Genomic DNA, 56,706 nt, shown 5'->3' on the forward strand with positions numbered 1-56,706 from the left:
GAGGGACCCCCATCGCCCACCCGTGCCGCCTGGGGGTCCCCCCTGCTCGAAGAGCTTGGGGGAGGCACGACTGCCCGCAGCTATGCAGGCCGGGGTTTCACAATCGCGGTTCCACTCTTGCGATCGCTCTCAACGCCCCCGGCATGAAACGGGACATGAGGTGTGCGCCGCGGGCCTCCGGGGTCACCGGTACCAGCGCCTCGTTGCGGGTCACCGCTCGCAGGATCGCCTCCGCGACCTTCTCCGGCGGGTAGTTGCGCATCCCGTACAGGCGGGCCGTCCGCTTCTGGCGGCGGCGTTCCTCCTGCGCGTCCACTCCGGTGAAGCGTGCGGTGGAGGTGATGTTGGTGTTGACGAAGCCGGGGCAGATCGCCGTCACGCCGATGTCCTGGCCGGCGAGTTCGGCGCGCAGGCACTCGGACAGCATCAGGACGGCCGCCTTGGAGGTGCTGTAGGCGGGCAGCGCCTTGGAGGGCTGGTACGCGGCGGCCGACGCGATGTTGACGATGTGGCCGCCCTGGCCCCGCTCGGCCATCTGTCCGCCGAAGAGACGGCAGCCGTGGATGACACCCCACAGGTTGACGTCCAGGACCTTGCGCCAGTCGTCCGGCGTCGTGGTGAAGAAGGAGCCCGACAGCCCGATCCCGGCGTTGTTGACCAGCACGTCCACCACGCCGTACTCGTCGGCGACCTTCTCGGCGAGCTTCTCCATGGCCTGCTCGTCGGAGACGTCGACGGTCTCCGCCCAGGCCTTGGGCGCGCCGAGCAGCCGGGACAGCTCCGCGGTGCGGGCGGCGGACTCCGCGTCCCGGTCCACGGCCACCACGCGCGCGCCCGCCTCCGCGAACGCGAACGCCGTCGCCCGCCCGATCCCGCTGCCGGCGCCGGTGACCAGCACGAGCCGGCCGCCGAACCGTTCGAAGTGGCGCCCGGAGGGCTTCGCCTCGGGGCGGCCGCCCTCGACGCCGGTGACGAATTCGTCGATCCATGCGGCCAGTTGATCGGGGCGGGTGCGCGGTACCCAGTGCTTGGCCGGCAGCGTCCGCCTGGTCGACTGCGGAGCCCACCGCTCCAGTTCGTCGTACAGCTTCTCGGAGAGGAACGCGTCCCCCAGGGGCGTGATGAGCTGCACGGGCGCGTGCGCGTACGCGTCCGGGCGTGGCCTGAGCAGGCGGGAGCGTACGTTGTCCCGGTACAGCCAGGCGCCGTTCGCGGCGTCCGTGGGCAGCGAGGACGTCGGGTAGTCGCCGCCGGGGACCTTCTCGACCCGCTCCAGGATCTTCGGCCAGCGTTTGCCGAGGGGGCCGCGCCAGGCCAGTTCGGGCAGGGCGGGCGTGTGCAGGAGGTACACGTACCAGGACTTGGCGCCCTGGCCCAGGAGCTGGCCCAGCCGGCGAGGTGTCGGGCGCTTCACGCGCGCGTTGATCCAGTGACCGAAGTGGTCGAGGGACGGGCCGGACATCGAGGTGAACGATGCGATGCGCCCCTCGGTGCGCTTGACCGTGACGAACTCCCACGACTGCACCGAACCCCAGTCGTGGCCCACCAGGTGCACCGGCCGGTCCGGGCTGACCGCGTCCACGACCGCCAGGAAGTCGTCGGTGAGCTTCGCCAGCGTGAAGCCGCCGCGCAGCGGCTTCGGTGCCGTCGACCGGCCGTGACCCCGGATGTCGTACAGCACGACATGAAGTCCGTAGTGGTCGGCGAGGCGGACGGCGACCTCCGACCAGACCTCCTTGCTGTCCGGGTAGCCGTGCACCAGGACCACCGTCGGCTGTGCCGGGTCCCCGAGCTCCGCCACGCACAGCTCGACCCCGCCCGTCCGCACCCGGCGCTCCCGTGCGCCCTTCAGCGTCGTCACTCGTCCTCCGCCCAGCGCCGCACGTGCGGCAGATCGTCGTCCAGCCAGAAGGCGCTCTGTTCGGGGTCCCGGGAGTCGGTGACGACCAGGATCTCCTCGAACTTCGCGCCCGTACCCCGGAAGCCGAGGTGGGGTTCGACCGCCCACAGTCCCGGCTGCGGCGGGTGGTCGGAGAAGCGGTACGGCGACCACAGGGGCGACCAGCCCTCGCGGTGCCCGTGCAGCGCGTCGGCCGCCAGGCCCTTCAGGGACTGGGTGCCGAATCCGAACAGATGCGGCGACCAGCGGCGCTGCCGCACCCGGTCCACCTTGTGCGCGATCACCCCGAAGGGGTACGCGCGATGCCGGTTCGCGTAGCCCTGGCGGACCATGAGGTGGTCCACGTGCTCGTAGATCTCGCGCAGCGGGCGCCGCTCGCGCACCTCGCGCAGGATCAGCTCACGGTGCGCCTTCAGGTCGGCCATCAGCCGGTCCTGCACCGGGTTGAGGCCGAGCGAGCCCGAGTAGCCGATGTCCGCCGTGTATCCCTCGTACACCGGGGCCATGTCCAGGATGAACGGCATCCCGGGCGCCAGGCGCCGGTCGGTCGGGAAGAACTGGAGCGGCACGCGGAAGTTCACGAACGCCGTCCGGTCCCCGAACCAGGCGAAGGGCAGGTGGAACCAGTCCCGCACACCCCGCTCGCGCAGCCACTCGCGCTGCATGCGCGCAGCCTCGCGCTCGGTCACTCCGGGCTCCAGCTGTGCCGCCACCGTCTCGGCGCACTCGTACGCGAGGCGCTGGACCCGTCTGAATCCCCGCAGCTCCACGGGGAGTTCGCTGTTCACTGCCGTCGTCATGCCGCCCCGTCCCGTCGACTGCGGTACGCGTCCGTAACTTGACACTGGTGAATGTGACAGTTGTTAGAGGCGGCGTCAATAGGCGGGATCATGAGCTGTGGATAACTCTCAGGAAGGGCATCCCCTAGGGCCCCGTACGACTGGAGTCTGACGCCAAGACGGCTCTCGGGTCTGACGACTTGCGTGGTGCGCGTCACTACCGTCGACGACGTGACTGTGATCGCGACCGAAAGCCTGAGCAAGCGGTTCCCCCGGGTGACCGCGCTTGACCGGCTCTCCGTGGACGTGGGACCCGGTGTGACGGGGCTCGTGGGTGCCAATGGAGCCGGCAAGTCCACACTGATCAAGATCCTGCTGGGTCTGTCCCCCGCCTCCGAGGGCCGCGCCGAGGTGCTCGGCCTCGACGTCGCCACCAAGGGCGCCGCCATCCGCGAGCGGGTCGGCTACATGCCGGAGCACGACTGCCTGCCGCCCGACGTCTCGGCCACCGAGTTCGTCGTCCACATGGCCCGCATGTCCGGACTGCCCCCGGCCGCCGCCCGCGAGCGCACCGCGGACACCCTGCGCCACGTCGGTCTGTACGAGGAGCGCTACCGCCCCATCGGCGGCTACTCGACCGGCATGAAACAGCGGGTGAAGCTCGCCCAGGCGCTGGTCCACGACCCGCAGCTGGTCTTCCTGGACGAGCCGACCAACGGCCTCGACCCGGTCGGCCGCGACGAGATGCTCGGCCTGATCCGGCGCATCCACACCGACTTCGGCATCTCGGTCCTGGTCACCTCGCATCTGCTCGGCGAACTGGAGCGCACCTGCGACCACGTCGTCATCATCGACGGCGGCAAGCTCCTGCGCTCCAGCTCCACCCGGGACTTCACCCAGACCACGGCCACGCTGGCGATCGAGGTCACCGACACGGACGAGCACCCCGACGGCACCCGCGCGGTGCGCGACGCGCTGCACGCGCGCGGGGTGAACACCCTCGACGAGGGCAGCGGCCTGCCCGGCGCCGGACACATCCTGCTGCTCACCGCTACGGGCGAGGAGACCTACGACCTGGTGCGCGACGTCGTCGCCGATCTGGGCCTCGGCCTGGTGCGCATGGAGCAGCGCAGGCACCACATCTCGGAGGTCTTCACGAGCGACACGGACAGCGACGCACAGCGGAAGGAGGCGGTCGGCCATGGCGGTTGAGCCCACCGTGACGACACCGGCGGGTGACCAGACCCGCATCCACAACATCGGCTACCGCAGCTACGACGGCCCCCGACTGGGCCGCGCCTACGCCCGCCGGTCCCTGTACTCGCAGTCCCTGCGCGGCTCCTACGGCCTCGGCCGCTCGGTGAAGTCCAAGGTGCTGCCGATGCTGCTGTTCGTGGTGATGTGCGTGCCGGCGGCCATCATGGTCGCGGTCGCCGTCGCCACCAAGGCGCACGAACTGCCGGTTTCCTACACCCGCTACGCGATCGTGATGCAGGCCGTCATCAGCCTGTACATCGCCTCGCAGGCGCCCCAGTCCGTCTCCCGCGACCTGCGCTTCAAGACCGTACCGCTGTACTTCTCGCGGCCCATCGAGACCGCCGACTACGTCCTCGCCAAGTTCGCGGCACTGGCCTCGGCGATGTTCGTCCTGACCGGTGCCCCGCTGCTCGTGATGTACGTGGGCTCGCTGCTGGCCAAGATGGGCTTCGCCCACCAGACCAAGGAATTCGGCCAGGGACTGGTCTCCGTGACGCTTCTCTCGCTGCTCTTCGCCGGTATCGGCCTGGTCATCGCGGCCGTGACTCCGCGCCGCGGCTTCGGCATCGCGGCCGTGATCGCCGTCCTGACCATCTCCTACGGCGCGGTCTCCACCCTCCAGGCCATCGCCGACGCCCAGGGCAACACCGGCGCGGTTCCGTGGATCGGCCTCTTCTCGCCGGTCACGCTCATCGACGGAGTGCAGTCGGCCTTCCTGGGCGCCTCCTCCGCCTTCCCCGGAGGGGCCGGCCCGTCCAACGGGGAGGGCGCGGTGTACGTCCTCGTCGTCCTGGGCCTCATCGCCGCCAGCTACGGCCTCCTGATGCGCCGCTACCGGAAGGTGGGACTGTGACCACGCTCTCCATCGACCACGTCTCCCGCTGGTTCGGCAACGTGGTCGCCGTCAACGACATCACCATGACCATCGGCCCCGGCGTCACCGGCCTGCTCGGCCCCAACGGCGCCGGAAAGTCCACCCTGATCAACATGATGGGCGGCTTCCTGGCCCCCTCCACCGGCTCGGTCACGCTCGACGGGCAGCCGGTGTGGCGCAACGAGCAGATCTACAAGCACATCGGCATCGTCCCCGAGCGCGAGGCGATGTACGACTTCCTCACCGGCCGCGAATTCGTCGTCGCCAACGCCGAGTTGCACGGCCTGGGCGCCAAGGCCGCCCAACGGGCCCTGGCCACGGTCGAGATGGAGTACGCACAGGACCGGAAGATCGCCACGTACTCCAAGGGCATGCGGCAGCGCGTGAAGATGGCCTCCGCGCTGGTCCACGACCCCTCGCTGCTGCTGCTCGACGAGCCCTTCAACGGCATGGACCCGCGCCAGCGCATGCAGCTCATGGACCTGCTCCGGCGGATGGGCGACGAGGGCCGCACGGTGCTGTTCTCGTCCCACATCCTCGAAGAGGTCGAGCAGCTCGCCCGGCACATCGAGGTCGTCGTCGCGGGACGGCACGCGGCCAGCGGCGACTTCCGCAGGATCCGCCGCTTGATGACCGACCGCCCGCACCGCTATCTGGTCCGCTCCAGCGACGACCGCGCCCTCGCGGCCGCGCTGATCGCCGACCCGTCGACGTCCGGCATCGAGGTCGACCTGACCGAAGGTGCGCTGCGCATCCAGGCCGTCGACTTCGGCCGCTTCACGACCCTGCTGCCGAAGGTCGCCCGGGACCACGGCATCCGGCTGCTCACGGTCTCGCCGTCCGACGAGTCCCTCGAGTCCGTCTTCTCGTATCTGGTCGCGGCGTAGGAGGCCGAAGATGTACGACCCCACAGTCGCCCGGCTCACCTACCGGGCCCTGCTCGGCCGTCGCCGGGCCCTCATCCTCGGCGCGCTGCCGATGCTGCTGATCGCGATCTCCGTGGTGGTGCGCGGCCTGGCCGGCGCCGACGACCAGACCGCGGCCGACCTGCTGGGCGGCCTGGCGCTCGCCACGATGGTGCCGATCATCGGCGTCATCGCGGGCACCGGTGCGATCGGTCCGGAGATCGACGACGGCTCCGTGGTGTATCTGCTGTCCAAGCCGATCAAGCGGCCCACGATCATCTTCACCAAGCTGATCGTGGCGATCGCCGTGACCATGGTGTTCTCCGCGGTGCCGACCCTGATCGCGGGCTTCGTCCTCAACGGCAACGGCCAGCAGATCGCCGTCGCCTACACGGTCGCGGCCCTGGTCGCCTCCATCGCCTACGCGGCCCTGTTCCTGCTCCTGGGCACGGTGTCGCGGCACGCGGTGATCTTCGGGCTCGTCTACGCCCTCGTCTGGGAGGCACTGTTCGGCTCCCTCGTCTCGGGTGCCCGCACGCTCAGCGTCCAGCAGTGGGCGCTGGCGGTCGCCCACAAGGTCACCGGTGGTGACCTGGTCACCTCGGACGTCAGCCTGACGACCGGCACGGTGCTGCTGGTCTCGGTCACCGTGCTGGCCACCTGGTACGCGGGTCAGAGACTGCGGTCGCTGACGCTGGCGGGCGAGGAGTAGGCGCCGGCCAGGAGCAGGCACATCGGCCTTGACGGGGGCTTCACCCCCGTCCGGGCACACTGGATCCGGGGATGCACTGCTGGGAGGCACGGGAATGGCTGACGAGGCGCTGCCGTACGACGAGTGGGACGGGGTCGTCCTGGACGAGGACTTCATACGGTCCGCGGAGACGTCCGAGCCGTCCGCCCGTGCCCGCATGCTCGCCGCCCGCTGGCGTGCCGAGTCGCCGGAACCGCAGCCGTGGCGCTCCGACGAGCCGCCCGCGGGGTGGTTCTTCAGCAAGTCACGTCGGCGCAGGTGGCGCCGCCGGTAGGGCGGTGGTGCGCACCGGCTGATGCGGGTTCTGCGCACCGGTTAATTCAGTGGCGCCCAACTCGGGGGCGGGGCAGAGTGTTTGTGCCCCACCCGCCGGGACGGACCCGGCGTCACGATCTGGGAGAGGAGCCGGGCGATGCCCATGCACGGCAGTACGCCCAGCTCCCGACAGGGCAGTTCGCAGCGGACTCCGGAGTAGCCCTTACCTCTCCGTGGAGCCGTGGACTGCCCGGGGCGGCCGCTTCGAGCACGCGATGTCGCTCTCGCGTGGGCCGCCCACCCGGAGGATTGGCCGAGTGGTAAGGCACTGGCTTGCTAAGCCATGGTCGGGTCGAGAGGCCCGCGCACGTTCGATCCGTGCATCCTCCGCGAGACGTTGTCACTGGGACTTGGCCGGATTTCAGGGCTGGGGTGCGTCAAGAGGCCCCCGGTGCTGCAGGCTGTGCCCACCCTCCCCCACTCTCGGCTTCGCTCGAGCGGGGGGACCCCCATCGCCCTGCGGAACGACTGCCCACAGCAGTTGGGGACGACTGTCCACGGCAGTGGTCGGAATCGTCGTGGCTGTCGTCAGCCCAGCAGTCGTTCCAGTACCACCGCGATGCCGTCCTCCTCGTTGGAGGACGTCACCTCGTTCGCCACTGCCCTCAGTTCCTCGTGGGCGTTGGCCATGGCCACGCCGCGGGACGACCAGGTGAACATCGGGATGTCGTTGGGCATGTCGCCGAAGGCGATCGTGTCGGTGGGCTCCAGGCCCAGGCGTCGGGCCGCCAGGGAGAGGCCCGTTGCCTTGGACAGGCCGAGCGGCAGCAGCTCCACGATGCCCTCGCCCGCCAGGGCGACCGTGACGAAGCCGCCCGCGGCCCGGCGGGACGCCTCGGCCAGCTCGTCGTCCGAGAGGGTGGGGTGCTGTATGTAGATCTTGTTCAGCGGCGCGGCCCAGACGTCGGACACGTCCGTGAACGGCGTCGCCGGGAGCCTTCCGGTGACCGCGTACCCGGGGCCGACCAGCACCTTGCCGTCGAGGCCGTCCTGGCTCGCCGCGAGGAACAGCGGGCCCACCTCGGCCTCGATCTTGGCCAGGGCCACCCTCGCCAGGCGGCGGTCCAGGGTGACGGAGGTCAGCAGCCGGTGCTCGCCGGCGTCGTACACCTGCGCGCCCTGTCCGCAGACGGCGAGGCCCTGGTATCCGAGGTCGTCGAGGACGTGCCGGGTCCAGGGGGCCGCGCGGCCGGTGACCACGATGTGCGCCGCGCCCGCCGCGGTGGCCGCGGCGAGCGCGTCACGGGTGCGCTGTGAGATTGATTCGTCGGAGCGCAGGAGCGTTCCGTCGAGATCGGTGGCGACCAGTCCGTACGGGAAGGCGCCGCTCACTTGGCCACCGGCTCCAGGACCTCCCGGCCGCCCAGGTACGGGCGCAGCACCTCGGGGACGCGGACGGAGCCGTCGGCCTGCTGGTGGTTCTCCAGGATCGCCACGATCGTGCGCGGTACGGCGCACAGCGTGCCGTTCAGCGTCGCCAGCGGGCGGACCTGCTTGCCCTCGCGGACGCGGATCGACAGGCGGCGGGACTGGAACTCGGTGCAGTCCGAGGTCGAGGTCAGCTCGCGGTACTTGCCCTGCGTCGGGATCCACGCCTCGCAGTCGAACTTGCGGGAGGCCGAGGCGCCCAGGTCACCGGTGGCGACGTCGATGACGCGGAACGGCAGCTCCAGCGAGGTCAGCCACTGCTTCTCCCACTCCAGCAGGCGCTTGTGCTCCTCCTGCGACTCCTCGGGAGTGACGTAGGAGAACATCTCGACCTTGTCGAACTGGTGGACGCGGAAGATGCCCTTGGTGTCCTTGCCGTGCGAGCCGGCCTCGCGGCGGAAGCAGGGCGAGAAGCCTGCGTAGCGCAGCGGGAGGCGGTCCGCGTCGATGATCTCGTCCATGTGGTAGGCCGCCAGCGGCACCTCCGACGTGCCGACCAGGTAGAGGTCGTCCTTGTCGAGGTGGTAGACGTCCTGAGCCGCCTGGCCGAGGAAGCCGGTGCCCGCCATGGACTGGGGGCGGACGAGGGCCGGGGTCAGCATCGGTGTGAAGCCCGCGGCCGTCGCCTGGGCGATCGCCGCGTTCACCAGGGCCAGCTCCAGCAGGGCGCCGACACCGGTGAGGAAGTAGAAGCGCGAGCCGGAGACCTTGGCGCCGCGCTCGACGTCGATCGCGCCGAGCAGCTGGCCGAGCTCCAGGTGGTCCTTGGGCTCGAAGCCCTCGGCGCCGAAGTCGCGGATGGTGCCGTGCGTCTCCCGCGTGACGAAGTCCTCCTCGCCGCCGACGGGCACGTCGGGGTGGACGAGGTTGCCGAGCCTGAGCACGAGCTCCTGGGTCTCGGCGTCGGCCGCGTCGCGCTCGGCGTCGGCGGCCTTGACGTCGGCCTTGAGCTGCTCGGCGCGCTTGAGCAGCTCGGCCTTCTCGTCCGCGGGGGCCTTGGGGATGAGCTTGCCGAGCTGCTTCTGCTCGGCGCGCAGTTCGTCGAAGCGGACGCCGGACGACCTGCGCCGCTCGTCGGCAGACAGGAGGGCGTCGACGAGCGCGACGTCCTCTCCACGGGCGCGCTGGGACGCGCGCACACGGTCGGGGTCCTCACGGAGCAAGCGAAGGTCAATCACGGGCTCAAGGCTACCGGTGCGGGGTTGCCGCTCACGAATCACTATTCCAACGGGTTCCGATTCGCGGCTTACGTTCCGTTATGGGCGAATTGCCGAGCGTGTCAAGGAAAAGTGTCTCACTCCCTGGGACGGGGCAAGCGGCAGGCGTCGTGTTGACTCGATTCCCTTGTGGAGAACGGGATTTGGAAGCCCGGTTGTCCACAGGGGTCCACACTCCGGGAAGAGTTATCCACAGGCTGTGCGGAAGGTCTGTGGATTTCGGAATTGATCACTCCGGAAGCGTTCGACGGGCCGAAGAATTCCCCACCCAAACCGCCCTGACACCTACTTTCGGGTGGAAAGTGGTCGCCCCAAAAGATGAACCAAAGGAAACGAGTGGACGAAGGGTGACCTGTGTGCCGGTGGCCCCATCTGGGAGTTGCAGGGCGATTTGTCGACTGAGTGGCACTTCGTTGTCGACTTGTCCCCAGGTCGAGAAGAGCGCCTGTGGATAACTCCTGTGGACAACGAAGGTATGCAGGTAGGACTGGCTAGAAACGGCCGTCCTGGCACCGCGCCACCCAGTCCGCCGCCGTGACGAACTCCTCGTCCGACGTCCCCGGCAGCGTGGGCCGGACATCGTCGGGCTTGATGTCGGCGCGCGGGTACGAGCCGAGGAACCGCACCTGCAGACAGATCCGCTTCAGCCCCATCAGGGCCTCGGCCATCCTGCGGTCGGAGATATGGCCCTCGGCGTCGATGCAGAAGCAGTAGTTGCCGATGCCGGCGCCGGTGGGCCGGGACTGCAGCAGCATCAGGTTGATGCCCCGGGTGCCGAACTCGCCGAGCAGGTCGCGCAGCCCACCGGGGTGGTCGTCGCGCTGCCACAGCACGACGGAGGTCTTGTCCGCGCCGCTCGGCGCCGCGGGCCGGGCCGGCCGGCCCACCAGGACGAACCTGGTCTGCGCGTTCTCCGCGTCGTGGATCCCGGTCTCCAGGGGCACCAGACCGTACCGGGCGGCCGCGAACTCACCGGCGAAGGCGGCGTCGTACCGGCCCTCCTGGACCAGCCGGGCGCCGTCGGCGTTCGAGGCGGCCGACTCCCAGACGGCGTCCGGGAGGTTGGTCCTGAGCCAGTTGCGGACCTGCGGCTGGGCGGCCGGATGGGCGGTGACCGTCTTGATCTCGGACAGCTTGGTGCCGGGCCTGACCAGCAGCGCGAAGGTGATCGACAGCAGCACCTCGCGGTAGATCATCAGAGGCGCGCCCGCGACCAGCTCGTCGAGGGTGGTCGTGATGCCGCCCTCGACCGAGTTCTCGATCGGCACGAACGCGGCCTCGGCCTCACCGGCGCGCACGGCGTCGAGAGCGGACTGCACCGAAACGTACGGGATCAGCTCCCGGGTCGCCGCCTCCGGAAGTGTGCGCAGGGCCACTTCCGTGAACGTGCCCTCGGGGCCGAGATACGCATAGCTCGCTGGCATGTCCTCACCCTAATGGCCTCGGGGAAACGGGGCTCACGTGTCTCACGGCAGCCCCTCCCCTGAGTGAACCGGGGCGCGCTCAGCCCTCCAGCAGCCGCTGGCCCACGTACTCTCCGCGGGCCGCCCCGCCCGGCACGGCGAACAGGCCGCTCGCCTCGTGGCGGATGTACTTCGACAGCGCGTCGCCCCGGTCGAGCTTGCGCTGCACCGGCACGAAGCCACGCAGCGGATCCGCCTGCCAGCACACGAAGAGCAGCCCCGCGTCGGGCACCCCGTCCGCGTCGAAGCCGTCGTGGTACGAGAACGGGCGCCGCAGCATGGCCGCGCCCCCGTTCTGGTCGGGCCGCGTGATCCGGGCGTGCGCATTGCCCGGAACGACGTAGTTGCCGTGGGCGTCGGCCTTCTCCAGGTCCATCGTGGTCGTCTCGGTGCCCCCGGACAGCGGCGCCCCGTCGGACTTGCGGCGCCCGATGACGCCCTCCTGGGCCTTGACCGAGAGCTTCTCCCAGTCGTCGAGGAGCATGCGGATACGGCGTACGACCGCGTAGGAGCCGTTCGCCATCCAGGCCGGGTCGCCGGAGCCGGACGCCGGGACGAAGATCCGCTTGTCGAAGTCGGCGTCCGCCGGCTTCGGATTGCGGGTGCCGTCGATCTGGCCCATCAGATTGCGGGCCGTCATCGGGTGGGCAGTGGCGCCCGGGGTGCGGTTGAAGCCGTTCATCTGCCAGCGGACGCGGGCCGCGCCGCCCGCCTCCTTCTGGATCGCGCGCAGGGCGTGGAAGGCGACCAGGGCGTCGTCGGCGCCGATCTGCACCCACAGGTCGCCATTGCTGCGCGCCCTGTCGAGGTGGTCGGAGGAGAAGTCGGGCAGCGGGTCGAGGGAGACCGGGCGCTGTTTGTCCAGTCCGGTCCTGGCGAAGAAGCTGTTGCCGAAGCCGAAGGTGATCGTCAGCGACGACGGGCCGGCGTCCCGGGCCACGTCCGTGTCGTCGTGCGCGGCCGCCTCGCCCGCCATCAGCCGCTCGGCCGTCGTCGACCACCGGCGCAGCAGGGCGGCCGCCTCCTTGCGGCCCGCACCCGCCGTGAGGTCGAAGGCGACGAGATGGCCCCGGGCCTGGAGGCCCTCGGTGATGCCGGGCTGATGTTTCCCGTGAAACATCGCCCGGCCGGAGCCCACCGAGGTCAGCGGGGTGGCCTGGGCGGGTGCGGCCGCGTATCCCACGGCCCCGCCCGCCGCACCGAGCACAAGCCCGGTCGCACCGGCGGTGCCGAGCAGCTTCCGCCGCGATATCCCCTCGTGGGGGTCGCCGTTCCCCGGAACGGCCCCTTCGGGGGCGATCGTTTCGGAGGAGGTGGACTGGTCGGTCATGGTGCGGTTCAGCCGATCTGCGCGTTCTTGGAGACGGACGTCTGGTCGATGTCGGAGGTCCGCACGGTCACGGCGATCTTCCATTCGCCGGCCATGGGGATCTGCACCCCGTCCGCCGCCCAGTGCCCGGTGGCGATGTGGTCGGGGGTCACGGGAAGGGGCCCGATCTTCTTGGCCTCCAGGGTGAAGGCGACCTTCACCTCGGGGATGTCGAAGGCCCGGCCGTTGGGCCGCTGTACGTAGACGTGCATCTCGTTGCCGCCCACGCGCGCGGGGTCGAGGTCGAGTCGTACGACGCCCTTGCCGTCCTTGCCGCCGGTGTCGAACGGCATGTCCAGGGTCAGCGCCCCGGAGGTCGAGGACGACGAGGAGGACGAGGAGGACGACGACGTGGCGGCCTTGGCCTCCTGCTCGGTGCGTCCAGGCTCGGTCTGGGTCAGCACGGTGGTGACGGCGAGCAGGACGACCGCTACGCCCGCCTCCACGAACACCGAGCGGCGCAGGCCGAAGCGGTTGGGGTCGGCCTTGCGCAGTCGCTTCTGCCGGGTGGCGTCCACGGCGGCCCGCTGCCGGGAGAGCTGGGCGGCACGCTCGGAGTCACCGGCCGCGGCCGGTGCCGTGACGTGCTCCTTGGCGGGCAGCTCGGCCTCGGCCTGCTCCGTGGTGGCCGTGGTCGCCGCGGTGTCCGTGAGCCGCGCCGTCCAGCGCCGCGAGATCCACGCGATGCCGACGAGCAGCAGGACCAGCCCGATCTTGACGAGCAACAGCTGTCCGTACCGGGTGTCGGTGAACGCGGACCAGGAGCCGAGCTGGCGCCAGGACTGGTAGATGCCGGTGGCGACCAGCGCGGCCACGGACCCGAAGGCGAGGCGGGAGAAGCGGTGTACGGCGGCGGCCTCGACGGGTGTGTCGGCGGGCGCCCGGTGGAGCGCGACGAGCAGGGCGACGAGTCCGCCCAGCCAGGCGGCGACCGCCAGCAGATGGAGCACGTCGACGGGCATGGCGATGCCCGGCTGGAGCCCGGTCGAGGCGTGCTCGGCCATCGCCCAGCTCGCCGCCAGCCCGGCGGCGACCACGGTCCCGCCGATGGCGAGCCCGAACCTGAGGTCGCGCTTCTCCTCGTCCTCCCGCTTGTCGTAGGTTCCGAAGAGCACCGCGATGAACAGCGCGGCCGCGGCGAGCAGCAGCAGCCTGGAGACCAGCGCGGCGCCGGTCTTGGTCTGCAGCACCTGGCCGAGCAGGCTCAGGTCGAAGACGTCGCCGAACTTCCCCGAGGTGGTGTAGGAGCCACGCAGGAGCAGCAGCCACAGGGTGGCCGCGGTGAGCGCGAGCCAGCCGCCGACGACGAGCCGCTGCAGCGCCCGCACCCCGGAGCCGCGCTGCCAGCAGGCGAGCACGAAGGCGCCGCCGCCGACCAGCACGATGTAGCCGGCGTACGACACGTACCGCCCGAACCCGTACAGCCAGCCCACGACTCCGCCGCCCGCCGTCTGGCCGGAGACGGAGACGGTGGTCATGGACGGGGCGCCGACGGAGAAGGTGTAGGCACCGGCGACGGGGTGGCTGTCCGCGGAGACGACCTGGTAGGTGACGGTGTACGTGCCGTTGCCCAGACCGCTCTTGAGCTGCACGGCGTAGGTCGTCCCGCTCACGTCGGACGGCTTGCCGACGTCCACCCGTTTGCCCTTGGGGTCGAGGACGCGCAGCGAGTCGTCGTTCATCGCCACCTTCTCCGAGAAGGTGAGCGACACCTGGTCGGGGGCCTTGTCGACCACCACCCCCTGCGCGGGGTCGCTGCCGGTCAGCGCGGCGTGCGCGGAGGCCGGACCGGCCCCGGCGAGGAGCGCGCCGGTGACGGCCAGGAACAGCAGCACCAGGGTCCGTAGGCGGGGGGCGGTGGTCCGGGTCAAGGTGGTCCCTCCCTCAGTGTCCGGTCGACGGGTTGTACGTGGCGGACTTCACCGGCATCTCGACGGTGAGGGGTCCGGACTTGGCAAACTTCAGCTTCAGCGTGATCGTGTCGCCCTGCTTCGGCCTGCGGTTCAGCTTCTCGAACATCAGATGGTTGCCACCGCTCCTGAACACGAGTCGGCCGTGTGCCGGGACGGCGAAGGAGGTGACCTCCTGCATGCTGCCGCCCACGGTGTCGTGCATGGTGACCCGGCCCGCGACGTCGCTGGTGACGGAGGTCAGCTCGTCCTTCGCGGCGCCCTTGTTCGTTATCGTCAGAAAGCCGGCGGCCATGTCGGCGGAGACCGGCTGGGGCATGTAGGAGGCGCCGACCGACAGCTCGGCAGCCGTGTCGTCGGATCCGCCGCAGCCCGCGAGGGTGAGCGCGCCCGCCAGCACGGCGACGGGTACGGCGAGACGCCTCACGGGTTCGCTCCCTCGATGATCTTGGGCAGATCCTTGGTGTAGTCGTCGACGGTGGCGTCCTCGCCGTAGAGGAGGTAACCCCCGTCGGTCTTCGGCGAGAAGGCGACGACCTGGGTGCCGTGGACGGAGACGATCTTGCCGTTCTTGTCCTTCTTCGTCGGCTCGATGGAGATGCCGAGGGAGCGGGCGCCGGCCTGGATGGTGGCGAAGTCGCCGGTCAGGCCGATGAACTCGGGGTCGATGCCCTTGAGCCACTTGCCGAGCTCGGACGGCGTGTCGCGGGCCGGGTCGGTGGTGACGAACACGACCCGCAGCTTCGCCTGCTCCGCCTTGGACAGCGACTTCTTGGCGACCGCGACGTTGTTCATGGTCAGCGGGCAGATGTCGGGGCAGTGCGTGTAGCCGAAGTAGACCAGCGTCGGCCGGCCCTCGGTCTCCTTGCGGAGGTCGTACTTCTTGCCGTGTGTGTCGGTGAGGACCAGGTCCGGCTTCTCGAACGGCTTGTCGAGGAGGGTGGCGGCCTTGGCCGAGCCGGACTCCTCGGAGACCACGGCGATGGGCGACTTGCCGTCGTCACCACTGCCGCAGGCGGAGAGGGTCAGGGTGGCGGCGGCGAGCAGCGCGGCCGCGGCGAACGTCTTCTTGCGCATAGAAAAATGTCCCAGATGTGAGAGCTCCGGAGCGCACCGGGGGTCGTACGCAAGAGTCGCACGACCCCCTGTGCGCGGTGCGGGCGGCGGGGGTCAGGCGGCGGACCGCCGGCGCCCGGCGAGCACGCCGTACGCGACTCCCGCCGCGCCGACGACGATGCCCGCCACGCCGAGTACGCGTGCGGTGGTGTCGCTGCCGCCGGAGGAGCCGGCGTCCGACGCGGCCGCGGTCTCGGTCTTCTTGTCGGAGGCGTCCTCGGCGGTCGTGGAGCCGTGCCCGTGCTCATCGGCGGATGCGGCGGACAGGGTGAGGACGGGGGCCGGGTTCTCGGGCTCCTCCTGGCCGTCCTGCTGCACCTCGATCCAGCGCACGACCTCCTTGTTGGAGTACGTCTGGACCGCCTTGAAGACGAGTTCGTCGGTGTCCTCGGGCAGAGTGCCCAGGGAGAGCGGGAACTTCTGGAAGTAGCCGGGTTCGATGCCCTTGCCGTCGGCGGTCCAGGTGACCTTGGTGACGGCCTCGTCGATCTTCTTGCCGTGCATCTCCAGCGGCTTGTCCAGCTTGGACTTGGTGACCTCCGTCGTCCAGCCGGCGACCGGCTGCGGCATCACGGAGGCCAGCGGGTGGTCCGCCGGGAAGTTGACCTCGACCTTGGTGGTCGAGGCGTTGTCGCGCTCGTTGGGGACCTTGAAGTCGACGACCGCGTAGCCGCCCTTGGCCGCGGTGCCCTCGGGCTGCACGGACACATGTGCGAAGGCGGGCGCGGAGAGGGCGAGGACGGCCGAGCCCGCGACGGCAGCGGCGGCGGCGAGACGAGAAACCTTCATGGCGTGGAGCACTCCACTCTGTGTGAGTTCCGGTGAAAGAAGGGGGGCGCGCACGAAGTGCACGCGCGCGTGCCGCACGACGGCGGCCGGCCCCTCCGTCCCGGTCCGGGTGGAGTGGTGTGGTGTGGTCGCGTCGCGTCAGGCAGCGAGGACGAATGCGGCGGCCGCGGGCGGGCCGCGCCGGATCACCGAGTGCTGGAGTGCGGTTGCGTGGGGTGCGGGTGGTTCGTCCCCGGCGGTGCGCAGCTGTCGCGGGCCCGCCTCGGGAGCGGCCGGAAGCCCGGCGCACAGGGCACGCACCAGGGCGAGCGCCCCGCGCAGGGAACGTACGAGCGCCCCCTCGGCGACTCCATGCGCCGACAGCTCCAGCAGACGCAGCACGGCCAGGTCGCCGCGGCGCAGCAGCCAGCCGACGGCCACCGCGGCGAGCACGTGAGCGAGCAGCATCGGCAGGGTCGGCAGCAGCGACTCCGAGGAGCCGGTGGCGTCCGCCGCGTGGTGCATGGCGCTCATGTCCGTGCCGGAGCCGGTGAGCAGGTGCGCCTGGGAGAGGATCCGGTAGGCGTGGGCCGGGGTGATCGCCGCGACGCCGGTGCCGCAGACGAGCCGCGCGGCCCGCTCGACCAGCGTGGTGTCGCTCATCCCGGCCATGGAGCCCATCGACATCGCGCCGGACGACATCGCGCCGGACGACATGGCACCGGACGACATGCTCGCCGTACCGTGCTGGCCCAGCCCGAACAGCGTGTGCAGCAGGGTCTGGCCGAGCGCGAGCAGCGCGACGATTCCCGGCAGTGAGCGCTCGCGTCCGGCGAGCGGCGCCACGAGCACGAGGGCGCCGAGGAAGCCCGCGCCCAGCGTCCACAGCGGAACGGTGGCGCAGGAGGCCAAGGTGTGCCCGGCCGCGGCCAGCACGACACAGACCGCGGCGAACACCGCGGCCCGCAGGATCCGGAGTCGGTTTCCGGAGCGCGCCGTGCGCTGGTGGGGGGCAGTCATGGCGGCCTCATCATCGCACTGGACCCGCCGTTGCCCGACGTCAGGTCCACAAGGTTCCGTTCGACCGGAAGATCATGCTCTGCTGTGATCCGCCCCCTCATACACCGATTCCTGCCCGCGCGCATCGTCCGTATGGGCGGGGTCACGCGGACGGGGTGCTTACACCCGGGGATTGGCGGCAATAGGTAACGGTATGTCGAGCCGCAGCCTGGAGGCTGGAGCATGAGCATCTGGTGGTCACTCCATCTGCGCCGCGAGGCCGCGAGCGTGCCGCTCGCCCGCCGGTTGCTCCTCGGCACGATGGAGACCGCGGGCGTCGACCCCGATGTGTCCTACGACCTGTCCGTCGCCCTCGGCGAGGCCTGCGCGAACGCCGTCGAGCACGGCGGGGGCGCGTCGCGTGGCGGCTCGTCGGAGGCGTACCGGGTGACCGCCTACCTGGACGGCGAGAAGTGCCGTATCGAAGTGGCCGACTCCGGGCCGGGGTTCGCCCGCGCCCATGCTCCGCGCCCGCCGCGCGTGGACGCCGAGCACGGCCGCGGACTGTTCTTGATCAGGGAACTCGCCGATCACGTCCACATCGGCGACAAGCCGGGCCGGGGAGGGACGGTGGTGAGCTTCGACAAGATGCTCAAGTGGACGAAAGATCCTTCTCTGCTTACGGCATGACTGCTGCGCAGGCATAACGGCCGCGCTAGGGTGCGCGCATGAATATCGGAACCGAGGAAATATTCGAGGGAGTACGGCTACGGCCGCTCGCTCAGGACGATGCTTCGGCGCTTTGTTCCGCATACGTCGAGAACCGGAAACATCTCGAACCGTGGGAGCCGTGCAGACCGGACTCCTTCTTCACGGTCGAGGGTCAGACGGAGCGTCTGGAGGAGCTGCTGCGGCAGTTCGCGGAGGGCGCTCTGGTGCCCTGGGTCCTTGAGTCGGGCGGCGGGCGGATCGTGGGGGCGATCACGCTGTCCGGCATCTCGATGGGCCCCTTCTGCAGCGCCTATCTGGGTTACTGGGTCGCCGCCGACCAGCAGAACCGGGGGCTGGCCAGCAGCGCCGTGGAGCGGGTGTGCCGTATCGCGCGGGACACGGTCGGACTGCACCGGATCGAGGCGTCCACGCTTATCGAGAACACCGGTTCACAGCGCGTCCTGAAGAAATGCGGTTTCGATTCGATCGGCATGGCCCCGAGTTATTTGCATATCAATGGGGAATGGCGGGACTGTCATCTCTTCCAGCGGATCCTGCACGATGCGGATCCGGCCGTCTGACCGAGGTGTTCCGGCCGGCCTTGGATTCCCGGGCTTTCACAGTCCTTTGAAAGCTCTTGCCCATGTGCTTGACAAGCGGCCTTCCTGGCTTGCTCGGTCATGACGGGCAATCACCGAGACACCTCCCTCACCCGGTGCCGCGCCCTCGCGGTGACCGGGGGCACGGTCGCGGCCGGCGGCCTCGTGGCCGCCGGTTACCAGTCGGCCTTCGCCGACACGGCCACGGACGCCGAGGCGACCGCCGCGGCGCTGGCCGCTCTCGACGCCGACCTGCACGCGCGCGCGTGGAGCCCCCGCGGCAGCGCGGGGCTGCTCGCGGGGGCGCTGTTCCTTGACTCGCTGCCGGTCAGCCCACGAGCACGGGCCGCGTGATCTCCTCGGAGGCACGGCCGACGGCCCGTCGCGCCGCCGGCCCCATCGCGTACGACGCCGCCAGCGTCGCGCCGCCCAGCAGCAGCCAGCCAGGGGTGCCCCACTCCACCAGCAGGGAGGTCAGCACCAGCGGGCCGAGGGTGCGGGCCACCGTGACGCCGGTGCCGAAGAAACCCTGGTACTCGCCGATGCGGTCGGCCGGGGCCAGATCGAACGACAGCTGCCAGGAGCCGGCCGACTGCCCCATCTCGGCCGCCGCCTGGAGTGCCGCCCCGGTCACCAGCAGGACCACGGCCATCCACGCGGAGGCCCCCGCCGTCAGCGCGAACACCACGCACGCCGCCAGCATCACCCAGCCCGAGCGCCGCACCGCCCGCGCGGCCGACGCGAGGCCGGTGACCCCGCGCGCCATGCGCACCTGGAAGACCATGACGGCCCCCGTGTTGAGCACGAACAGCGCGGACACCAGCCAGTCGGGCGCCGCCGTCCGCTCGGCGATCCACAGCGGCAGCCCCAGGCTGAGCAGCGGCATCCGCAGCAGCAGGACCGTGTTGAGCAGGGTGACGACGACGTACGGGCGGTCGCGCAGCACCCCCGGCCGGCCGCCGCCGTCACGTTTCCGCGGGGCCCCGGGCGCCACGGAGGGCAGCCGCAGCAGCAGCCCCGCGCACAGCAGAAACGTCACGGTGTCCAGCGCGAACACCGCCAGGTACGCCGCCCGCGTCCCGGCGTGCAGCGCGAGCCCGCCGATGCCCGCGCCCACCGCCAGACCGGCGTTGAGCGTCGACTGCAGCCGTGCCAGCAGTCCGGTGCGCTCCCCGGCCGGCACCAGCCCCGCCAGCAGCGCCTGCCGGGCCGCCGCCAGCCCCGACTGCGCGGAGGCGTAGGCGCACGCGGCGAGGACGAACGGCACGAAGCCGCGCACGACGAGGAAGGACGCCACCGCCAGCCCCGTCGCCAGCGCCAGCAGCACCGCCGTCCCGCGCGCCCCGCGCCGGTCCGCGAGCCGCCCCAGCGGCACCCCCACCAGCGAGCCGACCGCCCAGCCGACGGTCAGCCCGAGCCCCACGCGCGCGGGGGCGAGCCCCACGACACGGGTGAAGTACAGCGCCGACGTCACGTAGTAGGCGCCGTCGCCGACGGAGTTGGTCAACTGGGCCAGTGCCAGGACGCGCTGCGGACGGTTCGTCATACGACGACACTAGAAGCGCGCTGGACCCGTCAACAGGCCCAATATCAAGGCCCTTCAGTGGTCCAATTCACGAGGCGCCGCCGACTTCACGCCCCGACCAGCACCTTCGCCAGCACCTCCAGCGCCTCCGGATACGCCCGCTCCCGAGGCGTGCCGTACCCGACGACCAGGCCCTGCTGCCGTTGCTCGCGGGGGGCGGCGGGCGTGTGCCAGTGGTCGCCCAGGCGGCCGAGGGCGAGCCCCTCCGCGTCCGCGCGGGCGAGCACCTCCGTCTCGTCGGTGACCTCCACCAGGGCGTGCAGCCCGGCCGCGATCCCGCGTACCTTCCGGCGCGGGCCCAGCCGGTCCAGGAGCTGGTCCCTGCGGCGCCGGTATCTGAGCCGGCACGCGCGCACATGACGGTCGTAGGCATGGCTGTCGATGAGCTCGGCGAGCGCCAACTGGCCGATGGACTCGGTGTGGTGGTCGCTGTGCAGCTTGGCGTCCGCGACCGCGTCGGCCAGGTGGGGCGGCAGCACCATCCAGCCCAGCCGCAGCGCGGGGCCCAGGGTCTTGGAGGCGGTGCCCAGGTACACCACCTGGCCCGGCGCCATGCCCTGGAGCGCGCCGACGGGCTGACGGTCGTAGCGGAACTCCCCGTCGTAGTCGTCCTCGACGATCAGGCCCCCACGCGCGCGTGCCCAGTTGCTGAGCGCCCGCCGCCGCTCCGGGTGCAGGGTCACGCCGGTCGGGTACTGGTGGGCGGGCGTGACGACCACGGCGGCCGCGTCGCCCAGCTCCTGCACGCGGGCCCCGCGTTCGTCGACGGGTACGGGCACCACCCGGCCGCCGTTGCGCCGCACCACCTCCCGGTGGAAGGGCAGCCCGGGGTCCTCCATGGCGACGGCGGCGCCGTCCAGCACGCGCGTGAGGAGCGCGAGGCCCTGTACGTACCCGGAGGTGATCACGATCCGCTCCGGCGGGGCGATCACCCCGCGTGCCCGCCCCAGGTAGCCCGAGAGCGCCGTGCGCAGCTCGATCCGGCCCCGCGGATCGCCGTAGTCGTACGCCAGTGAGGGTGCCGTCGCGATGGCGCGGCGCAGCGCCCGCAGCCAGGCCGCCGCCGGGAACGCCCCGACGTCCGGGCTGCCGGGCCGCAGATCGAAACGGGGCGCACGCGCGCGTGCGGCCGCCTCCGGCGTACCGGCGTCGACGGAGGGCAGCGAGGCCACCTGAGTGCCCGAGCCCTGCCGTGCCGTCAGATATCCCTCGGCGACCAGCTGGTCGTACGCCGCCTTCGCCGTGCCGCGCGAGATCCCCAGCTCGGACGCGAGCCGCCGGGTCGCCGGCAGCCGGGTGCCGGGCGCCAGCCGCCCGTCGCGCACGGCGTCGCGCAGCGCCCGCTCCAGCCCGACCCGGCGCCCGTCCGCCGAATCGGGCTCCAGATGCAGATCCACCCCGACACCGGACCAGAAGTCGTCCACGAGAACCCTCCCCCTAGGCACGTGAATGGCCGGGTACCGCACAGGTACCCGGCCATCAGTGTCGTATCAGTCGTTGATCCGCACTATAGGGCTTCGTTCAGCCCCGCGGTCAGCGCTTCGGCGTCGCTCAGCCCTTCAGCGCCGCCATCCACGCCTCGACCTCGTCCGACCGGCGCGGCAGGCCGTCCGAGAGGTTCCGGTTACCGTCCTCGGTGACCAGGATGTCGTCCTCGATGCGGACGCCGATGCCCCGGTACTCCTCCGGCACGGTCAGGTCGTCCGCCTGGAAGTACAGGCCGGGCTCGACCGTGAGCACCATGCCGGGTTCGAGCACGCCCTCCACGTACGTCTCCGTCCGCGCGGCCGCGCAGTCGTGGACGTCCATGCCGAGCATGTGCCCGGTGCCGTGCAGGGTCCAGCGGCGCTGCAGTCCGAGCTCCAGGACGCGCTCGACCGGGCCCTCGACCAGGCCCCATTCGACGATCTTCTCGGCGAGCACGCGCTGGGCGGCGTCGTGGAAGTCGCGGTACTTGGCGCCTGGCTTCACGGCCGCGATACCGGCCTCCTGCGCCTCGTACACGGCGTCGTAGATCTTCTTCTGGATCTCGCTGTACGTGCCGTTGACCGGCAGCGTCCGCGTGACGTCCGCGGTGTACAGGGTGTGCGTCTCCACGCCCGCGTCCAGCAGGAGCAGGTCGCCGGAGCGGACCGGGCCGTCGTTGCGGACCCAGTGCAGGGTGCAGGCGTGCGGGCCGGACGCGCAGATGGAGCCGTAGCCGACGTCGTTGCCCTCCACCCGCGCGCGGAGGAAGAAGGTGCCCTCGATGTAGCGCTCGGAGGTGGCCTCGGCCTTGTCGAGGACCTTCACCACGTCCTCGAAGCCGCGCACGGTCGAGTCGACGGCCTTCTGGAGCTCGCCGATCTCGAACTCGTCCTTGGTCAGCCGGGCCTCGGAGAGGAAGACGCGCAGCTCCTCGTCGCGCTCGGCGGTGACCTTGTCGGTGAGGGCCGCCTCGATCCCGGCGTCGTAGCCGCGCACCACGCGGACCGGGCCGGTGGCCTCCTTCAGCTTCCCGGCCAGCTCGCGCACGTCGGCGGCGGGGATGCCGTGGAGCGCCTCGGACTCGGTGAGCGAGTGCCGGCGGCCGACCCACAGCTCGCCCTGGCCGGAGAGCCAGAACTCGCCGTTCTCACGGTCGGAGCGCGGCAGGAGGTAGATCGTTTCCTCGTGGCCGTCCGCGGTGGGCTCCAGGACCAGGACGCCGTCCTCGGTCTGGTTGCCCGTGAGGTAGGCGTACTCGACCGACGACCGGAAGGGGTACTCGGTGTCGTTCGAGCGGGTCTTCAGGTTGCCCGCCGGGATCACCAGGCGCTCGCCCGGGAAGCGGGCGGACAGGTCGGCGCGGCGGCGCGCGGTGTGCGCGGCCTGCGCGATCGGCTTGAGGTCGCGCAGCTCGGTGTCGGCCCAGCCGGACTTCATGTTCTCGGCGAGCTCGTCGGAGACGCCCGGGTACAGGCCGTTCTTCCGCTGCTTGATGGGCTCCTCGGACTCAGTTTCCGGGGTCTCCGGAGTGAGCTCGTCGGCCACGGTCATCCTCCTCGATACGGCACGGTCCCCCCGAGCCCTCGGCGAATCTCGGTTCCGCGCGAGCAGGGGACCCCCATCATCGTACGGTCGTACCGGCGTGGCCCTGGGCGGGAAGAGCTGTTATGCCCACGCATGCGAACCACGCGGGGCCCGCCCGACCGCAGCGACGTGCTGCCGCGCTGGGCCCGAGCGACGTGCTGCCGCGCTGGGCCCGAGCGATGCGCTGCTCCGCTCGGCCGAAGCGATGCGCTGCTCTGCCCGGCCGAAGTGGCGTGCCGCCGCGCTGGCTGCTCCGCTCGGCTGGAGCGGGGTGCTGCCTTGCCGGCCGCAGCGACGCGCCGCCGTGCTCGGCCCGAGCGATGTGCTGCCCCGCCCGGCTGAAGTGACGTGCTGCCCTGCGCGGCCGAAGTGGCGTGCCGCCGCGCTCGGCCGAAGCGACGTGCTGCTCCGCCCGGCTGAAGCGATGTGCTGCTCCGCCCGGCTGGAGCGGGGTGCTGCCTTGCCGGCCGCAGCGACGCGCCGCCGTGCTCGGCCCGAGCGATGTGCTGCCTTGTCGGCCGCAGCGACGCCCCGCCGCGCCCGCCCGAAACGACGCGCCGCCCCGCCCGGCCGAAGCGAACCGTTCCGCCTCCTCGGCCGTCGCGCACCGTTTCGGCCCCTCAGTCGAAGCGGGCCGCCAGGAGGACGACGTCCTCCTCGCTGTCCGCCGCGTCCAGGCCGTCCGGCAGCACCGTGCGCAGTACGTGGTCGGCGATGGCGCCGGGGTCGCGCCGCAGGGCGCGCGGCACGCTCGTGGCCGCCGCGTGCAGCCGGGCGAAGGCGCGGTCCGTGGGGTCTCCGGTGCGGTGCAGCAGCCCGTCGGTGTAGAGCAGAACCGTCTCTCCTGCTTCGGCCTGGAACTCGACACTGGGCGCCTCCCAGCAGGCGAGCATCCCCAGGGGTGCGGACACGGAGGTCTCCGCGAACTCGGTGCGCCGCTCGCCGATCAGCAGCGGCGGGCTGTGGCCGGCGCCGGCCAGGGTGACCTTGCGCAGCGCGGGTTCGCAGTAGGCGAACAGGGCGGTGGCGGAGCGGGCCGGCTCGGTCAGGCGCAGCAGCAGCTCCAGGTCGGACAGGACCGCGACCGGGTCCTCGCCCTCCATCACGGCGTACGCCCGCAGGGACGCCCGCAGCCGGCCCATGGCGGCGACCGCGCTGGGCCCCGACCCGGTCACCGAGCCGACCGCGAGGCCGAGCGCGGCGTCGGGCAGCGGCAGCGCGTCGTACCAGTCGCCGCCGCCGCGCGGGCCGGTGCGGTGCCGGGCGGCGAGCTGGACGCCGGCCACCCGCGGCAGCCGGGAGGGCAGCAGTTCCTCGGCGATGGTGGCCAGGCACGCGCGCGTGCGCGCGACCTCCAGCAGCCGGGCCAGGTGCTCGGTGGCGTAGCGGACGTACAGGCCGGCGAGATGGCGCCGGCGCTCGTGCGGTTCGGCGGGCTCGTCGTAGAGCCACACGGCGGCGCCCAGGCGGCCGGCGGCCTCGGTGGACAGCGGCAGGGCGTAGCTGGCGGCGTAGCCGAGCCGGGCGGCCACCTCGCGGTGGCGGGGGTCGAGGCCGTCCTCGGCGAACAGATCGGGGTGGACGATCTCGCCGTCGGCGCCGGGGAGTCCGGCGGCCGTGTCGAGAAGTTCGCCGTACGACATCGCGCCGCGCGGCACGGTCTCGATGTGGCCGAGATCGGCGCGGCCGAGGCCCAGGCCGATGGTGGTGTCGGGACCGAGGCCGTCGGCCGGTTCCAGTACGACGAGACCGCGCCGGGCACCCACGAGGGCGGCTCCGGCGCGCAGCAGTTCCTGGAGCGCTCCGTCGAGTGAGTCCGTACGGGCCAGGCGCTCGGTGAGTTCGTGGAGGGTCGTGAGATCCGAGACCCAGCCGGCCAGCCGGTCCTGGAGGAGGGCGCCGGGCGCGGGGGAGTTCGGCGCGGGGACGGCGGCAGTGCCCGGGACGGGAGGTGCGGGCGCGACAGTGTGTGCGGGCGTGGGAACCGTTGAATCGATTCCAGCCACTTTCGAATGGTGAGGGGCGTTCATGGTGTCCGGCCTTCAGACCGGTGCGTATTGCTCAAAAGCATCGCAAACCCCCATGTCATTCTGCGCCGCCGGCGGTGTCTCCACATGTACACGCACTCGTGAGGGGATGTCCAGCATTGTCCTGCCGGGATTCCTGGTGTCCGTGGGCCCCTTGTGGGTTTCTTCCGGACCCCTTGCGGAAAAGCAAAGTTGGCTTAAAACTGCCTCGGGTATCGGTTCATTGCGGTCGACTGGGTTTGCTCCACAGAGCGTCACGACGGTCGAGATGGGTACGTACTCGGAGAAGGCCAGGGGTGGTTGGGGACCCGCCCGGAACCTGGCGGCGGACCCGGGCGTCTTAGCCACCGACGACCGTGCCCCATCCTCCCGTGGCGGAGGCGGAGAGAAATACCCGGAACGGCAAAACGCCAGACTTCGCCACCCCACGCCGCGGCCGTGCTTTTGATAGACGCAGTATGGATGTGAACGCGGCCAAAGCTCGACCCCTTGGGGTTCCCCTCGCTCTGGGCGGGGGCGTGATGCGCCATTAGGTACGCACAGTGAAGTGATCGACACATGATGTGATGTGGTCCACGGTGTTGCCAGCGGTGCAACGGAAAGGAACGAGCGCTCATGCGCGAGATCCTCGGAAGGCGACGCAGGCTCCTGTCCAAGCGGAAAGACGGGAGGCCTGAGATGCTCAAGTCGGCCCTGAACTTCGCGACGGAATGGCAGTGGCCCGTACTCCCGGGCGTGGCTCCGGACCCGCAGGGGCGGGCGCGCTGCGCATGCCCCGACCCGGAGTGCACGGTGCCCGGCGCGCACCCCTTCGACCCCGGCCTCCTCGCGGCCACCACCGACGAGCGCATGGTGCGCTGGTGGTGGACCAACCGGCCGAACGCGCCCATCGTCCTCGCCACCGGCGGCAAGGCCCCCTGCGCGGTCAGCCTGCCGGCCCTCGCGGCCTCCCGCGCCCTCGACGCACTCGACCGGCGCGGTATGCGCCTGGGTCCGGTGATCGCCTCGCCCACGCGCTGGGCGTTGCTCGTCAAGCCGTACTCGATGGAACAGCTGGGCGAGCTGCTGTACGCGAAGGACTTCGTCCCCGGCTCCCTGCGCTTCCACGGCGAGGGCGGCTATCTCGCGCTGCCCCCGTCCGAGACCGGCCTGGGCGCCATCCGCTGGGAGCGTGCTCCGCTGCCCGGCTCGGCCTCGCCCTGGGTGCCCGATGTGGAGGCCGTGGTGGACGCGGCGGTCGACGCCCTCACTCGTACGGGTGTGAGCGCACCCGAGTTGTAGGGGTGTCGGGCGCGCGCGGGACCGGCCGCCCGCCCTCGGTCGTTATCTTCCGGTACATGAACGTTCGTCTGCTCGCTCTCGCGGGCGTCGTGGCCTGCGTGGTCGTACTGCCGCTGACCGTGGCGTCCGCGGGACAGGTGGGCGACCCCGCGCGGCCGGTGGCCGACGGGGCTCGGGCCACCGTGCGGACCTCTCCGGACGACGACGCCAAGATCCCCTCCGCCGCCCCCGGCAGCTCCCCGCGGCTGCTCGGCCTGGGCCTGGCCACCGCCACCCGCTGCGGCCTGGAAGTCTCCTCCCCCGACGGTGTCGAGGCGCAGACCTGTGTCCTGACCCAGGGCGAGGACACCTGGGCGCGCACCTACTACCGCAACGCCACCGGCAAGGCGCTGGAATCCCTGCTGAGCCTCATGGGGCCCGGCGACCGCACCATGCAGATCCGCTGCGCCGCGGGCGCCGACGACGAGCCCGCCACCTGTGAGACCCCCAGGGAGCACACCCGGGGCGGCCTGGACGCGTACACGGCCGTCGCGGAGTTCGCGGAGCGCGGCTCGGGCGGGCCGCTGCTGCTGCGCTCGGGGAGCAACTATGCGGCCTCCGACGGCAGTTGACGAACAGCGGCGTTCCGTACACCGGCGCCGGGTATGGAAAGGCCCGGTTGCTGGCGACGGGGGATGCACCAGCAACCGGGCTATTGGAACGGTAACAAGAGATCGGCGGTTAGCAAATTCGATCTCGGCTATTCGGACACCGATTGGCTTGTCGTGACGGGGAGTTGTGACAGGAGTCACCTGATGCGACCGGCTGACAGCGGCTGACCGGTCGGTCAGCCGCCCCCCCCGGTGGGCCCGTGTGTCAGCTGAGCGTGACCTGGCGGTTGGTCAGGCCGCCGCGTGCCCGGCGCTCTTCGGCGGTGAGCGGGGCCTCCGAGGCCAGGGCGGCGGCGAGGCGCTCGGCGAACTCGGCGGCCGGCTTCTCCACGTCGTCGGCCGTGACACCGCTCGGCAGGTCCCAGACCGGCACGGTGAGCCCGTGGGCACGGAAGGAACCGACCAGCCGGGTGCCCTCGCCCAGGCCGGAGCGGCCCGCCGCGTGCAGCCGGGCAAGAGCGTCCAGAAGCCGCTCCTCGGGATGCGGCATGACCCAGCGCAGGTGGTTCTTGTCCGGGGTCTGGCACCAGTACGCGGCGTCCACGCCGGTCAGCTTCGCCGTGGGGATGGCCGCGGCGTTGGCCCGCTCCAGGGAGGCGGACACCTCCGGCGTGGCGTTCTCCGGGTCCGGGACCCAGAACTCGAAGCCGCTGTGCACAACTGGCTCGAACGCGCCTTCGGGGTCGAGCAGGTCCTGCAGCCGCGGGCCTTCGGCCGGGGCCCGCCGGCCCTGGACGGGCGTGCCCGGTTCGGCGGTGAGGGCGCGCTGGAGGGTGTCGGCCAGATCGCGGCTGATGTCACCGGACGCCGTGTCGTTCTGCAGGCCCAGCAGGACCGAGCCGTCGTCGCGGCGCAGCGCCGGCCAGGCCATCGGCAGCACGGTGGCGAGCGTGACCGAGGGGACGCCCTCGGGGAGGCCGCCCTTCAGGTGCAGTTCGACCGTGGCGGCGGGGACCAGCTCGCGCAGCGCCACCCAGTCGCCCTCGCCCGGCAGGCCCTCGAAGGGGCGGTGCACCAGCTCGGTCGCGGCGTGCGCGGCGGCCCGGCCGTGGCACGCCTTGTAGCGCCGGCCGCTGCCGCAGGGGCACGGCTCGCGGGCGCCGACGACCGGGATCTCACCGTCCGTGAGCTGAGGGCGCTCGGCCTTGGTCTGGGGTCGCTTCTTGGCCATCGTGGGTGTCTCCCGGTTACGGCTCTCGTCTCGTACGGGCGGGAGCCTAGCCGTTTGCGCCATCACCGACGGGGACCTGGGGAAGGCGCCGGAATGGCGACGACCGCCGCCGGGTTCAGTCCAGGTCGTCGAAGGCGTCCGTGAAGTCCAGTCCGGGCATCGCGGAGACCACGGGGGCCGTGACGCGCGTAGCGAAATCGTCGCGACGGTGTCTCGCGTCGGGATCGTGCACGTCCTCGTGGACCACGACCCACACCGTGACCTCGCCCCGGGCGTCGTCCCTGACGCCCCAGTCGTCGGCCAGCGCCGTGATGATGTTCAGCCCCCGGCCGCCGTGCGCGGTCACCGACGGAGTGGCCGGAGCCGGACGGGTGGGGCCGCCGCCGTCCGTCACCTCGACGACGAGCCGGCCGCGCGGGTCCACGCGCCATGCCGCCCGGACGTCGCCGTCCCCGGCCGAGGCGTCGCCCAAGGGGCGCCCGTGTTTGCAGGCATTGCTCAAGAGTTCCGAAAGGATCAGTACGGCGTCGTCGATGACCGAGTCCGATACACCACCCATGCGCAGCTGATCACGCATCCGGTGTCTTGCTTCCCCCACGCCCGCAGGGCCATGGGGTACGGCCATGCTCGACGACGTGGGCACCTCCTGTGCCACCACCAACGCCACCCCCGAGACCTCCTTTGCCCCACGCCACGGTGTGAATGCCCCATTGGCCTGTACCGGAAACCGGCCAATCCAGGTCCGGTGACGCATTCGCAACGTTCGAACACGGAGCGAACGCGCCGGAGCACTCCCTGTAAGGGTGTGGCTTGATTTCGTGGGTGTGGCCGAGAACGGAGGATGCTTCAGTGGACCGGCCGGGTCAAGAGCCGCGGAACGGTCCTTACGGGGCTCTTGACTTCGACCAGCGCTTTTTCGCTTCCGCGCACCGCCCGGGCGCGCCGCGGATCAGCCGCGGAGCCGGCGCGGCACCGCTCAGCCGCGGAGCTGGCGCAGCACCGCGCGCGGGCGGTTGGTGATGACGGCGTCGATGCCCAGCTCGACACAGAGGTCGACGTCCTCGGGCTCGTTCACGGTCCACACGTGCACCTGGTGGCCGGCCCGCTTCAGCCGCTCGATGTAGGCCGGGTGGTTGCGCACGATCCGGATGGACGGACCCGCGATCCGCACGCCCGCGGGCAGCCGCCCGTCGCGCAGCCGGGGTGAGACGAACTGCATCAGATAGACCGTCGGAAGGTTCGGCGAGGCCGCCCGCACCCGGTGAAGGGAGCGCGCCGAGAAGCTCATGACCCGTACCGGCGACTTGGCCACGGAGGCCGGGGCGTCCAGCCCGAACCTCTTCAGGAGCAGCAGCAGCCGCTCCTCGACCTGTCCCGCCCAGCGCGTGGGGTGCTTCGTCTCGATGGCCAGCTCCACCCGGCGCCCGGCGTCCGCGACCAGCTCCAGCAGCCGCTCCAGGGTGAGTACGGAGGTGTCCGCGCGGTCCTCCGGACGGTACTCCCAGTCGGGCTCCTCGTCCCGGCCGCGCCAGGTCTCGCGCTTCTTCCAGGAGCCGAAGTCCAGGGCGGTGAGTTCGGCCAGCTCCAGGGCCGACACCGCCCCGCGGCCGTTGGACGTCCGGTTGACCCTCCGGTCGTGGACGCAGACGAGGTGGCCGTCCGCGGTCAGCCGGACGTCGCATTCAAGGGCGTCGGCACCGTCCTCGATCGCTTTCCGGTAGGCGGCGAGGGTGTGCTCGGGGGCGTCCTCGGAGGCTCCTCGGTGGGCGATGACCTGAATGTGGTGCTGTCGTGCGTGGGTCACCGCGTCATGGTGCCACCACCACGGGGTACGTGTGGTGCCAAGGGCGCGCACGTGCGACGAACGGGGGCATGGACCCCGCCATGGAATGGAGTTTTTGTCGTAAAGGTCCTATATAAAGGTTGACGCCATACCCACAGCCACCGCTTATGGTGCTCTGACGGCCCGTGGGAAAAGCTGACGACAGACAAAAGCACATGCACAGCTGCATCGCGCCGGACCGTCGACAAGCGTGAACGAGCGTGACCGAGTGCGACCGAGAACAACAGCCGTGGACCTAGGAGAAGAGCTGTGAGCACCGAGAACGAGGGCACCGCGGTACCCCCGGCCCCGTCCGCACCTCCCGTGCCGGTGGCATCTCCCGCTGCTTCCCCGCAGGCAGCCGCAGCCGACGGGGGCGCACCCACCACTCCACTCCCGACGACACCTCCGGGCGCCCCGGAGCAGGGCGTCGCGCCGGGCGCGCACGCCCCCGGCGGCCCGTCCGACGGGCCGCAGGGCCCCGGCCCCGCCCCGGACGGCTCCTGGCCGCCCCCGCCCCCGGCCACGCCGTCCTACGCGGACGGCGGCGCCGGAGCGGGTTCCGGCGGCTGGGGCTCGTCGTACCAGCAGCCCGCGCCGAAGCCCCGCAACGGGCGCGGCGGCATGGTCGCCGCGGTCCTGGTGGCCGCGCTGGTCGCGGGCGGCCTGGGCGGCGGCCTCGGGTACACCCTGGCCAAGAACAACGACGACACCGGCTCGACCACCGTCTCCGCCTCGGACAGCAGCGCCGCGCAGGTGAAGCGCTCGCCGGGCACCATCGCGGCGGTCGCCGCCAAGGCCCTGCCGAGCACGGTCACCATCGAGGCCGAGTCCACCAGCGGTGAGGGCGGCACCGGCACCGGGTTCGTCTTCGACACCCAGGGCCACATCGTCACCAACAACCACGTGGTGGCCGACGCCGTCGACGGCGGCAAGCTGACCGCGACGTTCCCCAACGGCAAGAAGTACGACGCCGAGGTCGTCGGCCACGCCCAGGGCTACGACGTCGCCGTCATCAAGCTCAAGAACGCCCCGTCCGACCTCAAGCCGCTCGCCCTCGGCGACTCCGACAAGGTGGCCGTCGGCGACGAGACGATCGCCATCGGAGCGCCCTTCGGCCTCTCCAACACGGTGACGACCGGCATCATCAGCGCCAAGAACCGCCCGGTCGCCTCCAGCGACGGCAGCGCCACCAGCAAGGCGTCCTACATGAGCGCCCTGCAGACCGACGCCTCGATCAACCCGGGCAACTCCGGCGGTCCGCTGCTGGACGCCTCCGGCGCGGTGATCGGCATCAACTCCGCGATCCAGTCCAGCAGCAGCGGCGGTCTGGGCGGCTCCGGCCAGTCCGGTTCGATCGGCCTCGGCTTCGCCATCCCGATCAACCAGGCCAAGTACGTCGCCCAGCAGCTGATCAAGACCGGCAAGCCGGTCTACGCGAAGATCGGCGCGTCCGTCTCCCTGGAGGAGGGCTCGGACGGCGCGAAGATCACCGACACGGGCGCCAGCGGAGCGGCGGCGGTCGAGTCGGGCGGTCCCGCGGACAAGGCGGGCCTCAAGCCCGGTGACGTCATCACCAAGCTCGACGACTCGGTGATCGACTCCGGCCCGACCCTGATCGGCGAGATCTGGACGCACAAGCCCGGCGACAAGGTCACGATCACCTACAAGCGGGGTGGTCAGGAGCACACCGTCCAACTCACCCTGGGCTCCCGCGCGGGCGACAACTGACCCGCACACGCCCGCGCCAACCGGTTACTCTTGTCCCCGCGTCGCCGATCCCGGCCGACGCGGGGAGGCGTGCCCGAGCGGCCGAAGGGAACGGTCTTGAAAACCGTCGTGGCAGCGATGTCACCGTGGGTTCAAATCCCACCGCCTCCGCGCGATGAGCAATGAGAACGGCCCCTGACCAGGCGATATGGTCAGGGGCCGTTGTGCTGGGCGGTTCCCGCCTATGACCGTGGTTCCCCGTGGCTTCCCTCTGCAGAGATCGGTCAGGACGCCGACAGCGCACTACACGCTCGGTCAGAAGGGAGGTTCGAGATCGCCTCGGCCATCGCTGTGTGGCCCCCAGTCCCAGGGCTTCTCCCGGAAAGGTTCAGGGTTGGGGACGTCGTGGCCCCATGCTTCGAGTGCAATGCGCCGGTTGGGGTCGTCGCTGCTGGCGTCAAGGATGCGGCGCGCGTGCACGGCGAGGTGATCGCGGTGCTCGGCGAGCGCGGGGTGTTCGGCGAGGACGTTGCGATAGGGCCGGAGGGTCATGGCCGCCGGGTGGGTGAGGATGCCGGCGACATACATGGCGACGGGGGCGGTGGCTTCGTAGATGGTGTTCTGATGGCCGACCAGCTCACCCAACTCCGACAAAGCGGTGACCTGAACCTTGGGATCGGGCTCCAACAGCCGTGCCAGAACCCTGCGAAGGTCCTCACCGTTCCCGAAAGCCGTCTGGAGCGAATCCCAATCAGTCTCCGCCAGGACTACCTGGTAAGGCGGCAAGTCAGGCTCGTGGGTCGCCCCGGCGTTGGAACGGCTGTGGTTCACAGGCCAAACCTGGACCAGTGCCCGGCGGAGCGGAGCGCAGCCGGGCTGCCCGGCTCGGACATTCGTAGCTGGTCAGATGGGCTCATCGGTGAGCGGGTCACCGGTAGGCGATTGGACAAACTCCGGGGCCGTGGCCGGCTCACCCTCCACGCTGTCCAGTGGGCGAGTGGCGCCGACATCGACCATCTCGTCATTGGTCCCGCCGACCTCTTCTCCGCCAACTCCAAACGACATAGGGGTAAGTCCGTCTGGTACGGCGATACGGCCATCACGGTCAACGGCGCTTCGACTCGCCACATCGCGATCAGCCAGTCCGAGGCGCGCCGCTCGGCGAGACGGGCATAAGAGCCAGGTCGTTTCTTTCGGATTTCGGGCTTACCGGAGGAGCGGGACGACTACCGGTCGATTGGGAAATGAACGAGGGCGATCGGTCGGCGAAGAATCACTTCCAGCAGCGCCCAAACATTTGCACGTACGTCGCTCCTGATGCATTCGCATCAGCGGCCGGATCTGCGCTACCCAGCACCACTTGCATTTTCATGGTCTCCCATTCAGGATTGCGAATGTTTGCTCTGTGTTCATCGCTGCGCAGCCACCATATGAAGGCGTCCAACGGCGTAAGGCCCCTCCCCCAGGCCGTGTAGGCGTTCTCGCCTACCTTCCACGCTGTGCAACCCCTTCCGTAGCCTGCTTCTTCGGCACGTTTCGTGGGCGTCGATCCTGTCTGTGGATTGATATGCGGATCACATAGGTTCGGGTTCTTTTGCCTGGGCGTACAGGACGGGTACTGGGCCACGGTTCCCCACCACCGCAGCTTCGCCGCGGCGGTGGCGTGGTCGTAGGCGGCGCCACCGAGTCCCCGATACCTCGTCTTGCCGATGAGTTTTGTGATGTACAGCTCCCTCACATGCTCATGGCGTCGATCCCAGTTGACCAAGCAGAGCATTGCTCTCTCCATTTTGCTGCTCTGCATGTTGTAGTTGGCTCGTCCAATAGGTGTATCCGGGAAATCGGATCTTGGACGGAGCACCATACCGTCGTTTTCGCAGAACTTGTCAACCGAAGGGGTGCCGGTGTGTGAAGCTTCAGACGGCGGCATCGCGAAGGCGGTTGCGAAAACGAGAGGTGCCATTAGTGAAGAGATCACGCTCTTTTTGAAGGACATACTGGTCTCCTCGGACCCATTGCGTCCCCCATGTTCCGATTCCAGGAGAGCCCGGACTATGAGACGCTCAGAACCCGATCCAGCTCGAATGGCGATCGTGGTCCGTGGCGCGTTTTCAGTCTCACGCCGAGACGTTATAGCATCCCCGCTTCTATGCTGCACCCGTTGATCGAATGTTGCCACTCGCTCCTACGAGAAGCGCGGCTCGGTGTTCGCCCAGCATCCGCAGCACGTCCGCGCGCATCGAGATGCCCCTTCAGAAGGACTGAGTTGGAATCAGTGCGGCTGATGCATGCGGGGTGCCGGAATCGTTCCGGCACCTCGGCTCTTCTTGTTGCCCTCCTCCCGGTTGTGGAAGCTCAGATGTAGCTCAGCGTTCGGCTCGTGCCCTCCCCGCTGGGTAGGCCGGTCAATACGATCACCGCATTGCTCGGTGAATTCGAGGGGGAACAGGCATGTTCGGGACTATGGACACCGGGGCGGTTCTGGGGACGCTCGCAGCGCTCGTTCCCGTGGTCGCGGCAGTCCTCTGGTTCGTCCGCCGCTGACCACAAGGCGTCGGCGCGGGGGGATTCACGGGCGGTGGCCCGTCATGCGGGCCGCCGATGCGATGGTTGCCCGTGCCTCGCGTTCGGTCAGGCCGGTGTTGAGGGCTGCGGCGATCAGGGGGGCGATCAGGGCGCGGCCGATGCCGTTCTCGTAGGCGCGGCAGGCCGCCCAGAACAGGCGGGTGTTGCGCTGGCCCTCGTGGGCGGCGAGGACGAACTGGACCAGGCCTTGGCCGCGGTCGCCGAGCGAGGGGTGCGTCGCGGCGTGGGCCGGGCGCGGCGGCGGGAGCAGCAGCCGGAGCAGCGCGGGCGGGCAGGGCGCGGGGGCCAGGTGGGCGGTGCCGGGAGCGGCGCCGTAGACACCGTGGCCGGTGCGTGAGCCGGGGCCGACCAGGTAGCCGCCGGCGCCGCGGATGTCGATTCCGGGGGCGAGCCGGCTCGCCGAGTTGGGGACGACGACGTCGGGCGGGCCGGTGAGCCAGAGGTGGCGGCCGCCGCTCGGGGTCAGTACGACGACGGTCTCGGGGATCGTGAACAGGTGCCGCAGGGCCAGTTCGCGCAGTGCGGCCGAGGAATCCGTGCCGGACTTGGTGTCGAGGTCGATACCGATCAGGTGGTGCGGGGGCAGTCCGCACGCGATTCCGTAGCCGGTGGTCCAGGGGGCGGCGGAGAACAGTTCGCGGATGCGGGCCGGGTCGGACGAGGCGTCGTACACACCGTGTCCGAAGCGGCCGCATTCGCCGTGGCAGGGAGCCGGGTCGGGGTCGTCGTGGTGGGGGGAGCGCAGGGCCGGGAGCTTCGTCCGGGTCAGGGGGATGACGGCCAGTCCGCGTTCGGCGGCTGACAGGGCGTGTGCGAGGGCCAGCGTCGTGGCCTGCCGGTCGGTGGTGGCCATGCCTCTATTTTCGTACGTGCGTTCGAAAAAGGGAAGAGGGGCCGGAGGTGACTCGCCGGGGCGGCAAAGTTGGCCGGAACTGTGCTGGAACGTTTCCTCGCCGCTGGCACACGGGGTGGAGAAGGTCGTGTTGGTGATGCTTGGGGCAAGGGATTGCTAAAGGTGGTGAAAGGGGTTTATCGACATGTCATCACGCTTGAGGGCGAATCAGGGCATCCGGGGTGGTTCGCCGGGGATCCGCTGGGCAACTCTGGACTCGCGACGTCGTGCACAACCACCGGGGCGGTCGGCCAACTTCCCTGGCAGAAGCCGTACTTGAGGTACTCGACGTACTCGCGGCCAGTGGCCGACGGGTACACCGTTCTGGAGGAACAGACATGGCAAGCATCCGTACCGCCCGCGTTCTCGCCGCCGTCTCCGCGCTTCCGCTCGCAGCCGCCCTGTTCACCGGCGTCGCGGCCGCGGACAACGGCGGCTTCGCGGCCGACGGATCGAACGCGGGTGTGGCGAGCATCGTCGGCAGCGGGGTCGGCCATAACAACAGCGGCAACTCGTCCACCACACAGCAGAACGCGGCGGGCCACGGAGCCTCGAACCAGAGCAATACCGCGCAGGTCAACCGCTCCGCGTTCACGGCCATCAACCAGGGCAACGAGAACGTCCTGATCCACTTCACCAAGCTGTGGTGAGCCGCGTCTGAAGTCCCTTGCGGGGTGCGCTTTTCGGGGTCGTCATGCGTCTGTGCGGCGGTGCTTCGGTACCGCCGCACAGGCGTTTTCGCGCTCCTGGCCGACCTTGACACCCGAGGGTATCTGACGGACAGTCAGAAACCGTCATTCGTACGAGGCCGGGAGGCCCCGCCGTGCACCTCGCCCCCACCGAGCGCCAGCAGCGGCTGCGCGCCGAACTCCGCGCGTACTTCCGGGACCTGATGCCCGACGGGCCCCTCGACCTGGGCGAACAGCGGGCGTTGCTGCGCCGCCTCGGCGCCGACGGCCTGCTCGGGCTCGGCTGGCCGGTCGAGTACGGCGGTCAGGGTCGCGGGGCGGACGAGCAGTTCGTGTTCTTCGACGAGGCCCACCGCGCGGGCGCCCCCGTCTCGATGGTCACCCTGAACACGGTCGGGCCCACCCTGATGAAGTACGGGAGCGAGCGGCAGAAGGCCCGGTTCCTGCCCCGGATCCTGCGCGGCGAACTGGTCTTCGCGATCGGCTACAGCGAACCGTCCGCCGGGACCGACCTGGCGTCGCTGCGGACGCGGGCCGTGCGCGAGGGCGACGGCTGGGTGGTGGACGGCCAGAAGATCTTCACCTCGGGCGCCCAGCACGCCGACTGGATCTGGCTCGCCTGCCGCACCGACCCCAAGGCGGCCAAGCACCGTGGCATCTCGATCATCCTCGTCCCCACCGACGCGCCCGGGTTCTCCTGGACGCCGATCGAGACGGTGGGCGGGCAGACGACCACGGCCACCTACTACGACGGGGTCCGGGTCCCCGCCGGGAACCTCGTCGGCACCGAGAACGACGGCTGGTCGCTCATCACCAACCAGCTCAACCACGAGCGGGTCGCTCTGGCTGCCATCGGGTTGCAGGCCGAGGACTTCCACGCGGCCGCGCTCGCCGCCGCCCGTACCCCTGATCCGGTGACCGGCAGGCGCAGGGTTGACGAGCCGTGGGTGCGTTTTCGGCTGGCCGAAGCGCATGCCCGGCTGGCCGCAAATCGCCTGCTCAGCTGGCGTTTGGTGGCGGACGTGGGGGCGGGTCGGGTGGCCCCCGGCGAGGCGAGCGGGGTGAAGTTCGCGGGAACGGAATCGACTGTCGCGACGTATCGCATGTGTCAGGAAATCGTCGGCGGGGCGGGACTGGTCCGCTCCGGCTCCCCGGGCGCGTTCGGGGACGGCGAACTGGAGCGGCTGAACAGGGCGGCGCAGATCAACACGTTCGGGGGCGGGGTGAGCGAGGTGCAGCGGGAGATCGTCGCGACGATGCGGCTCGGGATGACGAGGGGGCGGCGGTGAGCGATGGGCCGGCGGTGAGCGGCGGGCCGGACGCACGGTTCGTGGAGAAGGAGTACGACGAGCTGTGCGTACGGCTCAAGGAGTACGAGGGGCGGGCCGCCGCCGTCGCCTGCGTGGGCAAGGACCCGGTCAACGTGCCGATGATCCGGCACTGGTGCGAGGCGATGGGCGACACGAACCCGGCCTACGAGGGGCCGGACGCCGTGGCCCCGCCCACCATGCTCCAGGCCTGGACGATGGGCGGACTCTCCGGCCACGAGGGGCGCACCCCCGCCTTCGACGAGCTGATGACCCTCCTCGATGACGAGGGCTGCGTCTCGGTCGTCGCCACCGACTCCGAACAGGAGTATCTGCGGCCCCTGCGGCCCGGGGACGAGGTCAGGTTCGACACGGTGATCGAGTCGGTGTCGGAGCGGAAGACGACGAAGCTCGGCACGGGGTACTTCATCACGACCCGCATGGACGTGCGGGTCGGCACGGAACTCGCGGGCACGCACCGCTTCCGCATCCTCAAGTACGCCCCGTCCCGCCGCAAACAGCGGCCCCCGCGCGCCCGGCGCCCCCGCCCGGTGGTCAACCGGGACAACGCCGGCTTCTGGGAGGGCGTCGAACGGCACCGGCTGCTCATCCAGCGCTGCGCCGGCTGCGGCACACCGCGCCACCCCTGGCTGCCGGGCTGCAACACCTGCGGCTGCCCGGACTGGGACACGGTCGAGGCGAGCGGCGAGGGCACGGTCCATTCGTACGTCGTCATGCACCACCCGCCGTTCCCGGCCTTCGACCCTCCCTATGCGGTGGGGCTGATCGAGCTCGCTGAGGGCGTGCGGATGATCAGCAACGTGGTGGGGGTGCCCTACGACAAGGTGCGCATCGGTCTGCCGGTCCGGGTGGAGTTCCGGACCTACGAGGACGAGGAGGGCGCACTGGTCCTGCCGGTGTTCCGGGTCACCGAGGGCGAGGCCTGACATGGACTTCACGCCCACGGAGGAACAGGCCGAGGCCCGCGACCTGGCCGCCAGGATCTTCGGCGACCTCGCGACACACGAGCGGCTCGAAGCCACCGGCACCGGCAGCGACCCCGAGCTGTGGAAGGCCCTGTGCGGGGCTGGCCTGGTGAGCGCGGTGGCGGAACTGGGCCTGCTCGGGCTGGTGCTGCTCCTGGAGGAACAGGGCCGTAAGACGGCTCAGGTGCCGTATGCGACGAGCTGTGTGTACGGGCTGCTCGCCCTCACGGCCCACGGCACAGCGGAGCAACGGGAGCGGCTGCTGCCGGGCATCGGGGACGGCTCCGTGGTGGTGAGCGGGGCGCTTCCGGCGCAGGGAGGGGTACGGGCCTCGGCTGGGGGTGGGGTACGGGACTCGGCACGGGGTGGAGTACGGGACTCGGCTCAAGGCGGGGTACGGGACTTGGCTCGGGGCACGTTGACCGGCACCGTCCCCGTCGTCCCCTGGCTGCGGGACGCCACGCACGTCCTCGTCGCCGACGCCGGCCGGCGGCTGTGGCTGGCCCCTCTCGCGGAGGGCACCACGGTGACTTCGGTCGAGCTGACCGCGCCCTGGGCGGCCGGGCGCCTCACCCTCGACGACGCGCCCGCGGAACGGCTCGGCGGCGAGGACGCCTACGCCGATGTCCTCGCCACGGCCCGCGTCGCCTTCGCGGGGCTGCAGGCCGGGGTGTGTGCGGGATCGCTCGCGCGGGCCGTGGCCCATGTGAACGGCCGGGAGCAGTTCGGCCGCCCGCTCGCCACCCGGCAGGCGGTCCAACTGCGCGCCGCCGACGCGTACATGGACACCGAGGCGATACGGGTGACGGCGTACGAGGCGGCCTGGCGGCGCGACATGGGGCTCTCCTACGACACGCACGCGCTGACCGCCGTCTGGTGGGCGTCCGAGGCGGGGCAGCGCGTCGTCCACACGGGCCAGCATCTGCACGGCGGTGCGGGCGCCGACCTCGGTCATCCGGTGCACCGGCACTTCCTGTGGGGGCGGCAGCTGGACGCCTATCTGGGATGCGGGGGCGAAGTGCTGCAGGAGTTGGGGGAGTTGATCGCGAATGGGGAGTGAGGGCATGACGGTGCCGACGGTGGGCGCGGAGCTGCCGCCGCTGGAGATCCCGATCACGCGGACCCTGATCGTGGCCGGTGCGATCGCGTCCCGCGACTACCAGGACGTCCACCACGACGCCGAGTTGGCCCGGCAGAAGGGTTCCCCGGACGTCTTCATGAACATCCTGACGACGAACGGCCTGGTCGGCAGGTACATCACGGACCACTTCGGCCCGACGGCCGTGCTCCGCAAGGTCGCCATACGACTGGGGGCGCCCAACTACCCGGGGGACACCATGGTGTTGACCGGCCGGATCGAGGAGGTGGACGGCGACACCGCCACCGTCCGGGTGACCGGCTCCAACGGCATCGGCAGACATGTGACGGGCACAGTAACGGTCGCCGTACCGGCGGAGGGGGGCGCGCGATGAGCGTGCGCAGCCGGGACACGCTCGGCGGACGCGCGGCGATCGTCGGCATCGGTGCCACCGAGTTCTCCAAGGACTCGGGGCGCAGCGAGCTGCGGCTGGCGGTGGAGGCGGTGCGGGCCGCGCTCGACGACGCGGGGCTGACCCCCGAGGACGTGGACGGTCTGGTGACGTTCACGATGGACACCAGCCCGGAGATCACCGTGGCCCAGGCCTGCGGGATGGGTGAGCTGTCCTTCTTCTCCCGGGTCCACTACGGCGGCGGGGCGGCCTGCGCGACCGTGCAGCAGGCGGCGCTCGCCGTGGCGACGGGCGTGGCGGAGGTGGTGGTCTGCTACCGGGCGTTCAACGAGCGGTCGGGACGGAGATTCGGCTCGGGCGTGCAGCACCGGGAGCCGTCGGCGGAGGGCGCGGCGCTCGGCTGGGCGCTGCCGTTCGGACTGTTCACCCCGGCGTCCTGGGTGGCCATGGCGGCACAGCGCTATCTGCACACCTACGGGCTGACCCCGGAGGCGTTCGGGCAGGTGGCCGTCGTGGACCGCAAGTACGCGGCGACCAACCCGGCGGCGTACTTCCACGGCCGCCCGATCACGCTCGCCGACCACGCCGCCTCGCGCTGGATCGTGGAGCCGCTGAGGCTGCTGGACTGCTGTCAGGAGACGGACGGCGGCCAGGCGCTCGTCGTCACCTCCGTGGAACGGGCCCGAGACCTGCCCCACCCGCCCGCGGTCGTCGCGGCCGCCGCGCAGGGGGCCGGCCGCGCCCAGGAACAGATGACGAGCTTCTACCGCGACGACCTGACCGGCCTGCCGGAGATGGGGGTGGTGGCCAGGCAGCTGTGGCGCACCTCCGGGCTGGCCCCGGCCGACATCGACGTAGGGATCCTTTACGACCACTTCACTCCGTTCGTGCTGATGCAGCTGGAGGAGTTCGGGTTCTGCGGACGGGGCGAGGCGGCGGACTTCGTGGCCGAGGAGCGGCTGCCCCTCAATACGCACGGGGGACAGCTCGGGGAGGCCTACCTCCACGGTATGAACGGCGTGGCGGAGGGGGTACGCCAGGTGCGGGGCACGGCGGTGAACCGAATACCGGGGGCGGACCGGGTCCTGGTGACGGCGGGTACGGGGGTGCCCACGTCGGGGCTGGTCCTCGCGGCCGACGGCTGAGCCCTCAGGGGTAAACCCGTAGTAGCGGCCGCCCGGCACTCCACCTTCAGGAGGTGTAGCGGGCCCCACTCCTACAACCTGAGGGGGACTCGGCTTCGGGACCTGGGACCGATCCGCCGCGCGGGGGGTCGCTCATAGCGTGGAGCCATGACCACACCCGTCTGCACAAGCGCGTCGGACGCCGCCACATCGGTGAGGCAGACCCTCCCCCCGTCCCGGCTCCGTCCGACCGGGGGGACCCCCGCGTACCCGTCGTTCGCGTCGTACGTGAGGGCCCGCCATCCGGTGCTGCTGCGTACCGCACGGTCGCTGACCGCGAACCCGAGCGACGCGGAGGACCTGCTGCAGACCGCGCTCACCAAGACCTATGTCGCCTGGGAGCGGATCGAGGACCACCGGGCGCTCGACGGCTATGTGCGCCGGGCGCTGCTGAACACGCGGACCTCGCAGTGGCGCAAGCGCAAGGTCGACGAGTTCGTGTGCGACGAGCTGCCCGAGCCGGAGCCGGTGCCCAGCGGGGACGACCCCGCGGAGCGGCAGGCGCTGCACGACGCGATGTGGCGGGCGATCGCGAAGCTCCCGGCCCGGCAGCGGGCGATGGTCGTCCTGCGGTACTACGAGGACCTGAGCGAGGCCCAGACGGCCGAGGTGCTCGGGGTGTCGGTGGGGACGGTGAAGTCGGCGGTGTCGCGGGCGCTCGGCAAGCTGCGCGAGGACCCGGAGCTCGACCTGGTGCGATAGGCGCACGCGGCCCTCCCGAAGCCCACGCGCGACCCTCCGAGGTTCACTTCGCGACCCCCCGAAGCCCACGATTTTGCCTGCCCCTAGTGACATACCGCGCGGTATGTGCGCAGAATCAGCGCAGCCCTTACCACCGCGTAGGCAAAGTCGCCCCGGGAGGACTCCGTGCTGAGCACCATGCAGGACGTACCGCTGACCGTCACCCGCATCCTTGTGCACGGTGTGCTGGTGCACGGACAGTCCCAGATCACCACCTGGACCGGGGAGGGCGAACCGCAGCGGCGCAGCTTCGCCGAGGCGGGCACCCGCGCGGTGCAGCTCGCGAACGCCCTGCGCGACGACTTCGGCATCCGCGCCGACGACCGGGTCGCCACGCTGATGTGGAACAACGCCGAGCACGTCGAGGCGTACTTCGCGATCCCCTCCATGGGTGCGGTGCTGCACACGCTCAACCTCCGCCTGCCCGCCGAGCAGCTGGCCTGGATCGTCAACCACGCCGCCGATCGCGTGATCATCGTCAACGGCTCGCTGATCCCGCTGCTCGCCCCGCTGCTGCCGAGGCTGACGAGCGTCGAGCACATCGTCGTCTCCGGCCCCGGCGACCGCTCCCCGCTCGCCGGCGCCGCGGCGCAGGTGCACGAGTACGAGGAGCTGATCGCGGACCAGCCGACGACGTTCGACTGGCCGGAGATCGACGAACGCCAGGCCGCCGCCATGTGCTACACCTCCGGCACCACCGGCGACCCCAAGGGTGTGGTGTACAGCCACCGTTCGATCTATCTGCACTCCATGCAGGTCAACATGACCGAGTCCATGGGGCTGACCGACCAGGACACCTCGCTCGTCGTGGTGCCCCAGTTCCACGTCAACGCCTGGGGCCTGCCGCACGCCACCTTCATGACCGGCGTCAACATGCTGATGCCGGACCGCTTCCTGCAGCCGGCGCCGCTCGCCGAGATGATCGAGAGCGAGAAGCCGACCCACGCGGCCGCCGTCCCCACCATCTGGCAGGGCCTGCTGGCGGAGCTGACCGCCAAGCCCCGGGACGTCTCCTCGCTCACCCAGGTCACCATCGGCGGCTCGGCCTGTCCGCCCTCCCTGATGAAGGCCTTCGACGAGCTCGGCATGCGGGTCTGCCACGCCTGGGGCATGACCGAGACCTCCCCGCTGGGCACGGTGGCCCGCCCGCCGGCCCACTCGGTCGGTACGGAGGACGAGTTCGCCTACCGCCTCACCCAGGGCCGCTTCCCGGCCGGCGTCGAGGCCCGCCTCACCGGCCCCGGCGGCGAGCGCCTCCCCTGGGACGGCGAGTCGGCCGGCGAGCTGGAGGTGCGCGGTCCGTGGATCGCGGGCGCCTACTACAACGGCCCCGACGCCGAACCGCTCCGCCCCGCCGACAAGTTCAGCGAGGACGGCTGGCTCAAGACGGGTGACGTCGGCGTCATCAGCCCCGACGGCTTCCTCACCCTCACCGACCGGGCCAAGGACGTGATCAAGTCCGGCGGCGAGTGGATCTCCTCGGTGGACCTGGAGAACGCGCTGATGTCCCACCCGGACGTCGCCGAGGCCGCCGTGGTCGCCGTCCCCGACGACAAGTGGGGCGAGCGCCCTCTGGCCACGGTCGTGCTGAGGGAGGGCTCCAGCACCGACTTCGCGACCCTGCGCACGTTCCTCGCGGAGGAGGGGAAGATCGCCAAGTGGCAGCTCCCGGAGCGCTGGACGCTCATCGAGGCGGTGCCGAAGACCAGCGTGGGCAAGTTCGACAAGAAGGTGCTGCGCAGGAAGTACGCCGAGGGCGACCTGGACGTGACCAAGCTCGGCTGACGCCCCTCCGTACGGCGCGTACGACCAACAGCCCCTGGCCTGCGCCGGGGGCTGTTCGTCATGCGGGGGTCTCGGGGGAGGGCGGGAGCGGGTCGGATACGAACCAGCCTCGCTGAGGGACGGTGAACACCCAGCCCTCGTCGGCCAGCAGGGCCAACCCCCTCCTGACGGTTGTCCGTGCGATCCCGTACCGCTGCACGAGCTGGGCCTCGCTCGGCAGCATCCGCCCCGGCTGCCAGTCTCCGCGTCGAATCTGCGCACGCAGGATTTCCGCAAGCTGCCGGTACGGCGTCAGAGGTGCACCGTGATCGATCTCAGCGTCGGGGTTCATGGAGTCGACGCTAGGCAAGGGGACTGATGCACGCTCTTTGGGATACGTATCGCGACGTAGCGATACAAGGCGATACCATCGCAGCCATGAGCACGCACCGTTTCCGCAGCCTCGGCACCGACCCGGTCACCGGAAAGGCGGTCTACGCCGTCACGGAAGCCGGTGGTTTCCTGGCGGCGCTCGCCGACGCCCACGCCTTACGCGCCGCCGTTTCCCTGCTTGCCGTCGTGGGCGCCGTGCTGGACGCCGACCGGGCATCCGACGCCGAACTCGCCGCGTTCGTACGGTCGTTGTACGACGCTCTCGCGGAGTGCGTCGCGATGGTGGCGGCGGAGCGGGAGTAGAACCCCCGCGCCCTTCCTAGTTCGTACCGATCCTCGACAGCAGGTCGACGATGCGGCTCTGCACCTCGCCGCTGGTCGACCGCTCCGCGAGGAACAGCACCGTCTCGCCGGAGGCGAGCCGCGGCAGGTCGGCCTGGTCGACGGCGGCGGTGTAGACGACGAGCGGGGTGCGGTTGAGCTGCCCGTTCGCGCGCAGCCAGTCCACGATCCCGGCCTGGCGCCGGTGCACCTGCATCAGGTCCATCACGACCAGGTTCGGCCTGAGTTGCCCGGCCAGCGTCACCGCGTCGGCATCGCTCGCCGCCCGCGCGACCTGCATCCCGCGCCGCTCCAGCGTCGAGGTCAGCGCCAGCGCGATCTCCGCGTGCTCCTCGATGAGCAGGACCCGCGGCGGGTGCTGCTCACTGTCCCGCGGGGCGAGCGCCTTCAGCAGTACGGCGGGATCGGCGCCGTACGCCGCCTCGCGCGTCGCCTGTCCGAGCCCGGCCGTCACCAGCACCGGGACCTCCGCCGCCACGGCGGCCTGGCGCAGCGACTGCAGCGCGGTACGTGTGATCGGCCCGGTCAGCGGGTCCACGAACAGCGCGGCCGGGAACGCGGCGATCTGCGCGTCGACCTCCTCGCGGGAGTGCACGATCACGGGACGGTAGCCGCGGTCGCTGAGCGCCTGCTGGGTGGTGATGTCCGGCGCGGGCCACACCAGCAGCCGCCGCGGGTTGTCCAGCGGCTCGGGCGGCAACTCGTCGTCCATCGGCTGCGGGCGCGGCGGGTCCGCGACCTCGATCGCGCCGCCCGGCCCGTCCAGCGGTTCGGGACCCTCGGCGGCGTTCTCGTCCGGGGCGCCTATGGCGTACGACCGTCCGGCACCCTCGGTGGTGGCCGGGGCGAGCCGGGACTGCCCGGCCAGGGACGGCTGCGCGGGCGGCTGCTCGGCCGGCGGGTGTGGGCGGGCCCCCTGCTCCTGGCGCTGCTCCTCGCGCGCGGCCGGGTCGGGCGGTGTGCCCAGCTTGCGGCGGCGGCCGGAACCGCCCGGCGTCTGCGGGGGCGGGGTGGCCGTGGGCTGCTGCACCTGCGCCGCCTGCCGGCTGAACGGCACGCCCTGCCCCAGGGTCCGCACGCTGATCGCCCGCCCCTGCGTCGAGTTCGGGTCGACGGGGGCGGCCGCCTCGGCGGGCAACGGCAGCGCGGCACGCTGCTGCGCGGCGGGCTGCGCCGGCGGGAGCGGGGTGCCGGCGCCGGGGGTGTCGGTGCCGTTCGGAGACACCGCGGCGGCACCGATCGGTGTGCCCGGGGCCGGGGTCGCCTGGGCGGCGGGGGCCGCGGGTGCCGCGGGCGCCGCGGGGGTCTGACCGGGGGCGGCCGGTGTGCCGCCCGCCTCCGCGGGGAGCGGCAGGGCCTGGCCGACGGTGCCCTGCGCGGGCGTCCCGGACATCTCGGCCGGCTGGGCCACGGCCCGTCGGCGGCGGCCCGTCGGCGCGGTGGTGGGGTGCGGCTGGGGCGGCGTGTGGTCCTCGGCCTGGTCGTGCGGTACGGCGTCGTGCCGCCCGCTGTCGCCCGGGGCGCCCTCGCCCGGCACCGGAGCCTGCATCTGAGCCGGGACTGGGATCGGGGCCGGAACCGGAACCGGAACCTGGGCCGGAACCGGGGCGGGCACCTGTCCGTCCGCGCCTTCGGCGACGGGCGCGGGCGTGGGCTCGGACCCGGGCGAACGGTCGGCCTCGGCCGGCGGCAGCGCGAAGACCGTACGGGCCCCCGCCTCCTGCGCGGCGGCACGCTCCGCCGCGGCGGCCAGGGCCCGACGGCGGCGCCCGCTGGGCTGGGCACCGTCGGCCGGGACGGGCTCCGCTCCGGCCTCCGGGGCGGCGGAGGGCGCGGGCAGCGCGGGCGGCAGGGCGGCCTGCACCTCCCCGGCGTCGCGCCGGGCGCGCCGTCCGGTGGGTACGGGCACGCCTTGCGGCGGTACGGTCCCGCCGAGCCCGCTGCCCACGGCGGCCGTTCCCGCCGCGTGCTCGGCCGCCGTCACGACGGCACCCTCGGCCACGTCCTCGCCCTGGCCACCGGCGGCGTCGTCGGCCGGCCGGCCGCGCCGTCGCCCGGTGCCGCCGGAGCCCTCCGCGGCCTCGGCCGCGACCTGCTCAGGCTCCTCGGTCGCACGCCTCCTGCGCCGCCCGGTCGGTGCGGGCGCATCCGCCTCGGCGGCGTCGGACCGGCCGGGAACCTCGCTCTCCAGGAAGGCGTCCACGGAGGACCGCCGGGCCCGCCGTCGGCCTCCGCCGAAGGTCTGCCCGGCCGCGGTGCCCGGTTCGGAGCCACCCTCCTCGGCAGCCGACTCGGCGGGAGCCGGAGCCGCGACGGCCCCGGCGCCGCCTCCGAGCGGCACCTCAAGGACGTATGCGTTGCCGCTCATGCCCGGCACCTCGTGCGTCTGCAGCACACCACCGTGCGCCCGCACGATCCCGCGCACGATCGGCTCGTGCACCGGGTCTCCCCCGGCGTACGGCCCGCGCACCTCGATGCGTACGACCTCGCCGCGCTGCGCGGCCGCCACGACGACCGTGTTGTCCATGTAACCGCCCGCCGACACGGGCGCGTTGCCGGTCGCGTCGACACCGGCCACGTCCGCGACGAGGTGCGCGAGCGCGGTGGCGAGCCGGTGCGGGTCCACCTCCGCCTCGATGGGCGGCGCGTGCACCGCGAACTGCACCCGCCCCGGCCCGATCAGGTCGACGGCCCCCTCGACCCCGGCGGCGACGACGGCGTCGAGCATCACCTTCGTACGGGTGATGTCCTCCGTGCCCGCGTCCAGCCGCTGGTAGCCGAGGACGTTGTCGATGAGCTGGGTGATGCGCGAATAGCCGGCGGAGAGGTGGTGGAGCACCTGGTTGGCTTCGGGCCACAGCTGGCCCGCGTCGTCCGCGGCGAGGGCGGCCAGCTCGCGGCGCAGCTCGTCCAGCGGTCCGCGCAGTGAGCCCGCGAGCAGCGTGAGCAGCTGTTCGTGCCGCCCGGCCAGGGCCTCGTACCGGTCCTTCTCCCGCTCGCCGAGCGCGGCGTAGCGCTCCTCGCCGGCCGCGAGCTCCTCCGCGTGCTGCTCGCGCAGCCCGTCGAGCTCGGTCACATGCTTCTGGCGCAGCGCGGTGAGGTCGGAGGCGTGCTCCTCGGAGAGCCGCTCCCGCTCCTCGGCGTACGACTTCTCCTGCGCGGCCTTCTCGTCGGCCAGGGCGTCGTAGGGCCGCCGGTCGGTGAAGGTCATCACGGCGCCGACGAGCTGGTCGCCGTCGCGCACGGGCGCGGTCGTCAGGTCGACCGACACCTTGTCGCCGCTCTTGGCGTACAGCACCTGGCCGCGCACCCGGTGCTTGCGTCCGGAGCGCAGGGTGTCGGCGAGCGGGGACTCCTCGTACGGGAAGGGCGAGCCGTCGGCGCGGGAGTGCAGGACGAGGGTGTGCAGTTCCTTGCCGCCGAGTTCGCCGGCCCGGTAACCCAGTATCTGGGCGGCGGCCGGGTTGACGAGGACGATCCGCCCGTCGGTGTCCGTGCCGACGACGCCCTCGGACGCGGCCCGCAGGATCATCTCGGTCTGCCGTTGCGAACGGGCGAGCTCGGCCTCGGTGTCGACGGTCCCGGACAGATCGCGTACGACGAGCATCAGCAGCTCGTCGCCGGTGTAGCCGTAACCGTCGTACGCCTGCTGCCCGTTCTCCAGGTTCGCGCTGGTGACCTCGACCGGGAACTCGGTGCCGTCGGTCCGGCGGGCGATCATCCGCGTCGGCTTGGTCCGCCCGTGCGGGTCCATGCGGTCCGGCCGCCTCATCGAGCCCGGGATCAGCTTGGAGTCGAACTGGGGCAGCAGATCCAGCAGCCCGCGCCCGACCAGAGCCGTACCCGGAGTCTCGAACGCCTCCAGCGCGATCGTGTTCGCGTTGACGACCGTCCCATTGGCGTTGACCAGTACCAACGCGTCGGGAAGCGCGTCGAGTATGGCTGCGAGGCGAGCAGCGCCTCGGGATGGCCTGCTGCTCACGAGACGCTTCCTCCCTGTTACCGCACCTTGCCGACCGCTTGGGCCATCTTGCCAACCGGCCCGCAACGTGTCACGCGAGGGAGTCTAAGCGCAGCGATTGCGCTATCGGAGCCGGATGAGAGGGAGGTCGCACGAGGAAGTGAGGGGGAACGTGTGACCACGTGCTCCGACTGCGTAAGACCTTCGCGGGACTTTTACGGGACCTGGGATTCCGCCATGAAATGACTGCCGACGGTGAACCCCCGGGGGACTCCTACGAACGGATGTCCGGCAGGAGCGGCACCATCTGGTTCCACCGCGCGATCTCGCAGCCGTTGCTGCGGTCGTACCTCGCGTCGACCGGGCGTCCGGCCCAGGTCCCGGTGACATGGGCGGTGGCCGGGCCGCCGTAGATCATCGTGCAGACGCTGCCCGGCGCCACCGGCGCGAAGGCCTCGCGGTCCCACCGGGTGTTCCGGTCCACGGCCCGGCACGCGCCGCCCACGTCCGGGTGGCTGCCGACGGCGGGATGACAGGACAGCACGTACGTCCCACTCCGCCCGGTGCCCGCGTGCCGGACGGTGACGGTCAGCCGGTCGCCGGGTACGGCCGGCCGGTCCTCGGCCCGAACGGGCGGGGGCGCGGAGACGGACGCGGCGGGCAGGGCCGCGGCGGGGGCGGTGACGACGGCGATCGAGGCCATGGACGTCGTGGCCGCCAGGGCGGCTCGGGAGAAGACCGGCAACATGCCCTGATCAACGCCCGTGGCCCGCGGACGTTGCGCCCCCGCCCCGCCGGGGAGAAGGACTTTGCTCTGTGGCCCGAGTGCCTAGTACCGTGGGGGGCGATTGGTGACAGCACGCTCGACTGTGTCATCATCTGCACGCGCCACTCACGCGCTCGCGTGGGAGGTTGTGCTGGAGGCGTCGCCTAGTCCGGTCTATGGCGCCGCACTGCTAATGCGGTTTGGGCCTTAAAGCCCATCGAGGGTTCAAATCCCTCCGCCTCCGCGCTCGATCACCGAAGCCCCGGTCCCTGTGGACCGGGGCTTCGACGTTCCCGACGTTTCTGGTGTTTCCGCAGCTCACAAGGGGTGTGGCTAATGGATTTCACATGACGGCGGCAGTCATGTAATGTTCTTCCTGTCGCCGCGAGCGGGCCGGAAGGGCCGGGAGCGGAGGCAGGAAAACAAAAAACAGGCACTCGTAGCTTAACGGATAGAGCATCTGACTACGGATCAGAAGGTTGCAGGTTCGAATCCTGCCGAGTGCGCACAGAGCAAGAGGCCCCGGAGAGATCCGGGGCCTCTTGCGTTTCGGGGGTTTACGGCAGCGACCCGGCGCAGCGTTCAGTACTGCTCGGTCTCCATGAAACCCGTGTTCCCGTTGTCGTCCGCGTCGAAGGCGGCGGCGGTGGGGTCGAATCCGGGCGGGCTGTCCTTCAGGGCCAGGCCCATGCCGGCCAGCTTCGCCTTGACCTCGTCGATCGACTTCGCACCGAAGTTGCGGATGTCGAGGAGGTCGGCCTCGGAGCGCGCCAGCAGCTCACCCACCGAGTGGACGCCCTCACGCTTGAGGCAGTTGTAGGAGCGGACCGTGAGCTCCAGCTCCTCGATCGGCAGCGCCATGTCGGCGGCAAGGGCGGCGTCCGTCGGGGACGGGCCCATGTCGATGCCCTCGGCGTCGATGTTCAGCTCGCGGGCGAGACCGAACAGCTCGACCAGGGTCTTGCCGGCGGAGGCCATGGCGTCACGGGGACGCATCGCCTGCTTGGTCTCGACGTCGACGATCAGCTTGTCGAAGTCGGTGCGCTGCTCGACACGGGTCGCCTCGACCTTGTACGTGACCTTCAGCACAGGCGAGTAGATGGAGTCGACCGGGACCCGGCCGATCTCCTGGCCCAGCTGCTTGTTCTGCACGGCGGAGACGTAGCCGCGGCCGCGCTCGACCGTCAGCTCCATCTCCAGCTTGCCCTTGCCGTTGAGCGTGGCGAGGACCAGGTCGGGGTTGTGTACCTCGACACCGGCCGGGGGCGCGATGTCGGCGGCGGTGACCAGACCCGGACCCTGCTTGCGCAGGTACATCACGACCGGCTCGTCGTGCTCCGAGGAGACGACCAGCTGCTTGATGTTGAGGATCAGGTCGGTGACGTCCTCCTTGACGCCCGGCACGGTGGTGAATTCGTGCAGGACACCGTCGATACGGATGGACGTGACAGCCGCACCGGGGATCGATGACAGAAGGGTGCGGCGAAGGGAGTTGCCGAGGGTGTAGCCGAAGCCCGGCTCCAGCGGCTCGATCACGAATCGGGAGCGGAACTCGTCGACGACCTCTTCGGTCAACGAGGGACGCTGAGCAATCAGCACGAGGTATTGCCTCCAGTGTTTGGCGCCCGCTATGTGACGCCGTAGACACCATGAAGGGTACGGGCGGTTCGGCCGCCTACGAGGGCGAACCGCCCGACCTCGCCCGTCTGCCGACCGGTCGGAGGGCCGATGGCTTGCCGGAGCGAAGTCGAACGATCAACCACTCCTGCCCCGGGAGTCGGCCACCGGTGCGGTTCGTAGGCGCATACTGGGGGCAATGACAAAGCCTGCTGCACCGAAGCGTCACTTGCCCACCAGCCCCTTCAAGGCCCCGGTCACCCCGGCTCCCAAGCACTTCGCCGTGGGCGACCAGGTCACACACGACATGTACGGCCTCGGCCGGGTGATCGGCATCGAGGACGGAATCGCGGCGCTCGTGGATTTCGGCTCGTCGCAAATGCGGATCTTGAGCCCGTACGCCAAGATGACCAAGCTGTAGGACCGGGCGCTGTGCTCGGTCGCGGCACGCCAGGCCCCTTCGGGGGCCTGTAACGAAAGCGAGACCTCTCATCGATCCGACGTCGCTGTTCTCCGCCCTGGAAGGGCAACCCCGCTGCGCCACCGCGGCATCGCCGCCTCCGGCGACAAACCCCTTCCAGGCCCCGGACTTCGGGGAAGACATGACCCTCCCGCTGGAGGAGGAGCAAGAGCCCGCCCCGGGCACGCCTGCCGCGCAACCCAAGGCGGCTTAGCTCCCGCGGCACGGGCCCCGGACCCGGCCGCGGCGGACCGATCCAGGTGCGCCTGATCCGTGACCGGATCCTGATGTGCTGCCGTCCGTGGACGGTCAGCAGTGCGGCGCGTTCGACGTGGTTGAGGATGCCGGTGACCGCGCCGCTGGTGACATGGGCGCGGCCGCCAGGTCACTAAAGGTGAGCAGGTTCTCGCAGTGGGTGTTTCCTTATTCCCTTAGTTTGTGAGAGATTTAGTGGTGAATTCCTCTCGTGGTGAGGGAGTCTAGGCGCCCTCAGCCCACCGCCCGACCCCGTTGTCAGTGCCCAGGCCTACCCTCAACAGTGATGGCACAGGTGTGGAAATGCTCGGGACTGCGGTGGTCGGGGGACGGCCCCGTGCTGGTGTGGGACGGGGGGCGGCACAGTGCGCTGCCTCGGGGGAAGCGGGTCGCCTTCGGGGTCGCGGACGGGGGCGTGCGGACGTGTGTGGGTGCCCGGGGGCACCCCTGTCCCGTGCGGGCGGTGGTGTCGGGGCGGAGCACCGGCGCGCGGTGTGAGCAGTGCGCGCGGCTGGACCGGGCGCACTCCGTGGCCGCCGACACCATCGCGGACGATCCACGGCCGTACCACGTGTATCTGGCCTGGTTCGGCCCCGGCATGGTCAAGGTCGGGATCACCGCCGTCGAGCGGGGGTCCGCACGCCTGCTCGAACAGGGAGCCGTGTGTTTCAGCTGGCTCGGCGCCGGGCCGCTCATGGCCGCGCGCCGGACGGAGGAACTGCTGCGCGCCGCGCTCGGCGTGCCCGACCGGATCCCCTACGCCGAGAAGCGAGCCGTACGGTCCGCGCTGCCCGCGACCGCAGCCGAACGGACGGCTGAGATCGAGGAGTTGTACGAGCGTGCCGTCGCACTCGACGGCTGGCCGGAGTCGCTCTCCCGCGAGCCGTGCCAACCCGTCGACCACGTGGGCGTGTTCGGGCTCCAAGGGTTGCCCACTGCCTTCGGCGAGGTCGTCGAACTGGTCCCGGGCGGCACCGTGAGCGGTGAACTGGTCGCGGCCGCCGGGCCCGACCTGCACATCGCGGCCGGGGCGCGCGGGGTCGTCGTCCTCGACACACGGCTGCTGACCGGCTGGGAGCTGTGCCCCGGCGCGGGCGCGGGCGACGGATTCACCGTTCCCCTCAGGGAGTTCAAGGAAGAGGCGGCGGGAGTCCAGGACGGGTTGTTCTGAAGGCGGCGCACCGGCAAGCGTTTCCCAGGCGTTGCCTGAGAAACGCCTGTGTGTTTCTCAGGGAAAACACAGATTGGTGAAAGCGTGTTCTCAGAGGACCCCGACAAGGTGTCCCCATGACCACGACCTCGCCCCAGGGGCGCACCGAACTGCTGAGGCCGGACGGGAGCCCCGTCCGAGTGCTTGTGGTGGACGACGAGCTGTCGATCACCGAACTCCTTTCCATGGCCCTCCGTTACGAGGGCTGGCAGATCAGGAGCGCCGGTGACGGCCACGGCGCCGTCCAGACCGCGCGGGAGTTCCGGCCCGACGCCGTCGTCCTCGACATGATGCTGCCCGACATGGACGGCCTCGCGGTGCTGGGGCGCCTGCGGCGCGAGCTGCCCGACGTACCCGTCCTCTTCCTCACCGCGAAGGACGCGGTGGAGGACCGTATCGCCGGGCTCACCGCCGGCGGCGACGACTACGTCACCAAGCCGTTCAGCCTGGAGGAGGTCGTCGCCCGGCTGCGCGGGCTCATCCGCCGCTCCGGTGCCGCAGACCGGCGGTCCGAATCCGTGCTCGTCGTCGGTGACCTCACCCTGGACGAGGACAGCCACGAGGTGTCGCGGGCCGGGGAGAACATCCACCTCACCGCCACCGAGTTCGAACTCCTGCGCTTTCTCATGCGCAACCCGCGGCGCGTGCTCAGCAAGGCGCAGATCCTCGACCGTGTGTGGTCGTATGACTTCGGCGGCCAGGCCAATGTGGTCGAGCTCTACATCTCGTATCTGCGCAGGAAGATCGACGCCGGCCGGGAGCCGATGATCCACACCCGGCGAGGGGCCGGCTATCTGATCAAGCCCGCAGCGGTATGAGCGGGCGCCGGCGGCCGCGTGCGCAGAAGAGACGAGCGGGACAGCCGCGGAGCCTGCGGACGCGGCTCGTCGTCGCGTCGGTGGTGCTGATCGCGGTGGTGTGCGCGGTGATCGGCACCGTCACCACGCTCGCTCTGCACGACCACCTCTACGGTCAGCTGGACGACAAGGTGCACGACGTCGCCATGCGCGCGGTCGGCGGCCGCATGGACATGGACGGCAAGCAGCCGCCGGGCGGCCAGGGCACCGTCCCGGACGGCCGTCCCGGTGAGAACGACGAGACGCCGGCGAGCGCCAAGGCCGCGAAGTTCGTCAAGCAGCCCCCGACGCAGGCCAAGACCATCGCCGCGTACGTGGAAGACGGCAAGATCGTCAGTGCTGCCGTCTCAGAGCAGCAGAACAACAGCTACGGCGTCTTCAAGAACATGCGCGCCGACAACCTCGACGCCGCGCAGAAGGCGGCCGTCGCCTCCGTCGCGAGGGACCGCAAGGCGCACTCCGTGGACGTCCCGGGCCTCGGTGAGTACCGCGTCCAGTACGTCACGAGCCAGGACGGCAGCGACTCGTACTACGTCGCGCTGCCGACCACCGAGGTCAACAACACCATCAACACCCTGATCCTCGTCGAGGTCAGCGTCACCGCCGCAGGCCTGGGCGCCGCCGTCATCGCCGGTTACGTCCTCGTCGGCCTGGCCACCCGTCCCCTGCGCCGCGTCGCCACCACCGCCACCCGGGTCTCCGAACTCCCCCTGCACACCGGCGAGGTGAACCTCAGCGAGCGGGTGCCGGAGTCCGAGACCGATCCGCACACCGAGGTCGGGCAGGTCGGTGCCGCGCTCAACCGGATGCTCGACCATGTGCACGGCGCCCTGCACGCCCGCCAGCAGAGCGAGATGCGGGTACGGCAGTTCGTCGCCGACGCGAGCCATGAACTCAGAACCCCCCTCGCCTCCATCCGCGGGTACGCCGAGCTCACCCGGCGCGGACGCGAGCAGGTCGGGCCCGACACCCGGCACGCCCTGGGCCGTATCGAGTCCGAGGCGGGCCGGATGACCCTGCTCGTCGAGGACCTGCTGCTGCTCGCGCGCCTGGACGCCGGGCGGCCGCTCCAGTTCGAGCACACCGACCTCGTTCCGCTGGTGGTGGACACCATCAGCGACTCGCGCGCGGCCGGCATGGACCACAACTGGCGGCTCGACCTGCCCGACGAACCGGCGCTGGTGTCCGCGGACGCGGCACGCATCCAGCAAGTGCTGGTCAATCTGCTGGGCAACGCCCGCAAGCACACCCCACCCGGTACGACGGTCACCGCACGCGTCCAGCGGCGCGGGCCGTGGATGTGCGTCGACGTGGAGGACAACGGCCAGGGCATCCCGCCCAAGCTGCTGCCGCACGTCTTCGAGCGGTTTGCCAGGGGCGACTCCGCGCGGTCCCGGTCCACCGGGTCGACCGGTCTGGGGCTCGCCATCGTGCAGGCCGTCGCGGCCGCGCACGGCGGTGCCGTCACCGTCGACAGCGTCCCGGGGCGGACCGTGTTCACGGTGCATCTGCCCGCGCTCGGCCCCGTGCCGCCACAGCCCGACCCGGAAACGAACTGGCAGTCGCACTCACAGGCACAGCACAGCGCCACCACATGGGTGCAACAGGGCACCTGACCAGAGTCGTTCCCATGCGAACCGACTCTTCTCCCGGCACCCTGCCGGCGCGGGAGCACCTCCCGGCCGGCGACGCCGGTACGCCTGTCCTGGACATAGTGATCCCCGTCTACAACGAGGAGAAGGACCTCCGGCCCTGCGTGCTCAGACTGCACGAGCACCTCAGGCGCACCTTCCCGTACGCGTTCCGCATCACCGTCGCGGACAACGCGTCCACGGACACCACCCCGCGGGTGGCGGCGCGGCTGGCGGCGGAGATCGCCGAGGTGAGGTCGTACCGGCTGGAGCAGAAGGGCCGCGGGCGTGCGCTGCGGACCGTCTGGTCCGCCTCGGACGCCCCGGTCCTCGCCTACATGGACGTCGATCTGTCCACCGACCTCAACGCCCTGCTGCCGCTGGTGGCGCCGCTGATCTCGGGTCACTCGGACCTGGCGATCGGTTCCCGGCTGGCCCGCAGCTCGCGCGTGGTGCGCGGCGCCAAGCGGGAGTTCATCAGCCGCTCGTACAACCTGATCCTGCGCGGCTCGCTGCAGGCCCGCTTCTCGGACGCGCAGTGCGGCTTCAAGGCGATCCGGCGCGATGTCGCCCAGGTGCTGCTGCCGCTCGTCGAGGACACCGGCTGGTTCTTCGACACCGAGATGCTGGTCCTCGCCGAACGGGCCGGGCTCCGTATCCACGAGGTGCCCGTCGACTGGGTCGACGACCCGGACTCGACCGTGCACATCGTGAAGACGGCGACCGACGACCTCAGGGGAGTGTGGCGGGTGGGCAGGGCCCTGGCCACGGGGTCGCTGCCGCTGGACCGGATCACCCGCCCGTTCGGCGACGACCCGCGCGACCGCGAGATCAAGGACGTGCCCAAGGGGCTGGCCCGCCAGCTAGTCGGATTCTGTGTCGTCGGCGGTCTCTCGACGCTCTTCTACCTCCTGCTCTACAGCGGTTTCCGGCAGTTCTCCGGCTCGCAGGTCGCCAACGCGCTCGCGCTGCTGGTCTCGGCCGTCGCGAACACCGCGGCCAACCGGCGCCTGACCTTCGGGGTGCGCGGGCGCGGCGGAGCCGTCCGGCACCAGGCGCAGGGCCTGGTCGTCTTCGGCATCGGCCTCGCCCTCACCAGCGGCTCGCTGGCCGCCCTGAACGCGGCCACCGGCAGTCCCGCGCACGCCACCGAACTGGCGGTGCTGATCGCCGCCAACCTCGCGGCGACGGTGCTGCGCTTCCTGCTCTTCCGCGCGTGGGTCTTCCCGGACCGCGGCGACACCCCCGAGGTGTCGACGGTCGTGGCCGCGCACAACCCGTCCTCGCCGACCTACGCGACGACGGTGCCGTACCGGCCGGGCGGCACACCGCTCCCGCAGCGCCCGCCGTACGAGACGTACCAGACCACCCAGTTCCGCGCCGGTGAAGCCGCGGACGGCAACTGGAGGGACGCCACCATGCGCTTGCAGCCGGTGCGCCCTCACGACACCGACCCGGGGGATGCCCGATGACCACGCACTACGACCGGACGACCCACCCGGGGGGTCCCGCCTCCTGGGGCCCGCCGCAGGCCGCAGCTCTCCCGCGGACCCCGGCCACGGACCCGGTGACGCCCACGGACCCGCCGCCCACGGCTCCCGCGCCCGGGTCGGGCGAGCCCCAGCAGCCCTTCGTACGGAGACTGTGGCGCGGCCGGCCCGAGGACCCGCGCTGGGTGCGCCCGGCCTTCCTCGGCCTGCTGGCCGCCACCTTCCTGCTCTACCTCTACAACCTGAGCGCCTCCGGCTACGCCAACTCCTTCTACTCGGCGGCCGTCCAGGCGGGCAGCAAGTCCTGGAAGGCACTCTTCTTCGGCTCGCTGGACGCGGGCAACGCCATCACCGTCGACAAGCCCCCGGCCTCGCTGTGGCCGATGGCCCTGTCGGTGCGGATCTTCGGCCTCAACTCGTGGGCGAT

The 56,706-nt window shown here is 71.0% G+C and carries 52 protein-coding genes and 4 tRNA genes (1 of these 56 only partly in view); 31 read left to right on the forward strand and 25 right to left on the reverse strand.

The window, feature by feature from the left end:
* Positions 1-97: 97 nt before the first annotated feature.
* Positions 98-1,861 carry an SDR family oxidoreductase gene (locus AB0I54_RS30930; protein WP_363299504.1) on the reverse strand — a complete coding sequence of 588 codons (1,764 nt, stop codon included), beginning with the start codon at positions 1,859-1,861 and terminating at the stop codon, positions 98-100.
* Positions 1,858-2,700 carry a M24 family metallopeptidase gene (locus AB0I54_RS30935; RefSeq protein WP_363299505.1) on the reverse strand — a complete coding sequence of 281 codons (843 nt, stop codon included), beginning with the start codon at positions 2,698-2,700 and terminating at the stop codon, positions 1,858-1,860. Before AB0I54_RS30935 ends, AB0I54_RS30930 begins: the two co-directional genes overlap by 4 nt.
* A 216-nt stretch (positions 2,701-2,916) precedes the next feature.
* On the opposite strand from AB0I54_RS30935, the gene AB0I54_RS30940 reads away from it, so the two are divergent.
* From AB0I54_RS30940 to AB0I54_RS30965, 6 genes are all read left to right on the forward strand, one after another.
* Positions 2,917-3,891 carry an ABC transporter ATP-binding protein gene (locus AB0I54_RS30940; protein ID WP_363299692.1) on the forward strand — a complete coding sequence of 325 codons (975 nt, stop codon included), beginning with the start codon at positions 2,917-2,919 and terminating at the stop codon, positions 3,889-3,891.
* Positions 3,881-4,789, forward strand: a complete 909-nt coding sequence (locus AB0I54_RS30945; protein WP_363299506.1) for an ABC transporter permease subunit — start codon at positions 3,881-3,883, stop codon at positions 4,787-4,789. The genes AB0I54_RS30940 and AB0I54_RS30945 overlap by 11 nt, the downstream gene beginning before the upstream one ends.
* A complete protein-coding gene (locus AB0I54_RS30950; RefSeq protein WP_363299507.1) occupies positions 4,786-5,697 on the forward strand; it encodes an ABC transporter ATP-binding protein in 912 nt (303 codons plus the stop codon). The genes AB0I54_RS30945 and AB0I54_RS30950 overlap by 4 nt, the downstream gene beginning before the upstream one ends.
* Positions 5,698-5,707: 10 nt before the next feature.
* Positions 5,708-6,427 (forward strand): ABC transporter permease, encoded by a 720-nt coding sequence (locus AB0I54_RS30955; RefSeq protein ID WP_363299508.1) that lies wholly within the window; start codon positions 5,708-5,710, stop codon positions 6,425-6,427.
* A gap of 94 nt (positions 6,428-6,521) precedes the next feature.
* Complete coding sequence (locus AB0I54_RS30960) at positions 6,522-6,740, forward strand: hypothetical protein (RefSeq protein ID WP_363299509.1); 219 nt, start codon at positions 6,522-6,524, stop codon at positions 6,738-6,740.
* Between the two features lie 284 nt (positions 6,741-7,024).
* Positions 7,025-7,111 (forward strand) — tRNA-Ser (locus tag AB0I54_RS30965).
* 198 nt (positions 7,112-7,309) lie between these two features.
* Here the strand turns inward: AB0I54_RS30965 and AB0I54_RS30970 are convergent.
* The 9 genes from AB0I54_RS30970 to AB0I54_RS31010 all read right to left on the reverse strand — a co-directional run bounded on the left by AB0I54_RS30970 (position 7,310) and on the right by AB0I54_RS31010 (position 17,072).
* Entirely contained in the window at positions 7,310-8,113 is an 804-nt protein-coding gene (locus AB0I54_RS30970; RefSeq protein WP_363299510.1) for an HAD family hydrolase, read from the reverse strand.
* A complete protein-coding gene (gene serS, locus AB0I54_RS30975) occupies positions 8,110-9,387 on the reverse strand; it encodes a serine--tRNA ligase (protein ID WP_363299511.1) in 1,278 nt (425 codons plus the stop codon). Before serS ends, AB0I54_RS30970 begins: the two co-directional genes overlap by 4 nt.
* Before the next feature lie 530 nt (positions 9,388-9,917).
* Positions 9,918-10,850 carry a prephenate dehydratase gene (gene pheA, locus AB0I54_RS30980; RefSeq protein ID WP_363299512.1) on the reverse strand — a complete coding sequence of 311 codons (933 nt, stop codon included), beginning with the start codon at positions 10,848-10,850 and terminating at the stop codon, positions 9,918-9,920.
* 79 nt (positions 10,851-10,929) lie between these two features.
* Entirely contained in the window at positions 10,930-12,303 is a 1,374-nt protein-coding gene (gene efeB, locus AB0I54_RS30985; protein ID WP_363299513.1) for an iron uptake transporter deferrochelatase/peroxidase subunit, read from the reverse strand.
* Positions 12,228-14,129: a copper resistance protein CopC gene (locus tag AB0I54_RS30990; protein WP_363299514.1), complete on the reverse strand. Its 1,902-nt coding sequence runs from the start codon at positions 14,127-14,129 to the stop codon at positions 12,228-12,230. The genes efeB and AB0I54_RS30990 overlap by 76 nt, the downstream gene beginning before the upstream one ends.
* A gap of 13 nt (positions 14,130-14,142) precedes the next feature.
* Positions 14,143-14,595: a copper chaperone PCu(A)C gene (locus AB0I54_RS30995; protein ID WP_363299516.1), complete on the reverse strand. Its 453-nt coding sequence runs from the start codon at positions 14,593-14,595 to the stop codon at positions 14,143-14,145.
* Complete coding sequence (locus AB0I54_RS31000; protein ID WP_363299517.1) at positions 14,592-15,245, reverse strand: SCO family protein; 654 nt, start codon at positions 15,243-15,245, stop codon at positions 14,592-14,594. Before AB0I54_RS31000 ends, AB0I54_RS30995 begins: the two co-directional genes overlap by 4 nt.
* A 93-nt stretch (positions 15,246-15,338) precedes the next feature.
* A complete protein-coding gene (locus AB0I54_RS31005; protein WP_363299519.1) occupies positions 15,339-16,073 on the reverse strand; it encodes a YcnI family protein in 735 nt (244 codons plus the stop codon).
* Between the two features lie 138 nt (positions 16,074-16,211).
* Positions 16,212-17,072: a hypothetical protein gene (locus AB0I54_RS31010; protein WP_363299520.1), complete on the reverse strand. Its 861-nt coding sequence runs from the start codon at positions 17,070-17,072 to the stop codon at positions 16,212-16,214.
* 222 nt (positions 17,073-17,294) lie between these two features.
* Between AB0I54_RS31010 and AB0I54_RS31015 the strand changes: the two genes are divergently transcribed.
* The 3 genes from AB0I54_RS31015 to AB0I54_RS31025 all read left to right on the forward strand — a co-directional run bounded on the left by AB0I54_RS31015 (position 17,295) and on the right by AB0I54_RS31025 (position 18,715).
* The gene (locus tag AB0I54_RS31015) at positions 17,295-17,741 is read left to right on the forward strand and encodes an ATP-binding protein (protein ID WP_363299521.1); all 447 of its coding nucleotides are present in this window, start codon (positions 17,295-17,297) and stop codon (positions 17,739-17,741) included.
* Positions 17,742-17,779: 38 nt separating this feature from the next.
* The gene (locus AB0I54_RS31020) at positions 17,780-18,343 is read left to right on the forward strand and encodes a GNAT family protein (protein ID WP_363299522.1); all 564 of its coding nucleotides are present in this window, start codon (positions 17,780-17,782) and stop codon (positions 18,341-18,343) included.
* 99 nt (positions 18,344-18,442) lie between these two features.
* Positions 18,443-18,715 (forward strand): hypothetical protein, encoded by a 273-nt coding sequence (locus AB0I54_RS31025; protein WP_363299523.1) that lies wholly within the window; start codon positions 18,443-18,445, stop codon positions 18,713-18,715.
* Here the strand turns inward: AB0I54_RS31025 and AB0I54_RS31030 are convergent.
* From AB0I54_RS31030 to AB0I54_RS31045, 4 genes are all read right to left on the reverse strand, one after another.
* The gene (locus AB0I54_RS31030) at positions 18,690-19,907 is read right to left on the reverse strand and encodes an MFS transporter (RefSeq protein WP_363299524.1); all 1,218 of its coding nucleotides are present in this window, start codon (positions 19,905-19,907) and stop codon (positions 18,690-18,692) included. The two genes, AB0I54_RS31025 and AB0I54_RS31030, sit on opposite strands and share 26 nt — an antisense overlap.
* An 86-nt stretch (positions 19,908-19,993) precedes the next feature.
* On the reverse strand, positions 19,994-21,370 hold the full coding sequence (locus tag AB0I54_RS31035; RefSeq protein WP_363299525.1) for a PLP-dependent aminotransferase family protein: 1,377 nt from the start codon (positions 21,368-21,370) through the stop codon (positions 19,994-19,996).
* 127 nt (positions 21,371-21,497) lie between these two features.
* Positions 21,498-22,964: an aminopeptidase P family protein gene (locus AB0I54_RS31040; RefSeq protein WP_363299526.1), complete on the reverse strand. Its 1,467-nt coding sequence runs from the start codon at positions 22,962-22,964 to the stop codon at positions 21,498-21,500.
* Positions 22,965-23,617: 653 nt separating this feature from the next.
* Entirely contained in the window at positions 23,618-25,027 is a 1,410-nt protein-coding gene (locus tag AB0I54_RS31045; RefSeq protein ID WP_363299527.1) for a PP2C family protein-serine/threonine phosphatase, read from the reverse strand.
* 612 nt (positions 25,028-25,639) lie between these two features.
* Here AB0I54_RS31045 and AB0I54_RS31050 point away from each other — a divergent pair.
* The gene (locus AB0I54_RS31050; protein ID WP_363299529.1) at positions 25,640-26,305 is read left to right on the forward strand and encodes a bifunctional DNA primase/polymerase; all 666 of its coding nucleotides are present in this window, start codon (positions 25,640-25,642) and stop codon (positions 26,303-26,305) included.
* Positions 26,306-26,361: 56 nt separating this feature from the next.
* Positions 26,362-26,916 (forward strand): hypothetical protein, encoded by a 555-nt coding sequence (locus AB0I54_RS31055; RefSeq protein ID WP_363299530.1) that lies wholly within the window; start codon positions 26,362-26,364, stop codon positions 26,914-26,916.
* Positions 26,917-27,160: 244 nt separating this feature from the next.
* Here AB0I54_RS31055 and AB0I54_RS31060 read toward each other — a convergent pair whose 3' ends face one another.
* The 3 genes from AB0I54_RS31060 to AB0I54_RS31070 form a co-directional block, all read right to left on the reverse strand.
* Positions 27,161-28,126, reverse strand: a complete 966-nt coding sequence (locus AB0I54_RS31060; RefSeq protein WP_363299531.1) for a DUF5926 family protein — start codon at positions 28,124-28,126, stop codon at positions 27,161-27,163.
* Positions 28,127-28,241: 115 nt separating this feature from the next.
* Positions 28,242-28,880: an ATP-binding protein gene (locus AB0I54_RS31065; RefSeq protein WP_363299532.1), complete on the reverse strand. Its 639-nt coding sequence runs from the start codon at positions 28,878-28,880 to the stop codon at positions 28,242-28,244.
* Between the two features lie 222 nt (positions 28,881-29,102).
* Positions 29,103-29,930: a glycerophosphodiester phosphodiesterase gene (locus AB0I54_RS31070; protein ID WP_363299533.1), complete on the reverse strand. Its 828-nt coding sequence runs from the start codon at positions 29,928-29,930 to the stop codon at positions 29,103-29,105.
* A 288-nt stretch (positions 29,931-30,218) separates the two neighbouring features.
* Between AB0I54_RS31070 and AB0I54_RS31075 the strand changes: the two genes are divergently transcribed.
* Together AB0I54_RS31075 and AB0I54_RS31080 are read left to right on the forward strand one after the other, a co-directional pair.
* A complete protein-coding gene (locus AB0I54_RS31075; protein WP_363299534.1) occupies positions 30,219-31,679 on the forward strand; it encodes a trypsin-like peptidase domain-containing protein in 1,461 nt (486 codons plus the stop codon).
* Between the two features lie 63 nt (positions 31,680-31,742).
* A tRNA-Ser gene (locus AB0I54_RS31080) sits at positions 31,743-31,829 on the forward strand.
* Positions 31,830-31,973: 144 nt separating this feature from the next.
* Here AB0I54_RS31080 and AB0I54_RS31085 read toward each other — a convergent pair.
* Entirely contained in the window at positions 31,974-32,489 is a 516-nt protein-coding gene (locus tag AB0I54_RS31085) for a hypothetical protein (RefSeq protein WP_363299535.1), read from the reverse strand.
* Between AB0I54_RS31085 and AB0I54_RS31090 the strand changes: the two genes are divergently transcribed.
* Entirely contained in the window at positions 32,481-32,834 is a 354-nt protein-coding gene (locus AB0I54_RS31090; protein ID WP_363299536.1) for a nuclease-related domain-containing protein, read from the forward strand. The genes AB0I54_RS31085 and AB0I54_RS31090 overlap by 9 nt on opposite strands.
* A gap of 97 nt (positions 32,835-32,931) precedes the next feature.
* Here the strand turns inward: AB0I54_RS31090 and AB0I54_RS31095 are convergent, their stop codons facing one another.
* Positions 32,932-33,654 (reverse strand): hypothetical protein, encoded by a 723-nt coding sequence (locus AB0I54_RS31095; protein ID WP_363299537.1) that lies wholly within the window; start codon positions 33,652-33,654, stop codon positions 32,932-32,934.
* Positions 33,655-34,227: 573 nt separating this feature from the next.
* The gene (locus AB0I54_RS31100; protein ID WP_363299538.1) at positions 34,228-35,097 is read right to left on the reverse strand and encodes a bifunctional DNA primase/polymerase; all 870 of its coding nucleotides are present in this window, start codon (positions 35,095-35,097) and stop codon (positions 34,228-34,230) included.
* A 377-nt stretch (positions 35,098-35,474) separates the two neighbouring features.
* Here AB0I54_RS31100 and AB0I54_RS31105 point away from each other — a divergent pair, with 377 nt between their 5' ends.
* The 8 genes from AB0I54_RS31105 (at position 35,475) to AB0I54_RS31140 (ending at position 43,318) form a co-directional block, all read left to right on the forward strand.
* Entirely contained in the window at positions 35,475-35,786 is a 312-nt protein-coding gene (locus AB0I54_RS31105; RefSeq protein ID WP_363299539.1) for a hypothetical protein, read from the forward strand.
* 173 nt (positions 35,787-35,959) lie between these two features.
* A complete protein-coding gene (locus AB0I54_RS31110; protein ID WP_363299540.1) occupies positions 35,960-37,114 on the forward strand; it encodes an acyl-CoA dehydrogenase family protein in 1,155 nt (384 codons plus the stop codon).
* 14 nt (positions 37,115-37,128) lie between these two features.
* The gene (locus AB0I54_RS31115) at positions 37,129-38,079 is read left to right on the forward strand and encodes a bifunctional MaoC family dehydratase N-terminal/OB-fold nucleic acid binding domain-containing protein (protein WP_363299693.1); all 951 of its coding nucleotides are present in this window, start codon (positions 37,129-37,131) and stop codon (positions 38,077-38,079) included.
* A gap of 1 nt (position 38,080) precedes the next feature.
* On the forward strand, positions 38,081-39,178 hold the full coding sequence (locus AB0I54_RS31120) for an acyl-CoA dehydrogenase family protein (RefSeq protein ID WP_363299541.1): 1,098 nt from the start codon (positions 38,081-38,083) through the stop codon (positions 39,176-39,178).
* 4 nt (positions 39,179-39,182) lie between these two features.
* On the forward strand, positions 39,183-39,590 hold the full coding sequence (locus AB0I54_RS31125; protein WP_363299543.1) for a MaoC family dehydratase: 408 nt from the start codon (positions 39,183-39,185) through the stop codon (positions 39,588-39,590).
* Complete coding sequence (locus AB0I54_RS31130; RefSeq protein ID WP_363299544.1) at positions 39,587-40,753, forward strand: lipid-transfer protein; 1,167 nt, start codon at positions 39,587-39,589, stop codon at positions 40,751-40,753. The genes AB0I54_RS31125 and AB0I54_RS31130 overlap by 4 nt, the downstream gene beginning before the upstream one ends.
* 147 nt (positions 40,754-40,900) lie before the next feature.
* The gene (locus AB0I54_RS31135) at positions 40,901-41,494 is read left to right on the forward strand and encodes a SigE family RNA polymerase sigma factor (RefSeq protein ID WP_363299545.1); all 594 of its coding nucleotides are present in this window, start codon (positions 40,901-40,903) and stop codon (positions 41,492-41,494) included.
* Positions 41,495-41,671: 177 nt separating this feature from the next.
* Positions 41,672-43,318 carry a long-chain fatty acid--CoA ligase gene (locus tag AB0I54_RS31140; protein WP_363299694.1) on the forward strand — a complete coding sequence of 549 codons (1,647 nt, stop codon included), beginning with the start codon at positions 41,672-41,674 and terminating at the stop codon, positions 43,316-43,318.
* A 58-nt stretch (positions 43,319-43,376) separates the two neighbouring features.
* On the opposite strand, the gene AB0I54_RS31145 is transcribed toward AB0I54_RS31140, so the two are convergent.
* The gene (locus AB0I54_RS31145) at positions 43,377-43,649 is read right to left on the reverse strand and encodes a GntR family transcriptional regulator (protein WP_263210491.1); all 273 of its coding nucleotides are present in this window, start codon (positions 43,647-43,649) and stop codon (positions 43,377-43,379) included.
* 86 nt (positions 43,650-43,735) lie between these two features.
* Here AB0I54_RS31145 and AB0I54_RS31150 point away from each other — a divergent pair, with 86 nt between their 5' ends.
* Positions 43,736-43,993, forward strand: coding sequence for a hypothetical protein (locus AB0I54_RS31150; RefSeq protein ID WP_363299546.1), 258 nt, complete (start codon positions 43,736-43,738; stop codon positions 43,991-43,993).
* Positions 43,994-44,009: 16 nt separating this feature from the next.
* Here the strand turns inward: AB0I54_RS31150 and AB0I54_RS31155 are convergent, their stop codons facing one another.
* Entirely contained in the window at positions 44,010-48,014 is a 4,005-nt protein-coding gene (locus AB0I54_RS31155) for a PAS domain-containing protein (protein ID WP_363299547.1), read from the reverse strand.
* Positions 48,015-48,267: 253 nt separating this feature from the next.
* Entirely contained in the window at positions 48,268-48,696 is a 429-nt protein-coding gene (locus tag AB0I54_RS31160) for an SSI family serine proteinase inhibitor (protein ID WP_363299695.1), read from the reverse strand.
* Positions 48,697-48,912: 216 nt separating this feature from the next.
* Between AB0I54_RS31160 and AB0I54_RS31165 the strand changes: the two genes are divergently transcribed.
* Positions 48,913-49,003, forward strand: a tRNA-Ser gene (locus AB0I54_RS31165).
* A gap of 189 nt (positions 49,004-49,192) precedes the next feature.
* Positions 49,193-49,265 (forward strand) — tRNA-Arg (locus AB0I54_RS31170).
* A 76-nt stretch (positions 49,266-49,341) separates the two neighbouring features.
* Here the strand turns inward: AB0I54_RS31170 and AB0I54_RS31175 are convergent.
* Entirely contained in the window at positions 49,342-50,358 is a 1,017-nt protein-coding gene (locus AB0I54_RS31175) for a DNA-directed RNA polymerase subunit alpha (protein ID WP_363299548.1), read from the reverse strand.
* A 217-nt stretch (positions 50,359-50,575) separates the two neighbouring features.
* Here AB0I54_RS31175 and AB0I54_RS31180 point away from each other — a divergent pair, with 217 nt between their 5' ends.
* The 6 genes from AB0I54_RS31180 to AB0I54_RS31205 all read left to right on the forward strand — a co-directional run.
* Entirely contained in the window at positions 50,576-50,797 is a 222-nt protein-coding gene (locus AB0I54_RS31180) for a hypothetical protein (RefSeq protein WP_363299549.1), read from the forward strand.
* Between the two features lie 580 nt (positions 50,798-51,377).
* Complete coding sequence (locus tag AB0I54_RS31185) at positions 51,378-52,262, forward strand: DUF2797 domain-containing protein (RefSeq protein WP_363299550.1); 885 nt, start codon at positions 51,378-51,380, stop codon at positions 52,260-52,262.
* Between the two features lie 116 nt (positions 52,263-52,378).
* Complete coding sequence (locus tag AB0I54_RS31190; protein ID WP_363299551.1) at positions 52,379-53,119, forward strand: response regulator transcription factor; 741 nt, start codon at positions 52,379-52,381, stop codon at positions 53,117-53,119.
* A complete protein-coding gene (locus tag AB0I54_RS31195; protein WP_363299552.1) occupies positions 53,116-54,774 on the forward strand; it encodes a HAMP domain-containing sensor histidine kinase in 1,659 nt (552 codons plus the stop codon). The genes AB0I54_RS31190 and AB0I54_RS31195 overlap by 4 nt, the downstream gene beginning before the upstream one ends.
* 14 nt (positions 54,775-54,788) lie before the next feature.
* Positions 54,789-56,261 carry a bifunctional glycosyltransferase family 2/GtrA family protein gene (locus AB0I54_RS31200; protein WP_363299553.1) on the forward strand — a complete coding sequence of 491 codons (1,473 nt, stop codon included), beginning with the start codon at positions 54,789-54,791 and terminating at the stop codon, positions 56,259-56,261.
* Positions 56,258-56,706 carry the beginning of a glycosyltransferase family 39 protein gene (locus tag AB0I54_RS31205; protein WP_363299554.1) on the forward strand. The gene runs 1,801 nt beyond the window's last position, so 449 of the gene's 2,250 nt are visible here — the first part of the coding sequence; it begins with the start codon at positions 56,258-56,260; the stop codon falls past the right edge of the window. The genes AB0I54_RS31200 and AB0I54_RS31205 overlap by 4 nt, the downstream gene beginning before the upstream one ends.

It is taken from the genome of Streptomyces sp. NPDC050625, assembly GCF_040654755.1.
Classification (GTDB): Bacteria; Actinomycetota; Actinomycetes; order Streptomycetales; family Streptomycetaceae; genus Streptomyces.

Bases quoted from the DNA above. Each gene is read 5' to 3' on its own strand.
- AB0I54_RS30935 (WP_363299505.1), bottom strand. From the start codon at position 2,700: ATGACGACGGCAGTGAACAGCGAACTCCCCGTGGAGCTGCGGGGATTC.
- AB0I54_RS30945 (WP_363299506.1), top strand. From the start codon at position 3,881: ATGGCGGTTGAGCCCACCGTGACGACACCGGCGGGTGACCAGACCCGC.
- AB0I54_RS30955 (WP_363299508.1), top strand. From the start codon at position 5,708: ATGTACGACCCCACAGTCGCCCGGCTCACCTACCGGGCCCTGCTCGGC.
- AB0I54_RS30960 (WP_363299509.1), top strand. From the start codon at position 6,522: ATGGCTGACGAGGCGCTGCCGTACGACGAGTGGGACGGGGTCGTCCTG.
- pheA (WP_363299512.1), bottom strand. From the start codon at position 10,850: ATGCCAGCGAGCTATGCGTATCTCGGCCCCGAGGGCACGTTCACGGAA.
- efeB (WP_363299513.1), bottom strand. From the start codon at position 12,303: ATGGAAGATCGCCGTGACCGTGCGGACCTCCGACATCGACCAGACGTC.
- AB0I54_RS31000 (WP_363299517.1), bottom strand. From the start codon at position 15,245: ATGCGCAAGAAGACGTTCGCCGCGGCCGCGCTGCTCGCCGCCGCCACC.
- AB0I54_RS31005 (WP_363299519.1), bottom strand. From the start codon at position 16,073: ATGAAGGTTTCTCGTCTCGCCGCCGCCGCTGCCGTCGCGGGCTCGGCC.
- AB0I54_RS31010 (WP_363299520.1), bottom strand. From the start codon at position 17,072: ATGACTGCCCCCCACCAGCGCACGGCGCGCTCCGGAAACCGACTCCGG.
- AB0I54_RS31015 (WP_363299521.1), top strand. From the start codon at position 17,295: ATGAGCATCTGGTGGTCACTCCATCTGCGCCGCGAGGCCGCGAGCGTG.
- AB0I54_RS31020 (WP_363299522.1), top strand. From the start codon at position 17,780: ATGAATATCGGAACCGAGGAAATATTCGAGGGAGTACGGCTACGGCCG.
- AB0I54_RS31025 (WP_363299523.1), top strand. From the start codon at position 18,443: ATGACGGGCAATCACCGAGACACCTCCCTCACCCGGTGCCGCGCCCTC.
- AB0I54_RS31030 (WP_363299524.1), bottom strand. From the start codon at position 19,907: ATGACGAACCGTCCGCAGCGCGTCCTGGCACTGGCCCAGTTGACCAAC.
- AB0I54_RS31040 (WP_363299526.1), bottom strand. From the start codon at position 22,964: ATGACCGTGGCCGACGAGCTCACTCCGGAGACCCCGGAAACTGAGTCC.
- AB0I54_RS31045 (WP_363299527.1), bottom strand. From the start codon at position 25,027: ATGAACGCCCCTCACCATTCGAAAGTGGCTGGAATCGATTCAACGGTT.
- AB0I54_RS31050 (WP_363299529.1), top strand. From the start codon at position 25,640: ATGCGCGAGATCCTCGGAAGGCGACGCAGGCTCCTGTCCAAGCGGAAA.
- AB0I54_RS31055 (WP_363299530.1), top strand. From the start codon at position 26,362: ATGAACGTTCGTCTGCTCGCTCTCGCGGGCGTCGTGGCCTGCGTGGTC.
- AB0I54_RS31060 (WP_363299531.1), bottom strand. From the start codon at position 28,126: ATGGCCAAGAAGCGACCCCAGACCAAGGCCGAGCGCCCTCAGCTCACG.
- AB0I54_RS31065 (WP_363299532.1), bottom strand. From the start codon at position 28,880: ATGCGTCACCGGACCTGGATTGGCCGGTTTCCGGTACAGGCCAATGGG.
- AB0I54_RS31095 (WP_363299537.1), bottom strand. From the start codon at position 33,654: ATGTCCTTCAAAAAGAGCGTGATCTCTTCACTAATGGCACCTCTCGTT.
- AB0I54_RS31100 (WP_363299538.1), bottom strand. From the start codon at position 35,097: ATGGCCACCACCGACCGGCAGGCCACGACGCTGGCCCTCGCACACGCC.
- AB0I54_RS31105 (WP_363299539.1), top strand. From the start codon at position 35,475: ATGGCAAGCATCCGTACCGCCCGCGTTCTCGCCGCCGTCTCCGCGCTT.
- AB0I54_RS31120 (WP_363299541.1), top strand. From the start codon at position 38,081: ATGGACTTCACGCCCACGGAGGAACAGGCCGAGGCCCGCGACCTGGCC.
- AB0I54_RS31125 (WP_363299543.1), top strand. From the start codon at position 39,183: ATGACGGTGCCGACGGTGGGCGCGGAGCTGCCGCCGCTGGAGATCCCG.
- AB0I54_RS31130 (WP_363299544.1), top strand. From the start codon at position 39,587: ATGAGCGTGCGCAGCCGGGACACGCTCGGCGGACGCGCGGCGATCGTC.
- AB0I54_RS31135 (WP_363299545.1), top strand. From the start codon at position 40,901: ATGACCACACCCGTCTGCACAAGCGCGTCGGACGCCGCCACATCGGTG.
- AB0I54_RS31140 (WP_363299694.1), top strand. From the start codon at position 41,672: ATGCAGGACGTACCGCTGACCGTCACCCGCATCCTTGTGCACGGTGTG.
- AB0I54_RS31145 (WP_263210491.1), bottom strand. From the start codon at position 43,649: ATGAACCCCGACGCTGAGATCGATCACGGTGCACCTCTGACGCCGTAC.
- AB0I54_RS31150 (WP_363299546.1), top strand. From the start codon at position 43,736: ATGAGCACGCACCGTTTCCGCAGCCTCGGCACCGACCCGGTCACCGGA.
- AB0I54_RS31160 (WP_363299695.1), bottom strand. From the start codon at position 48,696: ATGGCCTCGATCGCCGTCGTCACCGCCCCCGCCGCGGCCCTGCCCGCC.
- AB0I54_RS31180 (WP_363299549.1), top strand. From the start codon at position 50,576: ATGACAAAGCCTGCTGCACCGAAGCGTCACTTGCCCACCAGCCCCTTC.
- AB0I54_RS31185 (WP_363299550.1), top strand. From the start codon at position 51,378: ATGGCACAGGTGTGGAAATGCTCGGGACTGCGGTGGTCGGGGGACGGC.
- AB0I54_RS31190 (WP_363299551.1), top strand. From the start codon at position 52,379: ATGACCACGACCTCGCCCCAGGGGCGCACCGAACTGCTGAGGCCGGAC.
- AB0I54_RS31195 (WP_363299552.1), top strand. From the start codon at position 53,116: ATGAGCGGGCGCCGGCGGCCGCGTGCGCAGAAGAGACGAGCGGGACAG.
- AB0I54_RS31200 (WP_363299553.1), top strand. From the start codon at position 54,789: ATGCGAACCGACTCTTCTCCCGGCACCCTGCCGGCGCGGGAGCACCTC.